The 54,187-nt window shown below is 45.3% G+C and carries 53 protein-coding genes and 1 riboswitch; of the genes, 36 read left to right on the top strand and 17 right to left on the bottom strand.

Going from position 1 to position 54,187, the window contains the following annotated elements; genetic code table 11:
- Positions 1-751: 751 nt before the first annotated feature.
- From R8N46_RS21895 to hemC, 4 genes are read right to left on the bottom strand one after another with little or no spacing between them, the layout of a single operon-like run.
- Complete coding sequence (locus R8N46_RS21895) at positions 752-1,933, bottom strand: heme biosynthesis protein HemY (RefSeq protein ID WP_005383375.1); 1,182 nt, start codon at positions 1,931-1,933, stop codon at positions 752-754.
- Entirely contained in the window at positions 1,933-3,144 is a 1,212-nt protein-coding gene (locus R8N46_RS21890; protein WP_054577266.1) for a uroporphyrinogen-III C-methyltransferase, read from the bottom strand. The genes R8N46_RS21895 and R8N46_RS21890 overlap by 1 nt, the downstream gene beginning before the upstream one ends.
- Positions 3,145-3,161: 17 nt before the next feature.
- Positions 3,162-3,890, bottom strand: coding sequence for a uroporphyrinogen-III synthase (locus R8N46_RS21885; RefSeq protein ID WP_005383386.1), 729 nt, complete (start codon positions 3,888-3,890; stop codon positions 3,162-3,164).
- 2 nt (positions 3,891-3,892) lie between these two features.
- Entirely contained in the window at positions 3,893-4,831 is a 939-nt protein-coding gene (gene hemC / locus R8N46_RS21880; RefSeq protein WP_005383388.1) for a hydroxymethylbilane synthase, read from the bottom strand.
- 346 nt (positions 4,832-5,177) lie between these two features.
- Here hemC and R8N46_RS21875 point away from each other — a divergent pair, with 346 nt between their 5' ends.
- A complete protein-coding gene (locus tag R8N46_RS21875; protein WP_053350817.1) occupies positions 5,178-7,706 on the top strand; it encodes a class I adenylate cyclase in 2,529 nt (842 codons plus the stop codon).
- Between the two features lie 69 nt (positions 7,707-7,775).
- Here R8N46_RS21875 and cyaY read toward each other — a convergent pair whose 3' ends face one another.
- A complete protein-coding gene (gene cyaY, locus R8N46_RS21870; RefSeq protein ID WP_005383391.1) occupies positions 7,776-8,090 on the bottom strand; it encodes an iron donor protein CyaY in 315 nt (104 codons plus the stop codon).
- 74 nt (positions 8,091-8,164) lie between these two features.
- Between cyaY and lptM the strand changes: the two genes are divergently transcribed.
- The 7 genes from lptM (at position 8,165) to R8N46_RS21835 (ending at position 15,410) form a co-directional block, all read left to right on the top strand.
- Positions 8,165-8,281, top strand: coding sequence for an LPS translocon maturation chaperone LptM (gene lptM, locus R8N46_RS25765; RefSeq protein ID WP_005378746.1), 117 nt, complete (start codon positions 8,165-8,167; stop codon positions 8,279-8,281).
- A 61-nt stretch (positions 8,282-8,342) separates the two neighbouring features.
- The gene (lysA, locus tag R8N46_RS21860) at positions 8,343-9,596 is read left to right on the top strand and encodes a diaminopimelate decarboxylase (RefSeq protein ID WP_167415538.1); all 1,254 of its coding nucleotides are present in this window, start codon (positions 8,343-8,345) and stop codon (positions 9,594-9,596) included.
- 10 nt (positions 9,597-9,606) lie between these two features.
- On the top strand, positions 9,607-10,437 hold the full coding sequence (gene dapF / locus R8N46_RS21855) for a diaminopimelate epimerase (RefSeq protein WP_005378744.1): 831 nt from the start codon (positions 9,607-9,609) through the stop codon (positions 10,435-10,437).
- The gene (locus R8N46_RS21850) at positions 10,431-11,162 is read left to right on the top strand and encodes a DUF484 family protein (protein ID WP_017636089.1); all 732 of its coding nucleotides are present in this window, start codon (positions 10,431-10,433) and stop codon (positions 11,160-11,162) included. Before dapF ends, R8N46_RS21850 begins: the two co-directional genes overlap by 7 nt.
- Complete coding sequence (gene xerC / locus R8N46_RS21845; protein ID WP_005378742.1) at positions 11,128-12,060, top strand: tyrosine recombinase XerC; 933 nt, start codon at positions 11,128-11,130, stop codon at positions 12,058-12,060. Before R8N46_RS21850 ends, xerC begins: the two co-directional genes overlap by 35 nt.
- Positions 12,061-12,068: 8 nt before the next feature.
- Complete coding sequence (yigB, locus tag R8N46_RS21840) at positions 12,069-12,785, top strand: 5-amino-6-(5-phospho-D-ribitylamino)uracil phosphatase YigB (RefSeq protein WP_053350826.1); 717 nt, start codon at positions 12,069-12,071, stop codon at positions 12,783-12,785.
- Between the two features lie 138 nt (positions 12,786-12,923).
- Positions 12,924-15,410, top strand: a complete 2,487-nt coding sequence (locus R8N46_RS21835; RefSeq protein WP_115386363.1) for an EAL domain-containing protein — start codon at positions 12,924-12,926, stop codon at positions 15,408-15,410.
- An 83-nt stretch (positions 15,411-15,493) separates the two neighbouring features.
- Here R8N46_RS21835 and R8N46_RS21830 read toward each other — a convergent pair whose 3' ends face one another.
- Together R8N46_RS21830 and R8N46_RS21825 are read right to left on the bottom strand one after the other, a co-directional pair.
- A complete protein-coding gene (locus R8N46_RS21830; protein WP_033907272.1) occupies positions 15,494-16,090 on the bottom strand; it encodes a tRNA-uridine aminocarboxypropyltransferase in 597 nt (198 codons plus the stop codon).
- The gene (locus tag R8N46_RS21825; protein WP_054577269.1) at positions 16,090-17,640 is read right to left on the bottom strand and encodes a COG3650 family protein; all 1,551 of its coding nucleotides are present in this window, start codon (positions 17,638-17,640) and stop codon (positions 16,090-16,092) included. Before R8N46_RS21825 ends, R8N46_RS21830 begins: the two co-directional genes overlap by 1 nt.
- A 47-nt stretch (positions 17,641-17,687) precedes the next feature.
- Between R8N46_RS21825 and R8N46_RS21820 the strand changes: the two genes are divergently transcribed.
- Positions 17,688-18,158 carry an EVE domain-containing protein gene (locus R8N46_RS21820; protein WP_005378735.1) on the top strand — a complete coding sequence of 157 codons (471 nt, stop codon included), beginning with the start codon at positions 17,688-17,690 and terminating at the stop codon, positions 18,156-18,158.
- Between the two features lie 50 nt (positions 18,159-18,208).
- Here the strand turns inward: R8N46_RS21820 and R8N46_RS21815 are convergent, their stop codons facing one another.
- The gene (locus R8N46_RS21815) at positions 18,209-19,033 is read right to left on the bottom strand and encodes a Cof-type HAD-IIB family hydrolase (protein WP_005378734.1); all 825 of its coding nucleotides are present in this window, start codon (positions 19,031-19,033) and stop codon (positions 18,209-18,211) included.
- 244 nt (positions 19,034-19,277) lie between these two features.
- Positions 19,278-20,288 carry an alpha/beta fold hydrolase gene (locus R8N46_RS21810; RefSeq protein ID WP_005378733.1) on the bottom strand — a complete coding sequence of 337 codons (1,011 nt, stop codon included), beginning with the start codon at positions 20,286-20,288 and terminating at the stop codon, positions 19,278-19,280.
- 65 nt (positions 20,289-20,353) lie between these two features.
- On the opposite strand from R8N46_RS21810, the gene rhtB reads away from it, so the two are divergent.
- The 7 genes from rhtB (at position 20,354) to R8N46_RS21775 (ending at position 27,029) form a co-directional block, all read left to right on the top strand.
- The gene (gene rhtB, locus R8N46_RS21805; RefSeq protein WP_054729573.1) at positions 20,354-20,971 is read left to right on the top strand and encodes a homoserine/homoserine lactone efflux protein; all 618 of its coding nucleotides are present in this window, start codon (positions 20,354-20,356) and stop codon (positions 20,969-20,971) included.
- Between the two features lie 24 nt (positions 20,972-20,995).
- Entirely contained in the window at positions 20,996-22,219 is a 1,224-nt protein-coding gene (locus R8N46_RS21800) for an EAL and HDOD domain-containing protein (RefSeq protein WP_053304474.1), read from the top strand.
- A gap of 154 nt (positions 22,220-22,373) precedes the next feature.
- Positions 22,374-22,709, top strand: a complete 336-nt coding sequence (locus R8N46_RS21795; RefSeq protein WP_005378730.1) for a metalloregulator ArsR/SmtB family transcription factor — start codon at positions 22,374-22,376, stop codon at positions 22,707-22,709.
- Between the two features lie 42 nt (positions 22,710-22,751).
- On the top strand, positions 22,752-23,753 hold the full coding sequence (locus R8N46_RS21790) for an ArsJ-associated glyceraldehyde-3-phosphate dehydrogenase (protein ID WP_005383630.1): 1,002 nt from the start codon (positions 22,752-22,754) through the stop codon (positions 23,751-23,753).
- A gap of 12 nt (positions 23,754-23,765) precedes the next feature.
- Complete coding sequence (locus tag R8N46_RS21785; protein ID WP_005383629.1) at positions 23,766-24,260, top strand: cyclin-dependent kinase inhibitor 3 family protein; 495 nt, start codon at positions 23,766-23,768, stop codon at positions 24,258-24,260.
- 254 nt (positions 24,261-24,514) lie between these two features.
- A complete protein-coding gene (gene arsJ / locus R8N46_RS21780) occupies positions 24,515-25,732 on the top strand; it encodes an organoarsenical effux MFS transporter ArsJ (protein WP_054575539.1) in 1,218 nt (405 codons plus the stop codon).
- A gap of 283 nt (positions 25,733-26,015) precedes the next feature.
- A complete protein-coding gene (locus R8N46_RS21775; RefSeq protein WP_176311204.1) occupies positions 26,016-27,029 on the top strand; it encodes an acyltransferase in 1,014 nt (337 codons plus the stop codon).
- Here the strand turns inward: R8N46_RS21775 and R8N46_RS21770 are convergent.
- Positions 27,026-27,355: a DUF2500 domain-containing protein gene (locus tag R8N46_RS21770; RefSeq protein WP_005378719.1), complete on the bottom strand. Its 330-nt coding sequence runs from the start codon at positions 27,353-27,355 to the stop codon at positions 27,026-27,028. The two genes, R8N46_RS21775 and R8N46_RS21770, sit on opposite strands and share 4 nt — an antisense overlap.
- 328 nt (positions 27,356-27,683) lie before the next feature.
- On the opposite strand from R8N46_RS21770, the gene R8N46_RS21765 reads away from it, so the two are divergent.
- The 4 genes from R8N46_RS21765 to R8N46_RS21750 all read left to right on the top strand — a co-directional run bounded on the left by R8N46_RS21765 (position 27,684) and on the right by R8N46_RS21750 (position 30,736).
- The gene (locus R8N46_RS21765; protein ID WP_005378717.1) at positions 27,684-28,052 is read left to right on the top strand and encodes a hypothetical protein; all 369 of its coding nucleotides are present in this window, start codon (positions 27,684-27,686) and stop codon (positions 28,050-28,052) included.
- 1,081 nt (positions 28,053-29,133) lie between these two features.
- The gene (locus R8N46_RS21760) at positions 29,134-29,754 is read left to right on the top strand and encodes a lysoplasmalogenase (protein WP_005389670.1); all 621 of its coding nucleotides are present in this window, start codon (positions 29,134-29,136) and stop codon (positions 29,752-29,754) included.
- Positions 29,755-29,823: 69 nt separating this feature from the next.
- Entirely contained in the window at positions 29,824-30,045 is a 222-nt protein-coding gene (locus R8N46_RS21755) for a YecH family metal-binding protein (protein ID WP_005378711.1), read from the top strand.
- A gap of 106 nt (positions 30,046-30,151) precedes the next feature.
- Positions 30,152-30,736, top strand: coding sequence for a YhgN family NAAT transporter (locus tag R8N46_RS21750; protein WP_005389671.1), 585 nt, complete (start codon positions 30,152-30,154; stop codon positions 30,734-30,736).
- Positions 30,737-30,793: 57 nt separating this feature from the next.
- Here the strand turns inward: R8N46_RS21750 and R8N46_RS21745 are convergent, their stop codons facing one another.
- Complete coding sequence (locus tag R8N46_RS21745) at positions 30,794-31,060, bottom strand: DUF1145 domain-containing protein (protein ID WP_005378704.1); 267 nt, start codon at positions 31,058-31,060, stop codon at positions 30,794-30,796.
- A gap of 25 nt (positions 31,061-31,085) precedes the next feature.
- Positions 31,086-31,685 carry a 16S rRNA (guanine(966)-N(2))-methyltransferase RsmD gene (gene rsmD / locus R8N46_RS21740; protein ID WP_005378702.1) on the bottom strand — a complete coding sequence of 200 codons (600 nt, stop codon included), beginning with the start codon at positions 31,683-31,685 and terminating at the stop codon, positions 31,086-31,088.
- A gap of 230 nt (positions 31,686-31,915) precedes the next feature.
- Here rsmD and ftsY point away from each other — a divergent pair, with 230 nt between their 5' ends.
- The 6 genes from ftsY to glpG all read left to right on the top strand — a co-directional run bounded on the left by ftsY (position 31,916) and on the right by glpG (position 37,481).
- Positions 31,916-33,136 carry a signal recognition particle-docking protein FtsY gene (gene ftsY / locus R8N46_RS21735; protein ID WP_064368850.1) on the top strand — a complete coding sequence of 407 codons (1,221 nt, stop codon included), beginning with the start codon at positions 31,916-31,918 and terminating at the stop codon, positions 33,134-33,136.
- A 22-nt stretch (positions 33,137-33,158) separates the two neighbouring features.
- Entirely contained in the window at positions 33,159-33,833 is a 675-nt protein-coding gene (gene ftsE, locus R8N46_RS21730; protein ID WP_005393800.1) for a cell division ATP-binding protein FtsE, read from the top strand.
- Complete coding sequence (ftsX, locus tag R8N46_RS21725) at positions 33,823-34,791, top strand: permease-like cell division protein FtsX (protein ID WP_005378695.1); 969 nt, start codon at positions 33,823-33,825, stop codon at positions 34,789-34,791. Before ftsE ends, ftsX begins: the two co-directional genes overlap by 11 nt.
- Before the next feature lie 176 nt (positions 34,792-34,967).
- Positions 34,968-35,825 (top strand): RNA polymerase sigma factor RpoH, encoded by an 858-nt coding sequence (gene rpoH, locus R8N46_RS21720; RefSeq protein WP_005378693.1) that lies wholly within the window; start codon positions 34,968-34,970, stop codon positions 35,823-35,825.
- A gap of 493 nt (positions 35,826-36,318) precedes the next feature.
- A complete protein-coding gene (glpE, locus tag R8N46_RS21715; RefSeq protein WP_005378691.1) occupies positions 36,319-36,639 on the top strand; it encodes a thiosulfate sulfurtransferase GlpE in 321 nt (106 codons plus the stop codon).
- Entirely contained in the window at positions 36,639-37,481 is an 843-nt protein-coding gene (glpG, locus tag R8N46_RS21710) for a rhomboid family intramembrane serine protease GlpG (RefSeq protein ID WP_025768168.1), read from the top strand. Before glpE ends, glpG begins: the two co-directional genes overlap by 1 nt.
- Before the next feature lie 62 nt (positions 37,482-37,543).
- On the opposite strand, the gene R8N46_RS21705 is transcribed toward glpG, so the two are convergent.
- Positions 37,544-37,954: a flagellar basal body-associated protein FliL gene (locus R8N46_RS21705; RefSeq protein ID WP_115386361.1), complete on the bottom strand. Its 411-nt coding sequence runs from the start codon at positions 37,952-37,954 to the stop codon at positions 37,544-37,546.
- Positions 37,955-38,115: 161 nt separating this feature from the next.
- Here R8N46_RS21705 and R8N46_RS21700 point away from each other — a divergent pair, with 161 nt between their 5' ends.
- Together R8N46_RS21700 and ubiA are read left to right on the top strand one after the other, a co-directional pair.
- Positions 38,116-38,655, top strand: a complete 540-nt coding sequence (locus R8N46_RS21700) for a chorismate lyase (RefSeq protein ID WP_005378686.1) — start codon at positions 38,116-38,118, stop codon at positions 38,653-38,655.
- Positions 38,656-39,510 (top strand): 4-hydroxybenzoate octaprenyltransferase, encoded by an 855-nt coding sequence (gene ubiA, locus R8N46_RS21695; protein WP_005378684.1) that lies wholly within the window; start codon positions 38,656-38,658, stop codon positions 39,508-39,510.
- Positions 39,511-39,574: 64 nt separating this feature from the next.
- On the opposite strand, the gene plsB is transcribed toward ubiA, so the two are convergent.
- The gene (gene plsB / locus R8N46_RS21690) at positions 39,575-42,001 is read right to left on the bottom strand and encodes a glycerol-3-phosphate 1-O-acyltransferase PlsB (RefSeq protein WP_053307422.1); all 2,427 of its coding nucleotides are present in this window, start codon (positions 41,999-42,001) and stop codon (positions 39,575-39,577) included.
- 368 nt (positions 42,002-42,369) lie between these two features.
- Between plsB and lexA the strand changes: the two genes are divergently transcribed.
- The 3 genes from lexA (at position 42,370) to dinF (ending at position 45,384) form a co-directional block, all read left to right on the top strand.
- Positions 42,370-42,990 (top strand): transcriptional repressor LexA, encoded by a 621-nt coding sequence (gene lexA, locus R8N46_RS21685; protein ID WP_005378682.1) that lies wholly within the window; start codon positions 42,370-42,372, stop codon positions 42,988-42,990.
- Positions 42,991-43,184: 194 nt separating this feature from the next.
- Entirely contained in the window at positions 43,185-43,979 is a 795-nt protein-coding gene (locus R8N46_RS21680) for a class I SAM-dependent methyltransferase (RefSeq protein WP_005378679.1), read from the top strand.
- A 55-nt stretch (positions 43,980-44,034) separates the two neighbouring features.
- Positions 44,035-45,384 (top strand): MATE family efflux transporter DinF, encoded by a 1,350-nt coding sequence (gene dinF, locus R8N46_RS21675; RefSeq protein WP_213972551.1) that lies wholly within the window; start codon positions 44,035-44,037, stop codon positions 45,382-45,384.
- 57 nt (positions 45,385-45,441) lie between these two features.
- Here the strand turns inward: dinF and sthA are convergent, their stop codons facing one another.
- Entirely contained in the window at positions 45,442-46,872 is a 1,431-nt protein-coding gene (gene sthA / locus R8N46_RS21670) for a Si-specific NAD(P)(+) transhydrogenase (protein ID WP_005389689.1), read from the bottom strand.
- A 263-nt stretch (positions 46,873-47,135) separates the two neighbouring features.
- Between sthA and fabR the strand changes: the two genes are divergently transcribed.
- Positions 47,136-47,777, top strand: coding sequence for an HTH-type transcriptional repressor FabR (gene fabR / locus R8N46_RS21665; RefSeq protein ID WP_005378632.1), 642 nt, complete (start codon positions 47,136-47,138; stop codon positions 47,775-47,777).
- On the top strand, positions 47,777-48,142 hold the full coding sequence (locus R8N46_RS21660; protein ID WP_005378634.1) for a YijD family membrane protein: 366 nt from the start codon (positions 47,777-47,779) through the stop codon (positions 48,140-48,142). The genes fabR and R8N46_RS21660 overlap by 1 nt, the downstream gene beginning before the upstream one ends.
- 65 nt (positions 48,143-48,207) lie before the next feature.
- Here R8N46_RS21660 and trmA read toward each other — a convergent pair whose 3' ends face one another.
- The gene (gene trmA / locus R8N46_RS21655) at positions 48,208-49,317 is read right to left on the bottom strand and encodes a tRNA (uridine(54)-C5)-methyltransferase TrmA (protein WP_033907263.1); all 1,110 of its coding nucleotides are present in this window, start codon (positions 49,315-49,317) and stop codon (positions 48,208-48,210) included.
- A gap of 184 nt (positions 49,318-49,501) precedes the next feature.
- Positions 49,502-49,702, top strand: a riboswitch (cobalamin riboswitch).
- Positions 49,703-49,757: 55 nt separating this feature from the next.
- Here trmA and btuB point away from each other — a divergent pair.
- The 3 genes from btuB to murI are packed head-to-tail and all read left to right on the top strand — an operon-like array spanning position 49,758 to position 53,180.
- Entirely contained in the window at positions 49,758-51,593 is a 1,836-nt protein-coding gene (gene btuB / locus R8N46_RS21650) for a TonB-dependent vitamin B12 receptor (protein WP_115386359.1), read from the top strand.
- Between the two features lie 59 nt (positions 51,594-51,652).
- On the top strand, positions 51,653-52,345 hold the full coding sequence (locus R8N46_RS21645; RefSeq protein ID WP_005378675.1) for an ATPase: 693 nt from the start codon (positions 51,653-51,655) through the stop codon (positions 52,343-52,345).
- Between the two features lie 31 nt (positions 52,346-52,376).
- Positions 52,377-53,180, top strand: coding sequence for a glutamate racemase (gene murI / locus R8N46_RS21640; RefSeq protein ID WP_115386358.1), 804 nt, complete (start codon positions 52,377-52,379; stop codon positions 53,178-53,180).
- Here murI and R8N46_RS21635 read toward each other — a convergent pair.
- Positions 53,143-53,598 carry an RNA-binding protein gene (locus tag R8N46_RS21635; RefSeq protein WP_017636066.1) on the bottom strand — a complete coding sequence of 152 codons (456 nt, stop codon included), beginning with the start codon at positions 53,596-53,598 and terminating at the stop codon, positions 53,143-53,145. The two genes, murI and R8N46_RS21635, sit on opposite strands and share 38 nt — an antisense overlap.
- Positions 53,599-54,187: the final 589 nt, after the last annotated feature.

The raw sequence follows: 54,187 nt of genomic DNA, 5'->3' as shown, positions 1-54,187 counted from the left end.
GGTTGAAAGCACCGGTCTTGAAAACCGGCATACGTTAATAGCGTATCTAGGGTTCAAATCCCTATCTCTCCGCCACTATTAAGAAGCCTCGCTAGAAATAGCGAGGCTTTTTTCATTTCCGCACATCTTTATTACTCTATCTATGCTTGCCAAAAATCAATTCCATATGCGATCTACTTTTCGACAAAGTAATATTGGGATCGGTATTGGTTGTGACGTTTTGATTTTTGCTAAGAAGTGCAGTTGCCTCTAAAGCTGTTCATCCTCATCACTGCATGCTGTCCCGATAAGGTTGTTGGAGATGCTTTGTTAAGGTGTTGAACCATCTATTGCCTTATCGTTCTCTTAAAGCACTACCATTGCTTCTCTAGCCCCTTTTACCGGATAGACCGAACAAATAAGCATACTAAAATAGCCACTGTTTCACTGATGTATCTTTTTGTTTTGCTCAGTCTAGCGATGCGTGTGCTCTATTGCCTAAATCTAGCTACGTCTTAAAACCATACATCAACAGGCTAAAGTTACGTATTCCTGCATCTTTTAAAATTGTTTTTGGATTCTGCTGGAATGACAGGATCAGAGTAGTCAAAAGAGAAGAGTGAAAGTGAAACGATAGTGAGTTGCTAGGAAGTTGGAAATTACTTGGGAACCAATGAATTTGATAAACATATTGATGTAAGGACTGAAGGGTTAATAGCAGGCAATAAAAAAGCCGACAGGTAAGCTGTCGGCTTGGTTAGGTCATCTTAAGTTAGTCATTCTGTACGAGCGTGAGAGCTTTACGAGAGACTTCGTGAGCAGCTTTGGTTAGATTTTGCTTCTCTAGTGTGTCTGCTAGGAATGCATAGTCAGAGACGTCAGAGCGAAGCTTTAAGGCGATCTCAAAGTGATCCTGGGCTTCTTGCCACTTCTCTTGACGGAAATAGAAGTGCGCTAATGCGCTATGGGCAGCGGCGTTATCCGGTTCTTTCTTCACTACTCCCTCTAAGAAGACCACGACAGGGTGGGTATCTGGCAGATTTAGATCTGGCAGTAGTTGATAAAGCTCTGGGGCTGGTTGTTTTTTTAATGCTTCTTTTAGCACGGTAAAGGCTTCTGCATCAGCTTTTCGTGTGATGAGTTCTCGAGCAAAACAGGCAACGAGGTGTGTGTCTTGTTTCACTTTACGTGAGAGGCTATTCCAATGGGAGATTAGCCCTTCGCTACCCTGTTGCTGCGCTACTTCATGGAGTAAGCCGCACTGCGCCTTTTGAATCAGCTCTGCATGTTCTTCGTCCGAGATGAGTTTTGCTTTGGTTAGTTGTGGCAAGAGGTCAATAAGAGGTTGCCACAACTTTAGCTGCATGTACGTTGTTTTCAGCAAGTTCAATACAATAGAGTTACTCGCATACTGACTTTTTAACGATTGCAAGGTATCGAAAGCGGACTCGAACTCGTTGTCGCGGATAAATTGTTTCGCTCGAGTCAGCTCTACTGCGAGATGGGCGTTCTCTTGTTGGCTCGCTAGCTCTAGATAGTGATCTCGTTTTGCTTTATCACCTTGACCTTGTGCGGCTTCAGAGGCAACTAAGTAGCAAAGCAGCGGCATATCGTGATGATTTGCCCAGCGAGTTACTTTTTTCTCAGCACCTTTCCAGTCACCTTCTAGAAGTTTAATAATGCCTTCATTGGTGTATCGGCGGGAATGGCGCATTTTGCGAACACTGAAGTAGTTCCATGTTGTAGAACTAGCATAAACTAACTTCTTAATCAGGTACTCAAGCAGAAAAAGACCTGCGAGTGCTGCGATAACGAAAACCACTAATGTCGTTACGCTCATCTCGATCGTTTTCTCGGCAATGGAGATGAGTACATAGCCTTGCTGACCAGAAAACTGGGTGCCAACAAATAGTCCTGCGCCTAGTACAACAAATAGGAAAATAAGACGAAACATTACTTATCCTCCATGCCTGTCATCGTTGTGACTTCACGACGTAGGCGTTCACGGATGACATCTGATAGTTGAGACTGACTTTGCAGTTTTGTTGGGTATTCCACTTGAATATTTTGCTGACTTAGCAGGTTAACCGTTTTGTTGAACTCTTTAACGGAATTATCGTCTTGGTTGAAGAAAGCTAATGCCCATTTGTCGGCTGTTTTTAGAGATGTGGTGTAAATTTCACCTTGTTCTTGGTACACCGCTTTTATTGCCGTTTCCAATTTGGCTTTGATGTTTTCTTTCAGGTAAAAGTGTTGCTCAGGAGAAAGCAGTGGAATGACGTTACCATCGCGCGTGCGGAAGGTAATGAAGTTTTCTGAAAAGTCCTTCAAAGAGGTCATTAAGTTATCTTGCCAGTTTGCGATATCTTCAGACACTTCAGTGTTTTCTACGGCTTCAGCTTCAGGTAGCAGTGCATTGGCGAGAGGGAGCTTGTCTACTTGCTGTTGCAGGGCAGTTAAGCGTAGTACCAATCCATCACGGTCAATTAGCGGGATAGTGCGAAGTTTGGTGATATCGTTTGCCATTGCTTTACGTAGTTTGACGAGACTAGGGTCATTCAGCGCTGCAATGCGTTGGTCTGCACTTTCCATCAGTTGAGTCGCGCTTTCTACATCGTGCTCTAAGAACAATTTACGACCGGCTAATTTGACGAGGTAATCGGCTTCCGCCAATAGCCAGTCGTTTGGTCGACGACCTTTCACATCGGCAACGGCGAGCTGTAAGCTTTCAATGCTCTTCTGTTGCTGTCCAAGTACCACTTCCGCTTTGTGTGTCACGGTCGTTGCTTTCTCGATGGTTTCTTCTTGTACCCGGCTGAGCTCTTGCTTCATGGAAGCTTGAGAGCTTTCTAGCTGACTTTTTAGTTGGGCGATCTGCGCTTGGTAATCGGCTTGCTGTTGATGCAGCTTGTACGCGAGGCCACCGCCAAAAATAATCGATAAGATGATAGCGACCGTGCCTAGTTTGACACCGCGTTTGCCTTGTTTTTCTTCAAACTCGATTTTGGTTGGTTCTGCTGTTTTTGGGGGCTCGGCCGCTTGTGGTTGCTCTTTTTTAAGGTCCGCATCCTGCTGCGATGTGGTTTTTTCGACTAGCGGTGCCGATGAGGTTTCTTCGGAAAGGTTTTTATCGTTATTTTTTTGGTCGTTATTTTTACTTGTCATGCCTATATCCTGTGTAGCTAGGGCTGGAGAGCCGCCAGTAATTCTTGGTTAGATGCGCTTCCCGTGCATCTCACGCGAGTGAACCCCCTTTGAATTGCGATGTCAGCGATACGCTGACTGGGGATATACAACTCTTGTTGATTAAGCCAAGTCAATTGCTCCGACGTCAATTGGCTGCACAAATAATCCAGTTGTTCACCACTGGTGACAATAATCTGGTTAATTTGTAGGTTTTTCCATAGTGAGATACAGCTTACTGGATCGAATGGGATGAATTCTCTCTTGTAAGTCTCACTATAGTGAACTTTTGCGCCACGCCTCACCAATGCATCTTTGATCAGCTCTCTTCCGCCGTTACCACGAAGGATAAGAACTTGTTGTTGTGCCACATTGTTGAGCTCTGGCAGTCGCAATAAGTGTTCACTATCACTGACTTGGGGATAGTGTACTTTCTGTTGGGTACATTTGCTTAAATAGTGTGCTGTTTTTTGACCAACGGCAAGGTAAATAGCTTGTTTCGGCCATGACATCCCGTTGCTGGCTAAGATTTGCTGTGCACATTGCACTGCATGTCGACTAACAGCGATAACAATTTGAGCTTGATGTAGATGTTTAGAGAGGTGCGTGTCCGTGAGATCGGCGACAATGTCGATCAGAGGATGGTGATATGCGGAAATGCCGTGCCTTTCGAGCAGAGAGCAAAGCGCGTTGCCTTGCTCTCCCGGCCGAGTGACCAACACTGCCATGGTTATTCGTGATCTGCGTACAGCTTAGTTAGGATTTCACGAGCGCCGTTATCTAGCAGCTCATTGGCTAGCTGCACTCCTAATGCTTCGCCGTCTTTACGATGGCCACGAATTTCACCACGCACAATTTCGCTGCCATCTGGTTCGCCAACTAATGCGCGTAGCCAAATGTTGTCGCCGTCTAGCAGGGCATAGCTGCCGATAGGTACCTGACAGCCGCCTTCTAGCGTAAGGTTCATTGCGCGCTCACACAAAACGCGGTCTACGGTGTCTTGGTGGTTAAGTGGCTCAAGCAGCTTAAGCAGTCTTTCATCGTCAAGGCGGCACTCAATACCGACAGCACCTTGCCCTACCGCTGGTAGTGATTGCTCTGGTTCGATAAAGCTACGAATGCGCTCTTCAAGCTTCAATCGTTTGAGGCCAGCCGCAGCAAGAATGATTGCATCATACTCACCCGCATCTAACTTACCAAGGCGAGTGCCCACATTACCGCGAAGCTCTTTGATGATGATGTCCGGACGATATTCTTTCAGTTGGCATTGACGGCGCAAACTGCAAGTACCAACCACGGCACCTTGAGGGAGCTCATCAATGTGGCTATAGGTATTAGAGACGAAGGCATCACGAGGATCTTCACGCTCACAAATGGTCACGAGGCCAAGGCCTTCTGGGAAATCGACGGGTACGTCTTTCATTGAGTGAACGGCGAGGTCTGCACGTCCTTCTAGCATCGCGATTTCAAGCTCTTTTACGAACAAGCCTTTGCCGCCAACTTTTGCTAGTGGTGTATCTAAAATCACGTCACCTTTGGTCACCATGGTTACTAACTCGACTTCCAAGCCAGGGTGAGCGGCTTGAAGGGCGTCTTTAACAAAGTAAGCTTGCCATAAAGCAAGAGGGCTTTTTCGAGTTGCAATGCGAATCGGTGTGGATTGTGTCATGATCTTCTCAATGCTGTTTGGATTTGGGTTTATCCTACCATTCTCATCAAGAAATGCTTACTGTTAGTTCGTTATCTCTGAAGGCTATGAATGGAATTACATGACGTTATGAAAATAGTGTGACTGGATTCTCAATTAGACTAAGGACTATTATTAGTAATAGGTAATAAGAGCGACACTACCGCGCGATTAATTTTGTGACTAAAGTATGGTTTTGTATCCAGAGTGATACGCGGGCGTGAAGCTTTACCCGCACCAATAAAAGTGTTAAATTGATCACGTTTTTAAGCCGTTTTGGTTTAAAACGTCAGCAGATTTTCGTGATTGTTCAACCAAGGAATTCCCCTTGCAGGCTTACACCCAAAAAATCATCCAGCGACTAGATAATTTGAATCAGCAGCGAGTTGATCGCGCGCTGGCGCTTATGGATTCGCAAAGCCAGCAAGTCTTCCACTTGATTCCTGCCTTGTTGAACTACAACCATCCTGTAATTCCTGGCTATTATGATGCCGATGTCCCGTTTGGTGTGCATGGGCTTGAACTAAATAGCATTCAGCAACAATTCATAGATGATATTCAACTTGCCATTGGTCAGCCGCTCAAGACGGTAGAAAAGCCCGCTATATTGGGTTTGTACACCATGGGCAGTACCTCCTCGATTGGTCAAAGTACTTCCAGTGATTTGGATATTTGGGTGTGTATTTCTCCAGAGATGGATTGTGACGAACGCGAGTTATTGACCAATAAATGCCTACTCATCACGGATTGGGCACAAAGCAAAGGCGTGGAAGCGAACTTTTTCTTAATGGATAAAGAGCGCTTTAGAAGCAATCATTCTGAGGAGATGACAGGTGATAACTGTGGTTCATCTCAGCACTTACTTTTGCTAGATGAATTCTATCGTAGTGCGGTGCGTATTGCCGGACAGCGTTTGTTATGGCAAATCGTGCCGCCAGAAATGGAAGAGTGTTACGACGAGTACGTTTCTCAACTTTGCAGTGATGGTTACATCGACTGTAGTGAATGGATCGACTTTGGTAAATTGAACTGCATTCCTGCTGAAGAATACTTCGGCTCGAACTTGTGGCAGTTATACAAAAGCATCGACTCTCCCTACAAATCGGTATTAAAAGCCATCTTGCTAGAAGCTTACTCGTGGGAATACCCGCATACTCAATTGTTAAGCATCGACACTAAACGTCGTTTCTTTGCCCATGAGCCTGATCTCTATGGCATGGATGCGTACTACTTAATGTTGGAAAAAGTAACCCGTTACTTAGAGCGAATTCAAGACGATACACGTTTGGATTTAGTGCGTCGCTGTTTCTATCTCAAAACCCATGAAAAACTATCTCGTGAGCCGAATGTTGGCTCAGTAGCTTGGCGTCGTGAAGCGCTGAGCGATATGATTGCAAAATGGAATTGGGATGCCAGTGTCGTTGCAGAGCTCGATGACCGCCGTAATTGGAAGGTTGAACAAGTGAAGGTGGTACATCATGCATTGCTGGATGCGTTGATGCAAAGCTACCGTAACTTGATTCAATTTGCGCGTCGTAACGACATCACTTCTGCTATCAGTCCGCAAGACATCAGTATTTTGGCCCGTAAACTTTACGCGGCTTTTGAAGTATTGCCGGGCAAAGTAACGTTACTAAACCCACAGATTTCACCTGATCTGCACGAGCCTGACTTGAGCTTTATCGAAGTGAAAAAAGGGGGAGTGAACAAGTCTGGTTGGTACCTCTATAAACAACCACTTATTGCGCACCGCATTTTGGGGCAACCATATCTAGAGCATCATGAATACTTGAGTAAGTTGGTTGCTTGGGCATTCTTCAATGGCTTGATTACTGAATCGACTCGTTTACATGCCGTGGTACGTGAAGCGCAGCTAGATATTGATAAGTTTTACCAAATGGTGAGCGACTTACGAAATACTTTTGCGTTGCGTAAGCGTCGTCCATCTATGCAGGCGCTAGCGAGTCCTTGTGAAATAAGCCAGCTTGCGATGTTCATCAACTTTGAAAATGATCCGACGTCTGAACTTTCTGGTCGTTCGTTGAAAGTGGATGTTAAGAACACCGATATTTTTAGCTTTGGTCCAGAACATAAAAATTTAGTCGGCAGTGTTGACCTTGTTTACCGTAACTCTTGGCATGAAGTGCGTACGCTGCATTTCAAAGGGGAAACGGCGATGCTGGATGCACTGAAAACCATTTTGGGCAAAATGCACCAAGATGCGTTGCCACCAGAATCAGTGGATGTGTTCTGCTATGCGAAGAACATGCGTGGTGTGATGCGCAATATGGTTTACCAGCTTTTAGCTGAATGTATCGACTTACGCTTGAAACCAGTAGAGCAAGAGAAACGTCGCCGCTTTAAAGCGATGCGTCTTGGTAACCAGACTTATGGGTTGTTCTTTGAACGTCGTGGTGTGTCGGTGCAGAAGCTAGAAAATTCCATCGATTTCTACCGCAGCATTTCTACTAACAAACTCAAAGGCTCGCCGCTGTTAATGCTCGATCGTGAGCAAGAATATCAAATGCCGGAAGCGGTGGATGGGTTTGCCAGTGAAGGTCTGGTGCAGTTCTTCTTTGAAGATAACGAAGATGGCTTCAATATTTATGTGTTGGATGAGTCAAATCAAGTAGAAGTGTATCACCAATTTAGTGGCTCCAAAGATGAAATGATTTCGTCTGTAAACAGTTTCTACACGTCGGTAAAAGACGATAGTCGCGTCGCGTCGAAGTTTATTAATTTTAACCTGCCTCAGTACTATCAAATTATTCACCCTGAAGAGGGGAATGCGTATATCATTCCTTACCGTAATGACGGTTGTTCACCGAGTCGCCCGACCAAAACTGTGAACGCGTAATTAAACCCGTATCAATAAACAAAAAGAGCACTTCGGTGCTCTTTTTGTTTTGGTGACGATTGACCAGAATTATGCCCAATCAATGGCTTCGCCTGCGTGCTTTTCACATTCTTGCTTCACCATTTCAAATAGCTCCATACCCGTTTTTGAGCAGGTCCATTTACCTTCAATAAGTTTGAAGTGGAAGCCACCAGATTTGGACGCTAGCCAGATCTCATGCATCGGCTCTTGGCGATTAATGATGATTTGGCTGCGGTCTTCAAATTCCAATGTCATTACGTTGCCAGTGACTTCGTAATCAATGTCTGCGCCTGAATCATCGATGGATTCTTCGATGATTTGCATCTGCGCATCCACCAGTTGATGAAATTCAGTATCGTTCATCCGTCTATCCTATTGCTTTTCCTGAGTGTGGTGCGATTATAGGGGGCATTGATTCAATAATCACGATATGCGAAATGAAAAAATTAGTTACTGTGTTGTTTGTGATGGTTGCCGCGACCTTAGCGGGGTGTGGTCAGTCTGGCTCACTATACATTCCAGATGACACTCAACAGAATGAGCAATCACAATAAATAACCGCACCTTAGGGTGAAATTAGGGTTCAGCAGTCGAATAAAATAAGGGAAGCGAATTTTGGATTACTTCAACTATCAGGATGATGGCCAGCTTTGGGCCGAAGACGTCCCACTTCAAGCTCTTGCAGAGCAATATGGCACTCCTCTTTACGTATATTCTCGAGCCACGCTAGAGCGCCATTGGAAAGCGTTTGATAGTGCTGTGGGTCAGCATCCTCACCTGGTTTGCTACGCGGTGAAAGCCAACTCAAACTTAGGCGTATTGAACACGCTAGCGCGTTTGGGATCGGGTTTTGACATCGTGTCGGGTGGTGAACTTGAGCGTGTGATTGCCGCAGGCGGTGATCCGAAAAAAGTCGTTTTCTCTGGTGTTGGTAAAACATCGGCAGAGATGAAGCGCGCTCTTGAGCTAGGTATCAAATGTTTCAACGTTGAATCTGAGCCAGAGCTAGAACGTTTGAACAAGGTTGCGGGTGAGCTTGGTGTGATTGCGCCAATTTCTCTTCGTATCAATCCAGATGTCGACGCGAAAACACACCCTTACATTTCGACTGGTCTTCGCGACAATAAATTCGGCATTGCGTTTGATCGTGCGCCAGATGTTTATAAATTCGCGCAAAGCCTGCCGAACTTGAATGTGCAAGGTATCGACTGCCACATTGGTTCTCAGCTGACCAATATAGACCCATTTATCGACGCGACAGACCGTTTATTGGCCCTGATTGATGATTTAAAAACACAAGGCATTAACATTCGTCACCTTGATGTCGGCGGCGGTTTGGGTGTGGTCTATCGTGATGAATTACCACCTCAGCCTTCTGATTACGCCAAAGCGTTACTAGGCCGTCTTGAAAATCACCAAGACTTGGAGCTGATCTTTGAGCCAGGCCGTGCAATTGCTGCGAACGCAGGTATCTTGCTAACGCGTGTTGAGTTTTTAAAACATACTGAGCATAAAAACTTTGCGATTATCGACGCTGCAATGAACGACTTGATGCGTCCTGCGCTATACCAAGCATGGCAAGATATTGTGCCAGTTTCACCGCGAAAGGGTGAAGCTCAGACTTACGACTTGGTTGGTCCTATTTGTGAAACCGGCGACTTCTTGGGTAAAGATCGCGCACTCGTTTTGCAAGAAGGTGATCTACTCGCGGTTCGTTCAGCAGGTGCCTATGGTTTTGTGATGTCTTCGAACTACAATACTCGTACCCGAGCGGCAGAAGTGATGGTGGACGGTAAACAAAGCCACTTAGTTCGCCAGCGTGAGGAGCTGACCAGTTTGTGGCAGCTGGAACAGATTCTACCGGAGTAACACACAACAAATGCATTTCCACTTTTCCAAAATGCACGGTTTGGGCAACGACTTCATGGTCGTCGACTGTATTACCCAGAACGTGTTTTTCTCGCAAGACCTGATCCGCCGCTTGGCGGATCGTCATACTGGCGTTGGTTTTGACCAATTGCTTGTGGTAGAGGCCCCTTACGACCCTGAAACTGATTTCCATTATCGGATTTTTAATGCCGATGGTAGTGAAGTTGAACAGTGTGGTAACGGTGCACGCTGTTTTGCCCGCTTTGTTCGCTTGAAGGGGCTGACCAATAAATACAGCATCAGCGTGAGCACCAAGAAAGGAAAGATGATTCTCAACATCGAAGATGATGGGGAAGTGACGGTCAACATGGGCGTGCCAGAGTTTGAACCGAACAAAATTCCTTTCAAAGCGAAGCAAAAAGAGAAAACTTACATCATGCGAGCAGGCGACAATACCTTGTTTTGTGGTGCTGTGAGCATGGGTAACCCGCACGTAGTGACCGTGGTCGACGATGTGGATACGGCAGAAGTGGAAACTCTCGGTCCGCTGCTCGAGTCGCATGAGCGTTTCCCAGAGCGCGTCAACGCTGGCTTTATGCAGGTGATGAGTCGTGACCATATTCGTCTTCGAGTTTACGAGCGAGGCGCAGGAGAGACACAAGCTTGTGGTAGTGGTGCATGCGCGGCAGTCGCGGTTGGGATTCTGCAGGGCTTGTTGGATGAAAACGTTAAGGTTTCTCTACCTGGTGGTGAATTGCGAATTGCATGGCAAGGTCCTGGCAAGCCGTTGTTTATGACCGGACCTACAACGCATGTATTTGATGGTCAATTGTCTTGCTAGTTGAAGAAAAAGGAAACGGTTTGTCTCAAGTAGAAGCAGATGCCTTAACGGCTGAAGTAGTGGCCGAGTACCTCAAAGATCATCCAGACTTTTTTGTGCAACGTCCGGAGCTTGTGGATCGTTTATCTTTCCCACACTCAGACTTAGGCGCGGTATCTTTGGTACACATCCAAATGAATCGCCAACGTCAGCGCATTGAAGAGTTAGAGGAAGAGATCACTACACTAATGTCGCTTGCGGCGAACAATGATCGCACCTTTTACGAATTTATGGATTTGCAGGGGCAGATTCTAAAGTGTGGTGACTTTAAACAAGTCATTCATTCTATCGAAGATAAAGCCAAAGCATTGGGCTTACGTGCGTTTGTTCGATTGTTTAGTCAATGCGACGCATCGATTCAATTGAGTAAGGAAAGTTATCAACGCTTTGCGACCACTCACTTAAATGGCAAAGATGCGTACTTAGGACGTCTTCGCAAAGTGGATCGTGAAGCTTTGTTTGGCAACATGGAAGTGCCGGAAATGGGTTCCTATGTGGTACTGCCGCTCGTGAAACAGCAAACACTGGGCGTGCTTGCTTTTTCTAGTGAAGATGGCGGCCATTTTCAGCCAGATATGGATACCTTGTTTTTGCGTCACCTATCATTAGTAGTGGCACATCTCGCTCAAACACTGGTATGGCAAAGTTACGATGACGACAACTCCCAACACTCCTCTGCCAAATAGTCTGCAAAAGCCTCTTGAGCGCTTCTATGAATTCTTACGAAGCGAAAAGGGGCTTAGCCTACATACTCAGCGCAATTACAAACAGCAGCTAGAAACAATGGCGCAGCACCTAGCTGAAATGGGGCTCAAAGATTGGTCTCAAGTGGATGCTGGTTGGGTGCGCCAATTAGCAGGTAAGGGTATGCGAGAAGGCATGAAAGCCAGCAGTTTGGCAACGCGACTCTCATCGCTGCGTAGCTTTTTCGATTTCCTTATTCTGCGTGGCGAGATGTCGGCTAACCCAGCCAAAGGGGTTTCAGCACCTCGCAAAAAACGCCCGTTGCCCAAAAACCTCGATGTTGACGAAGTGAGCCAATTACTTGAAGTCAACGAGGACGACCCGTTGGCTGTGCGCGATCGCGCCATGATGGAGCTGATGTATGGCGCCGGCTTACGTTTGGCTGAACTGGTGGGTGTGGATGTACGTGACGTACAACTGCGTAGTGGTGAGCTTCGTGTTATTGGTAAAGGCGATAAAGAACGTAAAGTGCCGTTCTCTGGGATGGCAACCGAGTGGGTTGGGAAGTGGCTACGCGTTCGTGGTGATTTAGCCGCTCCAGGTGAGCCCGCCTTGTTTGTATCTAAGCTCGGAACGCGTATTTCGCATCGTAGCGTGCAAAAGCGCATGGCTGAATGGGGGCAGAAACAGTCTGTCGCAAGCCATATTAGTCCGCATAAATTGCGTCACTCATTTGCGACACATATGCTCGAATCAAGCAATAACTTACGTGCGGTGCAGGAGCTTTTAGGGCACGAGAACATTTCGACGACCCAAATCTACACGCACTTGGATTTCCAACATTTGGCGCAAGCCTACGACCAAGCCCACCCACGCGCACGCAAAAAGAACGGGGAGTGAGCCGAAGTATGAAATTTTATCGCCGTATCGAGCCTATTAAGGCAATGACCTTTGACCTAGATGATACCCTCTATGACAACTATCCTGTGATCGTTCGCATGGAGCGTGAGTTGCTATCTTGGCTCAAGCACCATCATCCAGCGGTTGCTCATATGAACAAAGCGGATTGGTTTGCTCTCAAACAGCGAGTTGTGCAGCAACAACCCGAGCTGAAGAGCGATGTCACTTTATGGCGTTTAGTGCAACTTCAGCAAGCCTTCTCCCAAGTAGGCTACGACGAAGACGCAGCACATGCCGCCGCGAAAGCCGCAGTAGACGTTGCGTTGGACTGGCGTAACCGTTTTGAAGTGCCGCAGCAAAGCCTCGATGTACTGGAGGAACTCGCGCAGCACATCCCGTTGGTGGCAATCACCAACGGTAATGTGGATTTAGACCGCATCGGTCTTACGCCTTATTTCCAACAGGTACTTAAAGCAGGACCAGATGGATTGGCGAAACCCGCAACCGATATGTTTACTAAAGCGAAGCGATTCTTGGATATTCCTGCGGAGAATATTCTGCATGTCGGTGATCATCTAACCACGGATGTGCATGGTGCAAAGTTGGCTGGTTTTGCAGCCTGTTGGTTTAATGATATGAATAAAAATGTCATTAACCATTCAAAAACACGTACTTTACCTGATATTGAAATCAATAGTTTGCAGCCGTTACTCACACTTTTTTAATTGCTTTCGCATTAATCCATTCTAATCTCATTTTGTGTCTAGAAAAGCAGCTCAAAGCCACGTAAATTATTCTCTATTAAATAAAAATAGTAACGCCACACGTCGTGGTGAAGATAGTGTTACGGCAGTGGTAGGTCCATGCGAGCTTTTTCAAAACTGGTTCACGATGTCAGTCAACTGAATGACTTTTTAGTCACTTTTCCGACTTCCTCAGATAAACAATATTTAGTACAAATATTGTCGACGCAATCGCGCGAATTTACGACCACACTTGCAGACGCCGTTTTGTCGTCGCTGCCGAATGCTCATGTTATGGGGCATAGTACGCGTAATGTAATTCTGGAAGGGGAGATATTTACCTCTGGTTGCCTAGTGAGTGTGATTGAATTTGAGCAAACCACGCTGACTTCTGCGGTACAAACATACTCTTACTCCCCTGACATTGATGGCGGGGAGCTCAAGCGCTCTCTTCTAATGCAGCATAATTCACAGGTGATCCTCAGCTTTGCTGTGCAAATTGAACGACGTGACTATCCCTTGTTTCAAACCTTCGCCAGTGAAGAAGTAGTGATTTCTGGAGGGTTGGCGCAGAGTATTGACGATGGCTGCTGGGTGCTATATCAAAACCGAGTTTACGATAACGCTGTGGTTGCCGTAGCTTTGCACAGTGATACTTTGAAGCTATGGACTAATGCGTATTCGGAATGGAACCCGATTGGCATGCCACACAAAGTCACTCATGCAAAAGGAACGCGCTTGTATTGTTTAGGTGAGAAGAAAGCGCTGGAAGTATACAAGCGTTACTTGGCGGATGGCCATGACGTGACGCTGAGTCAACTGCTCAGCTTTCCTTTGTATCGAGAAAGCTTAGGGCGAAAGGAAGTTTGTACGGTAACGGAGCTACACGCTGATGGCAGTATGAGCTTCGACAGGCCCTGGTGTCTTGGTGACGAAGTGCAATTTTGCTATAACCATCCCTCGTTAACGCTCGAGCAAGTGCGGCATGGTGTGGTTGAGTTAGCCATGCACCAACCTGAAGTCGTGATGATTTTTAACTGCGCGTCACGGTTAGACTTTATTGACAGCAGCGACGAAGTCCAAGCCTTTAAAGATATTGCGACGACGTTTGGTAGTTACTGTATGGGGGAACTGCATGGTGGTATTGGTCAGCCCGAAATTCTTCATCACAGCCTGACGTATTTAGCGATGCGAGAGGGAGACGAAGTGCAAACATTGAACTTGCCTAAGTCGCCCGTTAGCTCCTCTATTTCACCGTTGTTTAGCTTGATTCGAAATGCGATCGGCGATCTCAACCATATGAACGCGCATATGGGATATCAACTCGATCGCCAAACGCGCAAGTTACAAGAAAGCTATCGACGCGACAGTCGCACGGGGTTACAAAACCGGGTCGCATTGCAAGAGCGGCTGAGTAACATCGATTTGGATGAGCATTTGTTGACTCTAAAGCTACTTAACTTTAGTCATATTAACGAAAAATACGGCTACCGAGTGGGAGATCAATTACTCAAAGATCTCTCAATGCACTTTACGAATCGACTACGAAAGCGTTTCGGCATGCCAACGGCTTTGCAGCTTTATAGTATTGGGGTTGGTGAATGGGCGTTCATATTTAAAGCTGATCAAAGCAGCGAGACCATCAAACAGCACTTTACGCGTTTTGCTGACGCGGTAGAACAAACTAATTTTGAGCCAATTGGCCTACGTGAAATAGATTATCTTTCTATCTCGCTATGCGGCGGCTTAGTGAGTCGCCGAGATTTTCCATCCGCTTCAGTGGATGAGCTCTTACTCAAAGGCATCGAAGCGAGACGCTCCGGTGTACGCAGTAATACTCATATCTGTAATGCGAAAGATATTGAAGTCAGTGAGGATGTGCGTAAAGAGCAACTTGGATGGCTAAGTTGCGTCAGTAGAGCCATTCTCAAACAGAACATCATCACTTATAGCCAACCCATTGTGCATGCTGGTAGCCACAAATTGGCAAGCCAAGAATGTTTGGTTCGTATTCTGGAAGCCGATGGAACGGTGATTGCGCCAAGGCGTTTTCTGCCAATTATCTCTGATACGCATCTTTACACTCGACTAAGTCGGCACATGATTCATTCTACGTTGCATTATATGCGAGATAAGCAAGGTGACTTTTCTATAAACTTATCGCCGCAAGATTTGCTCAGTGATAAAACTTTAATGCTTTTAGAGCATGAAATTAGCCAGCTAAATGACCCAAGGCGAATTGGTTTAGAAGTGCTGGAATCTGAGCAGATCAAAGACTACGGCCGAATGATAGAAGTGTGCAGTCATTTTAGAAGCTTAGGGGCGCGTATCATTGTTGATGACTTTGGGTCCGGTTATTCGAATATCGATGAAATCCTAAAGTTGGAGCCAGAAGTCATAAAGCTCGATGGCAGCTTGATTCGTGATATTGATAAAGACTTAAAACAGCGCAAGATCGCTTCCCAGTTGGTGCGTTTGTGCCAGGTGTTTAACGCGGAGACGGTGGCGGAGTTCGTCCACAATCAGGAGGTGTGTACCATTGCACAAGACATGGGGGTGGATTATTTGCAGGGTTACTATCTTGGCGAGCCGACTCGACTGTTTTAATGATGTTTCACGTGAAACTTCTTGTCGTAAAAAACGCAGCGTAGGCTGCGTTTTTTGTTTGGTTCTTCTACTGAGCTTAATGGTTAACGCTTAAGAGCGTGTCCACTCTTTTCAGCTTGGAACAGAGCGAGGTAATGGGCAAAAAAGCGCTGCATTTGTTGTTGGTTGTTTTGTTCTCCAAGTTGCCCGAGCAAATGTGCAGCGACTTCAAACGTACACAAATTACCTTGTTGTTGGTTGCGTCGCAGCTGATATTGTGAGTCCGCCGACGCAGACAATCCCATAGTAGGGATACCTTCTAACCAACGGCTCTTATTGATCATCTTGCGCGCCTCTTGCCAGGTGGCATCTAAAATAATAAACAGCGGAGTTTTGGTTTGTTGCTGGCTTTGGAGTACCACATGTTCGAGTGTGATACTTTCTTCACAGGGGAAGAGCAACACCGGATACCGCGACGGATCAGCTAATAGAGTGAGCAATTCTGCTGGTGGCTGTTTGCGATCCCAGATTACTCGCTCAATGTTGAGTTGGCACTGCTCTAGTAGCTGGCCGGTATTAGTATCACGCTTCAGTTCATTCGGATGCATTAACAGCAGGATGTTGTGCTCACTGTTAAGTTTCGGCATTAGCGAGCACATACAATTGAATTGAAAACCGCAGGTTGGACACGGTTGTGACATTACAGACGAACTCCTTCGCGCACCGGGCTTATCCCATCAGAGAACAGACGCACACCACTGACTTGGTTCGGCGTTGCCGTTGGCGCCATGCTTGGGTTGAGTGGGTAGCTAACCCCAGTGTATTGCATCACGTGTTGAGCCGCTTTAGCTCCGCCACCGCTGACATTAAAAATCAGATCTCGCCAACCATGAGAGGTTTGTTGGCCGAGCATAATCGGGCTTTGCACTAGTGTAATGCGGCTATTAAAGCGCCATTCCTTTTCGTGATGTTCAAATATTAGCAATGTACAGCCACCGGAACCACACCAATCCAACTGTACCAATAGCTCTTCGTTACCATCGCTGTTGAGGTCGTAAGTTAGCCAACGGTATTGGTTATTGTTGGGGTTGGTTTGATGGATAAAGAAGTAGTTACGCACCGCGGCATCTACTTTTGAATCAAACTCTGCACTAGAAGGGACGTCAGCACTACCGATGGGGTTGTTGGTGCGTTTTTCGGCTGGTTGCATGATGCCTTCATCACGAACGGTGGCAGGATAAAGGACTAAACCACCATCGGCGATTGGGTAGACCAAGTTACCGACTTTTTCTTTGGTCGCTTTGAGCTGATTGCCTTCTCGAGTAAACAGTCGCTCTGACATTAGCCTTTGCTGTTGATGATGCGTCATGACAACTTGAACCTGAGACGGACTTAACTGTTGCCAGTAACCACGCTCGATTAATGGTGCTTGTCCATTGGCGTAACGGTATTTTGTTGTGGCGCTGTGGTCTGGGTTTAAGGTCATTTGTACTTCAAAGCCTTGTGATTGGGTTGAGGTCGCGACATAGGTATTAGCCCAGCCAAGCGTTGCATCGACGTTTGCAGCCATACCACAACCTTGATACGTCTCGCCATCATGTTTTAGTGTTGCTTTCCAGCCATACAAAGAATCGCTCATTGTGTCTGAGCAGAGGTTTTCTGTTAAGCGAAGCTCACCACCTTGCAGTTGATAAGTGCGCTGGCGAGGTTGAAGCTGACTGCTGTTAATCGCTAATTTTGTGGTTTGTTTGCCGATTTGCTGGAATGTTAGTCCATTAGCCTCAAAGCTTGCCGACCAAGAAGGCTCATTACCAAACACGCGAGTTGGTTTGTTTGGTTGCTGACAACGGTTTGGGTTTTCCGTTGTGAGGAAGTTCACTTGTTCCACGACAAAGTTAGCATCGAAATCAGCAGAAAACCCATCGATGCCCGGTGGGTTGAGGTGGCCGATAACCTCGCCATACATAGTCTGGTAAGGCTCGTTATTTAACTGAATTGCTCGTTGCATTTGCTGTGGTGATAGTTGCAACCAATATTGCTTGTCGCTGCCACAAGGCATGATGTATTGGCTCTCGTGACCGACGATCACTTTTCCGCGCAGCATAAAAGTTTGAGGTTGAATGGTTTCAGGCTTATCTAAGGTTGCTGGTGGAGAGGTTGGGTCAGCAGCACCAGATTGTGGCGGCTGTGAACTACATGCTTGCAGAACCAGCAGGGTGGCAAGCGCCACTGGGTTTTTCAAAGCCTTCATGTTATATCTTCCTCATTATTGTTACTCAATCGGCATCGGATGGCATTATGGCATATTGGTTATTTAAAACTGAACCAGATACCTTTTCTATTGACACGCTTCGAACCCAAAAGGTTTCATGTTGGGAGGGAGTTCGTAATTATCAGGCGCGCAATATGATGCGTGACCAAGTGAAGGTGGGCGATTTAGTCCTGATTTACCACTCTTCCTGTAAACATGTTGGCGTGGCAGGTATTGCTAAAGTTGTGAGAGAAGCCTATCCCGATCATTTCCAATTCGATCCCGAAAGCGATTATTACGATCCAAAGTCAGACCCAGACAACCCGCGTTGGATTATGGTGGATGTCGAGTTTGTACGTAAAACGGCGCGAGTGATTCCGTTGTCGGTGATGAAAGCGATGCCAGAACTTGAGAACATGCCGTTGGTGAAACGTGGAAATCGCTTGTCGATTATGCCCGTGACAGAAGAAGAATGGGACGCGATTCTTGGCAAAGAGAAGCTGCCAAGTCAGCGATAAAAGAAAAGGGCTGCGAATGTGCAGCCCTTCATTATTTGGAGTATCGAAGCTTACAGCAAGTGTTCTTGTAGGTAGTGTGCAACCGCATCTTCCGCATTGCTGCCAATCACTTCATTATTTGGTAGAGCTTTCATCACTTTTTCGTGTGATGTACCCATAACTAGCCCTTTACCTGCCATCGACAGCATTTCTACGTCATTCATGCCATCACCAAATGCTACGCAGTTTTCTAACGTGAGGTCGAGTTTTTTCGCTACCGCTTCAAGAGCATGACCTTTAGACACGCCAGCGCTCATTACTTCCAAACACCAAGGCGTTGAAAATGCGATGTTCAGCTTATCACCAAACTGCTCACGTAGTTTGTTTTCAAATACGACCAAACGTTCGTGGTCTTCTCCTGGATGAGTAAAGAAAACTTTCGCAATACCGTCAGTTGGGGCTTGGTCTTCATCAAATAAGACGTAAGTGAATTCATCGTGGAAGTCACGTAACGTTTCATCATCCTTGTTCATCAACCAGCTATCATTTTGATACATGTGAATAAGTATTTCTTGATCATGTTTGATCGTGTCGATCACGCCTTGTACCAGTTCCGCAGGGACATTCTCGCTGTACATTAGCTGATCTTCCTGGTCATGCACTCGGGCACCATTCGACGTGATCATATAAGCTGGAATGCCAACTTGGCGACGGATGCTCGCAACGTCTACGTGGTGACGGCCGGTTGCAAAGACAAAGGTATAACCCTTTTCATGCAGCGCTTTTAGCGTCTCTTTTGAGTAAGCACTGAGCTGATGGTTTGGTGCGAGTAACGTGCCATCCAGATCAGAGGCAACGATTTTGGTGATCTCTTTGCAAGGTAGCGATGTGCTCATGAAGTCCTCGTAAACGGTTTGGATAGTGTGGAACAGGTGAATTGCAAACGGAGTACAGCAGACTGACTAGATCGTACTGCTCCGAATGCGGGGGAACTTGGGCCCGTAGCACTATGCGGTTAAACACTGTGTCAAAGTAGCCAAGTTCAAGCAGTGTACGCCAAAATGAGGATGAAAAAGAGGGTAAATCGATGTGTAGACATTTCCTCTTTAATCTTAGTCGTGAAATGGTCGCCTAGAGTTCTTATTGTGCTTGTTCGTTTGATGGCGATTTAGGGTCATTCATAAAGCGGAAAATCGCATCGAGCGCTTGATTACGATACTTGTCGGTCTCGAATAAGATTTCATGCTGTGCGCCTTCGATGGAAAGCAGCTCCGCGTGCGGGTTGGTTTTCCGCAATTTATCAATAAAACGCTTTTGCGCGAGGTTGCTAACAATCCGATCGTTTCCGGCTTGGATTAGGATTACTGGTATTTTGACTTGGCGAGTTAATAAAAAGCACTGCTTAGCGGCCATGAGCCCTTGCCAAACCCAGCGAGTGCTTGGCCCACCGACTTGCAGTTCCGGTTTTTCCGTATATAGGTTTCGGAACCATTGGTAGCGGCCGTAACTTTGGCTAAGTGGGTTATCTTCAAAGGGCTTAGGGAAGTAGGCCTGATGTCCTGGTGCATAGCGTGGCAAAGTCGATACCGCTGACATAATTTGTGTGACCGGAATCGCTATTGGTGAGAGGTACCATGGCAGGTTAATGCCAAACATGGGCGCACTTAGAATCAAACCAGTAAAAGGGTGTTCTGGGTGAGTTTGCAGGTAACGTGTGGCGATCGCGCCGCCCATAGAGTGCGCGATGATGAAGCATTGTTGATATTCGCTAAGGTCGTGTTTTTTTACGACGATGTCCATATCATCAATATAATCAGTAAAGTCATAGACGTGACCCATATCTGAGTCAGATAATAAACGATCTGATAAACCTTGTCCGCGGTGGTCAAAGGAATAGACATCGAAACCTTGGCGGTAGAGATCGTAAAACAGCTCTTGGTATTTCCAGGAAGACTCAATGCGTCCATTTACAATGAGCACGGCTTTTTTATGCTCTGGGTTGGTTAGCTTGCACCAGTAAATGTTCTTTTTCTCAGTCCCTTTAACAAAGCCCTCTTGGCGAGTTTGCCAAAGTGCTGCGATCGGACCACCAATTGCTTGCTCAAATAATGTCTCTTGAGTATAAGTCAAAGGTGAATGGTTAGTCGCCATTAGTTGATTACCTGAAGATACGTTGTTTACGCGATGTATCATCGAAGAATTAGTGAGGAAATGCAATGGATACCCATGTCTGGTTAGCTTATGTAGTAACAGCAATCGTTTTTAGTTTGGCTCCGGGCTCTGGCACGGTGAACTCAATCAGTAATGGTTTGAGTTACGGTACCCGTAAATCACTGGGTGCCATTATTGGCTTACAAATTGGTTTAGTTATCCACATCGCGCTGGTGGGGGCGGGTATTGGTGCGCTTGTCGCGCAGTCAGCAACCGCCTTTTCTGTCATTAAATGGGTTGGTGCCGCTTATCTGGTTTGGCTGGGGGTTCAGAAATGGCGCGACACATCAAGCTTAGTCGCAGCTGAAAACCACAACGAGATGTCAGGCACGGCGCTGTTGTACAAGGCAGTGTTAATTAACCTCACCAACCCTAAATCGATTGTTTTTCTGGTGGCGTTGTTCCCGCAGTTTATTGACCCGGCAAAAGACCAAATCACGCAACTGTTGGTGCTTGGCGTCACTACGGTCGTGATTGATGCGTGTGTAATGTTGGGTTACACGAGCTTGGCAGCACAAATGGGACGCTTTATTCGCTCCGATAAAATCATGGGAAAAATAAACAAAGTATTCGGTTCAATGTTCATGGGTTGTGGTGCATTATTAGCAGCTGCAAAGTCATAAGCCATTTATAGGTCCTTCTTTAGCATGAATACAACGTATGTCGCTCGCCAGCCGATCTTTAACCGAAAAAGACAGACGCTGGGTTATGAATTGTTGTTTCGAGACGGGGAGAGTAACGCATACCCTTCACATATTGATTCAAATCGAGCGACATACCGACTGATCGTCGAAAACTTTCTATCGCTGGGTACTAACCCAGTGATTGCCTCTTCAAGATGCTTTATTAACTTTCCTCATCAAAGCTTGGTGCGACGTTTGCCGCGCAGTTTGCCGAAAAACAAAATTGTCATCGAAGTGTTGGAAACGTGCCAACCTACGGATGAGCTTCTTGATGCGATTCGTGAGTTTTATCGAGAAGGTTACTTGATCGCTTTGGATGACTTCACCCTAACACCAGAATGGCGTCGTTTTTTGCCATATGTGCATATTGTGAAGCTCGACATTATGGCGATGGGGCTCGAAAAGGCCTGTGAACTGGTCAAAACACACCTTGCCAAACGCGTCAAATACCACTTTTTAGCAGAACGTGTTGAAACCGCAGAAGAGTTTGAGCAAGCGAAAGCGGCTGGCTTTAAATTTTTCCAAGGTTATTTTTTTAGCAAGCCACTCGTCTCGCAGACTAAATACGTCAGTCCTGAGCAAGTGTTGGCATTGCAACTGTTTCGTGAAGTTTGTGCTCCTGAGCCTGACTTTACTCGTATCGAGTCCATCATTACGCAAGATGTCGCGTTGTCATATAAATTATTGCGTTTTGTAAATACGCAAGCGCCGAATTTGGCTGTCGAAATCAGCTCTTTTCGTCAGGCATTGATTTATCTTGGCCAGGATAACCTTAAGCAGTTTGTCTCTTTGGTTGTGGCATCGTATATCTCCAGTAACAAGCCTCGAGAGCTGTATCACCTTTCATTGCAACGAGCTCAATTTTGCCAATTGATGTCGCGCTATCAGCCATTCTCTCATCTCAACGAACAAGGTTTCATGGTTGGTTTGCTGTCGATTCTAGATGCGTTGCTGGATCTTTCGGTGGAATCTTTAGTTAGGCAGTTACCGCTTAGTCATTCAGTACAACAAGCGCTATTACATCGCAAAGGGGTTTATGGCGCACTTATTTCCCTTGAAGAGTGCTACGAGCGTGCCGATTGGTCAGGGGTTGAAAAAATCACGATGCAATTGGGGTTGCCTTTAGAGGAAGTGAAGCTCTCCTTAGGTGAAGCGGTTCGCTGGAGTCAAAGCATCGCGACTGCATAATTTCTTGTCTTATCTTTTATCTCTTTGAATCTCTCTCTTTACAATCAAGCTGTTCGTTAGATGTGAAACTTTTATGACGATGGACGGTTTCCTCTTGACGATATATCTTAATTAAATAAATATATACGCATATCCATATATAGGTATGTTCATTATGCTTCCACATCAGTTTTTTAAGCTGTTATCCGATGAAACACGCGTACGTTGTTTAATGCTCGTGGCCCGTGAAGGTGAAACTTGCGTTGGCGATTTGGCGTTTGCTCTACAAGAGAGCCAGCCGAAAGTTTCTCGTCATCTTGCTCAGTTACGATCCAGTGGCATCTTGGTGGATAAACGCCAAGGGCAATGGGTGTATTACGAGTTATCACAGCAATTACCAGGTTGGATGCGAAAGTTAATTGAAGACTTAGTGGCATCAAACTGTTTGAAGCAGGAATACCAAGACGACATCACACGCTTACACGATAAAAGTCGTGAGGCTTGCTGTTAACAGCGAATAGAGATTCAAGGTAGAAGATTAGAGGGTAAAACTATGACAATTAAAGTAGGAATTAATGGCTTTGGCCGAATTGGTCGCTTAGCGCTGCGAGCGGCATTTGATTGGCCAGAATTGGAGTTTGTGTTAATCAACGATGTCGCAGGTGACGCCGCTACGCTTGGTCACTTATTAGAATTCGATTCAGTGCAAGGTCGTTGGCATCATGGAGTTCAGGTCGAAGGCAGTGAGCTCGTCATCAACGGCAAGCGTGTCGCCACGACTCAACAACGCGATATCGATGCGGTGAACTGGTCTGATTGTGATGTTGTGATTGAAGCGACAGGCGTACATCGCAAAACATCATTCCTAAACAAATACCTAGAGCAAGGCGTGAAACGTGTCGTGGTAAGCGCACCTGTGAAAGAAGAAGGTATCGCGAACATTGTGGTGGGCGTGAACGACCATATTTTCGACCCTGAAAAACATCGTATCGTGACAGCAGCTTCGTGTACGACTAACTGTATCGCACCTGTGGTTAAAGTCATTCATGAGAAATTGGGTATCGAACAATCTTCTTTTACGACCATTCACGACCTGACGAATACGCAAACTATTTTGGATGCGCCACACAAAGATCTACGCCGTGCAAGAGCATGCGGCATGAGCCTTATCCCGACTACGACGGGTAGCGCGAAGGCGATTGTCGAAATTTTCCCAGAATTAAAAGACAAAATTAATGGTCATGCGGTTCGCGTACCTCTAGCAAACGCATCGTTAACAGACATCATTTTTGATGTGAAGCGTGATACCACCGCAGAAGAAGTGAATGCACTGTTAAAAGAAGCATCTGAAGGTGATTTGAAAGGCATCCTTGGCTTCGAAGAGCGTCCTTTAGTTTCTATCGATTATAAAGGCGACCAACGTTCAACCATCGTTGATGCGCAATCAACCATGGTTGTGGGTTCTCGTATGGTTAAGATTTACGCTTGGTACGATAACGAAATGGGTTATGCAACGCGCACAGCAGAGCTGGTTCGTAACGTTGGTTTGGCTTAAAAGGGGGTCACAATGTCTCATCCTACATGGCAATTAGATTTGGACTCCGGTGCTTTAATCTTAACACCGTGCCCAGGAACGAAAGGTGTCGATTTGCATGCGTCGTTAGAACAGTTGAAAGAGCAGGGTGTTCAAGCGGTCGTTACTGCATTAGATGATAGTGAATTAGCTGCGAAGAATGTCTCTGCATTGGGTGAAGCCACTCAGCAACTGGGTATGAAATGGTTCCAGATCGAGATTGAAGACGACTGCGCACCAAATGAAGAATTTGCGACGAAGTGGCAACAAGCCAGTCCGGAACTGCACGCGATTCTTGCTCAAGGTGGCAAAGTTGCGATGCATTGCATGGGTGGTTCGGGGCGCACAGGTTTGTTCGCTGCTCACCTACTCCTAGAAAAGGAATGGCAGTTAGAAGATATCGTGCGAGAAGTGCAGGCATTGCGCCCTGGTGCATTTACAAAACCTGTGCAAGTTGAGTACATCGAACGCGTGGCTCAAGACGCTTGATCAGCTTAAATAGCTTTTGGTTCATTATGATCCAAAAGCTAAATTCGAGCTTCTTCAGGATACGACTGTTTACAAGAAAAGCCATTAATATTAACTAATGCATTGTTTTTAAGGTGTATTTTGCTTTTTATTGATGTTGGGGCATTTTTTGAAAATCACAGCAACATTGTATTGGTCAATGTTGCTGTACAGGTTAGGAAGTATTTAGAACATGATGATCTAAATGCTTCTATCGCTGTACATATGAGGTCAATATGATTTCTCAATTAAGCAAAAGTATTCGTCAGTACATGTTAGTGACGTTTAACTATTGGAACTTTACGGTGACCGATGGCGCACTGCGTATGCTGGTGGTGCTCTATTTTCATGACTTAGGTTATTCCACGTTAGCTATTGCCTCACTGTTTCTTTTCTATGAATTTTTTGGTGTGGTGACAAACCTGGTTGGTGGTTGGTTGGGCGCAAGGTTAGGCCTAAATAAAACCATGAACATTGGTTTAGCGATGCAAGTGTTTGCGTTGCTGATGCTCGCAGTACCAAATGCATGGCTGACCATCCCTTGGGTGATGGCAGCGCAAGCTCTGTCGGGGATTGCCAAAGATCTGAACAAAATGAGTGCTAAGAGCGCGATTAAAACGCTAGTACCAGACGAACAGCAAGGTGCGCTCTACAAATGGGTAGCGATTTTGACTGGCTCGAAGAATGCACTCAAAGGAGCGGGCTTTTTTGTTGGCGGCTTGCTGCTGTCTTGGGTGGGTTTTCAAAACTCGATGTTTATTATGGCGGGTGTACTTACATTAGTGTTTGTTTGCAGCATGATCTGGCTAGAAGCGGACATGGGTAAAGCAAAGAGTAAACCTAAGTTTCGCCAAATATTCTCCAAGTCTGAATCGATAAACATTTTATCCGCAGCTCGCATGTTCTTATTCGGTGCTCGTGATGTGTGGTTTGTCGTTGCTCTGCCTATTTATCTTGGTAGCGTGTTTGGCTGGGATCACTTGTGGGTTGGTAGCTTTCTCGCTGCGTGGGTCATTGCTTATGGGTTTGTGCAAGGCATTGCGCCGCGTATTACTGGCAAAGCGCAAGGTCGTGTGCCTGATGGTAGTGCAGCATTGGTGTGGGCAGGAGTCCTAGCGTTAATTACGGCTGGTATTGCTTATGGTGTGCAAATCGGTTGGCAGCCTGAATTGGTGATTGTGGTAGGTTTGATGATTTTTGGCGCTGTGTTTGCCATTAACTCTTCGCTGCACTCGTACTTGATAGTGAGCTACGCTAAAGGCGATGGCGTCTCGTTGGATGTCGGTTTTTATTACATGGCCAATGCGATGGGACGTTTGATTGGCACGGTATTATCGGGTTGGATCTACCAAGAGGCTGGTCTTGCGGCGTGCTTATGGGTTTCTTTTGCTTTCTTGGCACTGACGACGCTGATTTCAATTAAGTTGCCAAAAGCTGATGTTGCTACTGCGTAACTATCCCCAGTATCGCTATCTGTAGATGGTATAAATGGCTCCAAATCGGAGCCATTTTTGTTTCTTATGCGCCGTTTGGTGTAATCAGATTGTGTCGGTTTGGCATGGAGAGTGAATACTGATGCTTGGTTTTTGGTTCTCGTTAAGTGATTAGAGTGGTGATGAAATCCCCGTTGTAGGTCATTGTTGAGTTAAAAATAAGCAAAAACAGATTGTTAACCATTTCACTGGTTGAGATTTACCCTATGCTATAAACGATAAGCGACTCAAAGTAGGGAAAGGTATGAGAGAAAGGGTTCTGTTTTTTGATTTATTGCGCTGCTTCGCAGCGGTAGCAGTGATCGCCATTCACGTCTTGGCACCGTATCGAAATGAGTTAGGAGTGATTCCATTTGACCAATGGCTGACAGCGGTAGGCGTGAATAGCGTAACCCGCTGGGCAGTGCCAGTTTTTATTTTGATCACCGGAGCGCTAATGCTCAGTGACACTCGACCATTTGACGGTAAGTATTATATCAAAAGGCGTTTGGGCAAAGTTTTAGTTCCATTTCTTATTTGGTCGATGTTTTATGCATACCTTTCAGGCTGGACTTCTCAAGGCTTTGATTTTGAAACCGTAAAAGAGGTATTAAGCAATAGCCCATTCCACGCAACGTATTACCATCTCGGCTTTTTCTATTACTTTATACCACTGTATTTTGTGATTCCGCTGTTTCAATGGATGGTACGCAACGTGGATGACAACGTCTTGTATACCTATCTCGCATTTTGGCTTTTCACCAGCACACTGTTCTTGTTCAAGATTGATGGCCCTTGGAGTAATCAGATGTGGCTTTATATGGGTTACCTTCCACTGGGGTATGTTTTATTTCAAAAGGTACCTTCGAATCGCTCTATGGTGACCTTATTTGTTGGGCTAGGACTCGTGGCGTTGGCAGTGACCTTTACGATGGTTGTGACAAATAGCTTAGAGGCGGAGAAGTATACGGTTGGGCGCTGGCTCTCTTATAAAACACTGAATGTGATTCTAGCGGCTTCGATGATTTTTATGATCGGGCGTTACTTCGGTGAAGGTTTATCACCAAAAGTACAAAAAGTGGTTAGTGTGATCAGTCAGCACAGCTTAGGGATTTACTTACTTCACCCTATTTTCTTATGGCCGATGAAAGAGTTCGGTTGGTACACAGGACATCCTGCGTGGGTGATTCCAGTCTGGATCGTTCTAAGTGGATCTGGAGCCTTGGCGATGAGCTATCTCTTTTCTCGTTCTGCCAAGACTCGTTGGTTACTGCCTTAACGTTTGATAGCGAAGTGAAGGAACTTGTTGCCGCGATAGGTCAGTGTTCCCTTATCTCCAGGGTTGAGTGCATGGTAGTAATGCACTCCAATTTGGAATTCACGCTTTGGACCGATAGAACCACGTTGAACGTAAATCCAATACTCTTGATCGTCTTGACCTGGTGGTGCGTTTGGTATGTCTATCGCTTGTTTATCTAAAACCGTTACCTGCGCGCTTTGCTCTGGAGCGTCTTCGCCCACATAGTGCTTACTATAAAAACGGAAAAACACCCACGCGCCCAAGGCAATAAGGGCGAATAGGGCGAAAATAAGTGAGATTGGCATATTAACCTCCAATGTTTTATCGGGTCCCATTCTACAGAACTCGCTGACGAAACGATGAGTTGAGGTAACTTATTCATAATCTAATGAAAGGGACATGAATTTTATTCGGCGCACTTCACGGTTTATCTCAATGGGGACGCGATGAAATTGTTGCTTCATCTGTAAGCTACGTCACTAAAGCTGAACTAAGCAGCTTTCACTTGTCTGGCTATATGAGCTCAAGGGCACAAATTGAAAGTAAAATTGCACTTAACGGCTCGAAAAAGCTCTAAATTTATAGAAGAATAAAAATAATGAACATAGGAAGGGTCTGGTAAGGAGGGTTACGATGTCAGATATTGAAAAAGTAGTCATGCGTACCCGAACGATCGAAAAACTTTTGCGTACTCAGTACCATGCAGAAGGGAAAGGGTTGCACCAACTTATTAATAGTTGTGAAGAACGTTTACCGCATGACGTGATAGCAAAGCTTCGATTCATCGCGACAGTGCGTAATAAAGTGGTGCACGAAGACGATTACAAGCTGGATGATCGTAAAGGCTTTATGGCGGCATGTGATGCTTGTGAAAAAGAGCTGACACCAAGAAGCTCTCGCTTTATTTGGCGTACAGCAATTTTGCTAATGACGTTGATTACGCTGGCCGCTCTTGGTTTCTACTATATGCACTGGGATATTTTGTCTAAGCACATTCAGTAGAGCAATACAGATAAATAAAAAAGGACGCATTTGCGTCCTTTTTTATTTTAAATCATTGGGTTAGTACATCATTGGCAGTGTCATTAAACCCACAACCACTGCAATCATAACCAGCCCTTGTTTTTGAGAAGATGAAATCATAACACTACCCCTTAATCTTTGATGAACTCGATGAATTTAATATAGCACTGTTTTTGGGGTTTGATCAACATATGCTCGTTAATCTTTTCAAAAACCACACTTAACTTGTCTGGTTTTACGTGATTCTGACTAATGAAACTATGTTTTTTGTCCTGTATTTAAAGTGTTCACATTGTTTTGTTTTTATCCTTTTTGGTTTTAAGTGTTTGATTTTATAATGTTAAATGGTTTGTGGTGTTGGCTTTGTAATTGTTTTTTGCTTCGAATGGTATGTTGGGTCTTTATTTTGTCTGTATTTCTCAAAAATTGAGAAAATTAAAAAATGTGCTATGAGGTTGCATCGTCAAATCGAAAGCATGGAGTGAGATTTTCTTACCTTATGAGAAAATATGGGCTTCAAAAGTGTTTAGTGATTTTATGGTTTATGAAGTCCGCACTTTTATCTGTTATTGAAATTATGATTTTATTTATCATTGACTTACTTTTCTTGTCTGATGTTTTTTTTACTGAATTAAGGTCAGTTTTCTTAGTTTTTACCCCTAATCATCAGTAGTTCCTCCTCTCTTAGAACGCTACTTAGACTATTTTCTATTTTGTGTCTGTTATTTATTCTTGTTGCCTGCATTACATACATCCTGGTGGTTTAATCGTCAGTTTGTGAAATGGCGGCTTACCTGGAGCACTTATCTGTTTTTCAGTTAAATAGTTTTAGAAAGCGCTGGTTATTGTGTCGTGTGATTTGATGGGTTCGGCTGATGAGCAAAGCTTGGCCCCAATGTTTAGTGGCATCATTCAGGCTCATCGGCTTTATTATTACGTAGGCTGAGGGTTACAAAATGTTTCGAATCGCTAGCGAGATCCAACTTTCGTAGATTGTGTCTTTACATCAAAACTGGTCTACCTAGACTAGCGGCGAGTTTAAGTAAAAGGTGTATACTGCATGTGGAGTTGGCTGGCGATAGGGCTATCAGGTGTGTATTCCGTGTTGGGAGCAAAGCAAGCTAACCCGACACAATCCCTCGTGTTTAAAATCTTTACTCTGCTACTTCTTCTTGTGTTGGTGTTAACTCAAGGTGCATCCGCAACATATACCTACTGGATTGCGGGTGGGCTTATTGTGTCTATGGTGGCAGATACGCTGCACTCGTTTAAAACTCGTAAGCTAATCTATTTTACGGCTTATCTGGTTGCCCAGGTATGCTACAGCAAGTCATTTTGGGTGCAGCTTAATGGTGAGATTGTCTGGTGGCTGTTGGCCCTGCTGCTTGCAGCGAGTATCGTGGCGTTCTTTTTGTTGCTACCTCAACTCGACTCTCTGGTATTCCCTGTTGTGATCATGGGGATGATGCTGGTTCAACTTGCTTGGGCAGCCGGTGAAGTTTGGTTACAAGTGCCGAGTTACGCCAATGCTATCGGTTTTAGCGGAACCTTAGTTCTGATCTATTCGGCGCTGGCATACGCGATACACGGTTATCGAAAACCGATGAAACACGCCTATTTGTGGGTGAGTGGCAGTTACTTTTTTGCTCATGCCCTCATTGTTGCCTCAATCATTTACTAATTTAAGTCAAAGCAGCTCTTGAGGATTTCAGTAAACTGAACGCATTGTTCTTAATAACTGGAGTCAATAATGAGTGAAATCCATGCTCACGAGCTGCTAAACCTACTTAGAGAAACACCAATGGATCGCGAAGCCCTCACACAGCACTTTGGTGCTAGCGTTCGCTTTCACACCTGTAAACTGAATGATCTAGACTTAGATGCATTACTAGCATTTTTGCTCAAGCGCGACAAAATTCGTGAGCTTGAAGGTAAGTTTGTGGTCAATATGGCGCGAGTTTGCAATCACTAAACGGCGGCTAAGATCGAGGGTGAATATGGTGTTTTCGCCCTCAGTCATATACTCATGTTGTCAGTTTGCTATACACTGGCCGCCATTTTTTAGGTGAGGCCAGAATATGGACATTCTTTCTGCAGCGACCATGCTGTTTCTAATCATGGACCCTCTCGGTAACTTGCCGATTGTGTTGTCTATTCTCAAACATATCGATCCCAAGCGTCGTCGTAAGGTATTGATTCGTGAACTACTGTTTGCCTTACTGATTTTGATGTTGTTTCTGTTTGCAGGACAAAGCATCTTAAGTTTTTTGCATGTCCAGCCAGAAACGCTCAGCATTTCAGGTGGCATTATTCTCTTCATTATTGCGATTAAGATGATTTTCCCGAGTGCTGGCAGCATCACTGGACTGGCAGCAGGCGAGGAGCCCTTTATTGTTCCGATGGCCATTCCTATGATCGCGGGCCCTTCAGTGATTGCAGCCTTGCTTTTACTGTCTTCGCAACATCCAGAGAAAATGTTGGAAATGTCAGCATCAGTCGTAATTGCGTGGGGCGCAACATTTTTTATACTGATGTTTTATGGCTTCTTTAATCGCTTGTTGGGTGAACGTGGCTTGAAGGCGGTAGAACGCTTAATGGGCTTGTTACTGGTGATGATCTCCACTCAAATGTTCTTGGATGGTGTAAAAAGTTACATTGGGTGACGAACGAAACGCAGAAAAAAAGCCGCTCACAAGAGCGGCTTTTTCGTATCTGAGCGATTACATCATGTGTTTACGACGAATATCGAGTAGGGCAAAAATACCAAAAATCAGGATTGAATATTTTTCCCAACTGCTCATTTTTATTTTGTCGCCAAATGCACCAATGAAGATGGCCATTTGTAAACCGTGCATGATGAACAAAAAAGCGGTCATGATGTATAGCGCAATCGCGGCATTGCCGGGAAAGGGCATAAAAATATTTAGGATTAATACTAACCAAACAAAGGCGATAGCCGCTTTGGCCAGCATAATTAGTGCTTTCATTTAAGTGTCCTTTTAAATCGAGGCGTTATGCGGAGGTACGTTCGTACAGACGATAGCTCACTTGGCCTGCTGTTTTTTCTCGATGTAATTGCCAGTTTTCTGGTAAGTCGGCAATATTGAGTTCTTTTTCTGTTTCAATATAAATCATCGCATCTTCCGCGAGCCAGCCATTTTGTTCTAGCAGAGCCACGGTCTCATCCAATAGGCCTTTGCGAAACGGTGGGTCAATAAACACCACATGGTGAGCAGAACCCGGTTGCTTCAAAAAACTCAGTGCGTCGGTATTTACCACTTGGATGTTGTTCGCGTTAAGAGAGGCAACATTCTTTTGTAATTGTTGGAAAGCTTGTGGGTTTAGCTCAACCATGGTCACTTGCTCTGCTTGGCGCGAAGCTGACTCAAATCCCAAGCCGCCAGAGCCAGCAAACAAGTCGAGACATTTTGCCTGTGGTACATCTTGAGCTAACCAGTTAAACAGCGTTTCTTTGACGCGATCTGTCGTGGGGCGTAAGCCTTCAGCATCGTGTACAGGAAGTTTTCTGCCTCTCCATAAGCCACTAATAATGCGAACAAAGCCCGTTGTTGGCTTTTTTTGTGATGAGTTTTGCTGGCGACGTCTTACCATAGATTTTTTGACCGCTAATAAAGTGATACTATATCTAATCGCCCAAGCAATGAGCTTGGAGCTTGGATACAGCCCAGAATATTCAAGATGACAGAGTGTAACACTAATAAGATTAGAATTACCTAATCGGAAAGTTTTCAGAACTTTGTCATTAGCCTTTTTTAGACAGATAATAATCTTGTCAAAAAAGAGTCATTAATAGATAAAAGAACAATCTAGGATAGCCCCAGATGACGGAAAAAAAGAAGCGCGGATTACTTTCGTGGCTAGGTTTTGGTGACGAAGAACAAAGCCCAAAACCAAAAACTGAAGAAACAGTAAAAGAAGAAGCAGTGGAAGCGCCTTCTGAAGAGCAGCAAACCGAAGCGGTTGCTGAGCAAGCGGAAGCAACGCCAGAACTTGAAGAAGAAGCGAAACAATCAGAGGCTGCCCCAGCAGAAGCAGAAGCAGAAGCAGAAGCAGAAGCAGAAGCAGAAGAGCCAGAAGTCGTATCGGCCGCGCCTCGTGTTCAAGAACAAGAAAAGCCAACAGAAAGCTTTTTTGCTCGTCTTAAACGCAGCCTAAGCCGAACAAAAGCAAATATTGGTGCTGGCTTCTTCGGTCTGTTCAGCGGTAAGAAAATCGATGAGGACTTATTTGAAGAGCTAGAAGAGCAACTTCTTATTGCTGATGTGGGCATGAATACCACAACAAAAATTATCAACAACCTGACAGAAAAAGCCACACGTGGCGATCTGAAAGACGGCGAAGCCCTTTATGGTTTGTTGAAAGAAGAAATGGCTGAGATTCTTTCTAAAGTCGAACAGCCACTAGAAATCGATAGCAACAAAACGCCTTACGTCATCTTGATGGTGGGTGTAAATGGCGTGGGTAAAACCACGACCATCGGTAAGCTAGCGAAGCAGTTCCAAACTCAAGGCAAAAAAGTGATGCTTGCAGCGGGCGATACTTTCCGTGCCGCAGCGGTTGAGCAGTTACAAGTGTGGGGTGAACGTAATAATGTTCCTGTGATTGCTCAACATACTGGCGCAGACAGTGCCTCTGTTATCTATGATGCGATTGAAGCGGCAAAAGCACGTGGTGTGGATGTGGTGATTGCTGATACAGCAGGTCGTCTACAGAACAAAGCGAACCTAATGGAAGAGCTGCGTAAGATTGTACGTGTGATGAAGAAAATTGATGACTCTGCACCACATGAGATCATGCTAACGCTTGATGCAGGTACAGGACAAAATGCCATTAGCCAAGCGAAACTTTTCAGTGATGTTGCCCCTCTAACCGGGATTACTTTGACTAAGCTGGATGGTACAGCCAAGGGCGGCGTAATTTTCGCTATCGCTGATCAGTTCGGTATTCCAATTCGTTACATTGGTGTGGGTGAAGGTATCGAAGACTTGCGTCCATTTGAAACTCAAGAGTTTATTGACGCACTGTTTAGTCGTGAAGAATAAAAAGAGTTAGAGGAAATCAACGGTGATCAAATTTCAGCAAGTAAGCAAAGCTTACCGAGGTGGTCGACAAGCACTGCAAAAAGTCGATTTTCACCTGAGGCGCGGTGAAATGGCGTTTTTAGGCGGACATTCCGGGGCTGGTAAAAGTACCTTGCTGAAATTGATCTGCGCGATAGAGCGACCAACCGATGGCAAAATCCATTTTAATGGTCACGACATCACGCGTATTCCAAGCAAAGACATCCCTTTTTTGCGCCGCAATATTGGGATTGTTTTTCAAGATCATCGCCTATTGATGGATCGCAGTGTGTACGACAATGTCGCTCTGCCAATGCGTATCGAATCGATTTCTGAAAACGAAATCAAACGCCGTGTTTCTGCGGCGTTAGATAAAACGGGCTTACTCGATAAAGCTCGTTGTCTACCTAGTCAACTTTCTGGTGGTGAGCAACAGCGCGTCGGTATTGCCCGTGCTGTGGTTAATCGACCAACGTTGCTGGTGGCTGATGAGCCTACGGGTAACCTTGACCCAGAATTATCCAACCGTGTGTTGCGTCTATTCGAAGAATTTAACCGTGCGGGCGTGACTATCCTACTTGCCACGCACGATGTGGGGTTAGTAAACACTCGCCCACAGTATCGTCATTTTGAATTGAACCAAGGCTTCCTAAGTGAGGTAGAAGACTATGGCAGGTAACAAGCACTCCCAAAAGAAGGGGAAAGGCCGTAGTGCCAAGCGTGCGAATACCGATGGTTTTTTCTCTGTCCACGCAAAACAAGCTAAATCCTCTTTTAGCGCCTTATGGCAACGACCACTAGGCAACATTCTGACCCTAGCGGTCATCTCGATGGCACTTGCCATGCCAGCTTGTTTGTATCTATTGGGGAAAAACGTTGCGGGGGCAGCGGAAGATGTCGCTTCTCCTTCACAAGTTAGTGCTTACTTAGTTGAAGGCATGCCGGATGCGCGAGTGATGGTTCTCAAAGATCAAATTGAAACTTGGCCTTTGGTAAAAGAGGTAGAATATATTTCACCGCAACAAGGTCTATCTGATTTAAGCCAATATGCAGGGTTCGACCAAGCTATCAGTCTTTTAAGTGGCTATGCGCTACCTGGTGTGTTGGTGATTACGCCAGATTCGGAGCTAAAAAGTGATATTCAGTCATTAGCCAAAGACGTTCGAGAGCAACAAGATGTGACCGACGTGAGACTTGACGAAGACTGGCTGGCGCGTCTTGATGCCATCAAAACTCTCGCGAGTATTATTGTCATTACCCTGACAGTACTGATGCTCGGTGCGGTATTTTTAATCGTTGGCAATACATTGCGATTTAATGTGCTGGCGAATAAAGAAGAGATTCAAACCATGAAACTGATCGGTGCGACGGACAGTTTTATTCTGCGCCCTTACTTGTACACAGGCATGTGGTTTGGCGTGTTAGGTGCCACTATTGCGTGGTTGGTAACGGCTTTAGTGACCATTGTCATGAATAGTGCGGTGGAAGACCTTGCTGCGTTGTACGATAGCCAGTTCCGCCTGATTGGTCTAAGTTGGGATGAATCTTTGTTATTAATCATCATTGGGAGTCTTTTGGGATGTATTGCGGCGCGTTTTTCTGCGCAACGACATTTAAAAGAAATTGAACCAGTTTAAGTGATGGCGGTCTTATTACTTGGATTTCATTAGCACTAGCTAATTTTGAACCCTTGCTTAGACCAAATGTTTATGGATAATTGCTTCCCCTTCTTGAAACTTGTTCATTTTGAGTTCAAGATATCGAAGCTAAATTGCAATGTAATGCTCCAGATCAGAGATTGATGAGGAATTGAATGACAAAAGAAGCGTATCCGATGGCTCTAGTCACGCAAGATAGCCTTGATAGCTATATTCGCTCAGTAAACAGCTACCCAATGCTGACTGCAGACGAAGAGCGTGAGCTGGCAGAACGATTACACTATAAAGGTGAGATTGAGGCTGCAAAAGGTCTAATTCTCTCGCACCTACGATTCGTTGTTCACGTTGCTCGTGGTTACTCTGGCTACGGTTTGCCAATGGCGGATCTTGTGCAAGAGGGTAACATCGGTCTAATGAAAGCCGTTAAGCGTTTTAACCCAGAAGTAGGGGTTCGCTTGGTTTCTTTCGCTGTCCACTGGATCAAAGCAGAGATCCACGAATACGTGCTACGTAACTGGCGTATCGTGAAAATTGCGACCACTAAAGCGCAACGTAAATTGTTCTTCAACCTGCGTAAGTCGAAAAAGCGCTTAGGTTGGTTTAACAACGGTGAAGTGGAAACCGTTGCGCGCGAGTTAGGTGTTGAGCCTTCTGAAGTTCGCGAGATGGAATCACGCTTAGCGGCGGTGGATTCAACCTTTGATATGCCAACAGATGAAGACGATAGCTCAAACGCTTACACAGCGCCGATGCTATACCTAGAAGACAAATCGTCTGATGTGGCCGACAACATTGAAGCCGCCAACTGGGAAATGCATACCAACAATCGCTTGGGTCATGCATTAGCGAGTTTGGATGAGCGTAGTCAGCGCATCGTGCGTTCTCGTTGGTTAGATGATGAGAAAGCAACATTGCAAGACTTAGCTGATGAGTTCGGTGTTTCTGCCGAGCGTATTCGCCAGCTAGAAAAAAATGCAATGAAGAAACTAAAATTGGCCGTGGGTGAATTTTAATTTCCACTGCTAATTGAAAGTAAGATTTTCATAGAAGGCCGAGATCATGTGATCTCGGCTTTTTTATTGTCGATCGAAAATCGATAGCGTTTGCGATCCGGATTTTATGTGCTACCTGTGTATAACTCTGTGAAGTAATTATTTATCAACTGTTCGAAACCCGGACAAAATAAGGGATTCAAGCACTTTTCCATCTGGGGATAGTTATAGATATACACACAGTTAGATCAGGATCATCACTACATATTGTGGATCAAAAGATCCAAATACACTTTATCAACGCAATTCACAGCTTTATCCACAAATGGTTGGAATGTGTACACTTTTGAAAACCCTGATTATCCATGTGTCTAAGTTTGCCGTTGGATAGGTTACAATAGCGGCAGTATACCCAAGCAGCTTCAAATATGGATTTTATGCTGTACCACGGGTGCTGATTAGTACATTAGGTTCGAGGTTGCTTGGGTATATTAATAAGACAATGAGAAAGTAAATGGATCAGTTTAAGCATATCGATGTACAAGGTGCGCAAGCGCTGCTCGAGCAGGGTGATGCGAAGCTTGTAGATATCCGTGACCCTCAATCGTTTGCCGTTGCGCATGCGGAGTCCGCGTATCACTTAACTAACGATACGATCGTTGCGTTTATGGATGAAGTGGAGTTCGAACAACCTATTTTAGTGATGTGTTACCACGGCATTAGTAGCCAAGGTGCGGCGCAATATTTGGTTAACCAAGGCTTTGAACAGGTGTACAGTGTAGATGGTGGCTTTGAAGCCTGGCATCGAGCAGAACTACCGATAGTGAGAAGTTAATGAAGAGATTGGTAACGTTAAATAATCCACGTATGGCGCAAGCCTTTATTGATTATATGGCCTCTCGCCAAATTGACATCGAAATGATGCCAGAAGGGGATGGGCAATTTGCGCTGTGGCTGACTGATAGCCAGCATGAAATAGAAGCGGAAGCCGAACTTAAGCTGTTCCTTGCTAACCCGTCTGATTCAAAATACAGCGCCGCCTCGTGGGACGTTGCCGATACTCGTAAGAGCACATTTCATTATTCCAGCCCGAGTATCATGAGCATGGTCAAAGCGAAAGCTGGCCCCATGACTTTGCTGATCATGACAGTCTGTATCATCATCTACTTGTTACAAATGTTTGGCTTTGGCAATGGCGTGTTTAAGTTGTTGCACTTCCCGGCTTTTGAGGGGCAACAATGGCAAGTGTGGCGATGGCTAAGTCATGCGTTACTGCACTTTTCAGTAACTCACATCGTGTTTAACTTACTATGGTGGTGGCAGTTGGGTGGCGACATCGAACGTCGTCTCGGTTCCGGTAAGCTATTGCAACTCTTTGTGGTGTCGGCAGCGTTTTCAGGGGCAGGCCAGTTCTATGTTGAAGGGGCTAACTTCGGCGGCTTGTCTGGCGTGGTCTATGCACTGCTTGGTTATTTGTGGATATTGGGTTACCGCTTGCCACATTTAGGCCTTACGCTACCCAAGCCAATCATCGTCTTTATGTTGGTATGGTTAGTTCTTGGTTTTGTGCAGCCATTTATGGCGATTGCAAACACCGCTCACTTAGTTGGGCTACTGTCGGGGATGGCGATTGCGCTGTTTGATTCAGGCAAGATGAAATACCAACAGCAAGCCTAAAGCAGATGAAATGAAAAGACCGCTCAAGAGCGGTCTTTTTTATGTTCAAAACGGATTTGGGTTTATTGATAAAGGTATTTTGTAAACAACAAATCGGCAATGATGGTTTTACCTGTTTCAGGCAAAAGCGTTTCGTTGAGGGTCGTCACTAAGGTTTTGCGCAGATCTTCTCGGCCAGACAGGGACTTAATCGTATCTTCTGTTTGCTTACCCAATAATTCAATCACTGCATCGCGAATCAAAGGTTGGTGATGCTCAACAACTGATAAATCTTGTTGACTCATTACCATGATGTCGATGCGCACTTGCACATAACCTAACTTTTTGCCTTTGGTGTAAAAGTTAGTAGTGAGGTCAGGCTCTAGGGTAAAGTATGCCAACTTAGGTCCAGATTCTTCCGTTTCAGCCCAACTTGGTGCGGCGAATAGTATGGTTAACGCAAAAATAATTTGGGCTATATAACGTTTGTACATATTTCTAACTTTTCTTTCTCTGGATCGCGATATTCGAATCGCTTCAGTCTTGATACAATGGGCCGTCTATAACAAATAACGGAACTTACGGTTACATACATTACTATGGACGGTAAGTTGTTGCTTTATTGTACGCATAAAGCCTCCAATTGAATACTAGTATGAATCAGCCAACATCACTCTATCTTGCTTCTTTATTGGAAGTAGAGTGGCAAAACCCCGAAGAATTCGAATTTCCAAATGAATTTGCCAAGCACTGGCTTGAAGAGCAAGGGTCTTTGTCACGTCGTTTAAAACAGCACTGCCAAGCGTTAACGGTAGAATTGCTACAAAATCAGATCGTCACTGCAGCGACATTAAAACAGGACGAAAGCCAGTTATTGTCCGAACAAGATTGCTTACTGAGAGAGGTAATTTTGTGCGGTGACAATAATAACTGGGTTATTGGGCGGACATTGATTCCTCGCTCAACCTTAGTTGATCAGCAGTATGATTTGGCTCAACAAGGGGATATCCCATTAGGACTAACTGTGTTCAGCGCAGATAACGTTGAGCGGGACTCTTTGCAAATGGGATGGGTAGCCGTACCAGAAGGACGTTTGTTAGCGCGACGCTCAAGGTTGTGGATGAATCACAAACCGATGCTAGTCGCCGAGTTATTCTTATCTAATTCACCAGTTTACGCTAAGGAGACAGTGTAAATGTCCGCAGAAAAAGCCAAAGCATATTGGCAACTGATGCGCATGGATCGCCCGATTGGTTCACTGTTACTGATGTGGCCAACGATTTGGGCGCTAATTATCTCAGCCCAAGGGATGCCAAGTTGGGATGTATTCATCGTGTTTGTATTGGGGGTATTCCTAATGCGTAGTGCGGGGTGCGTGATTAATGATTTTGCAGATCGCAAAGTCGACGGCCATGTAAAGCGTACTAAGCAACGTCCACTGCCATCAGGGAAAGTGACAGCAAAAGAAGCGATTGGATTATTTTTGGTTTTGGGTATCAGCTCGTTTTTGTTAGTGCTGACCATGAACCCGCTGACGATTCAGCTATCCTTCGCTGGCATTGTGTTGGCGTTCATCTATCCATTTATGAAGCGTTACACTCATATTCCACAGCTATTTTTAGGCTTGGCTTTTAGCTGGGCGATTCCAATGGCGTGGGCTGCACAAACTGGGGAATTACCATTGATTGTTTGGTTTTTGTTCCTCATTAACGCTTTGTGGACCATTGCGTACGACACTCAATATGCGATGGTAGACCGAGATGATGATCTAAAGATTGGCATTAAATCGACGGCAATTCTGTTTGGTCGTCATGACAAGCTTATTATTGGCGTGTTGCAACTGATTACACTCGCGATGTTGGTTTGGTTAGGGCAGTTCTACCAATTGGGACAAAGTTACTACTGGACCCTTTTGATTGCAGCGTCGTTGTTTGTTTATCAGCAGCACTTAATTCGTCACCGTGAGCGTGAGTTGTGCTTTAAGGCTTTCCTTAACAACAATTATGTTGGCATGGTGATAGCGATAGGGTTACTGGTCGCATTTTGGTAAGCGAAGAAATAGAAAAAGGCATCCGATTGGATGCCTTTTTTCTTATTGGAAGAAGGTAAAACGGTTACGACCGAAGTTGGTGAATACTCTCTTCGATCGTCAGTTTCACTTCTGGATAAAGCAGAGTGAACAGTAGTCGTGCAAATTGCTGCGTTTTCTTCGTGTCACAGTTACCATCGTTATCGAGGTATTTTTGCTGTTTGAGCGTATTGAACATGGCGGTAAACACACCTTTATCGAAGAATTCTGGCGCATTAATACCGTGCAAACGCCCTAGGCGCTGAGCAATATCTTGGCTCTTCTGCTCTAGGTCCGATTTACCCAGCTCAGGGTAAGCAACAAGCAAGTTCATCGCGATAGAGTAGCGTTGCAGCGTTTCAGTTATCGTACGACCTAGCAGAACCAAAGGCTGGTTGTTCGATTGATTGATTTCCAGCTTATCACCATCAAGACTAATCATTTTCTGATCGGCAAATTCATGCAGTGTTTTAACGACCAATTCATCCAACTCGTCTTCTTGGTAACTTAAGAACAGCTCTTTCTTCAAGAATGGGTAGATTTGCGCGACATTAGCTTGAATCTTGGCTACCGAAAGGTTGCGCTGACGAATGAGCATTTGGGCAATTAATGACGGCAGAGCGAACAAGTGAATGATGTTGTTGCGATAGTAAGTCATCAGGATCGATTGGCTACGGTCCAGCGAAATGATGTCACCCATGCTATCGGTTTCAATCACGAACTTATCAAGCGAAATTGCATGATCAACCAACTCCTCAGCACTTTCGGTAGGGATAGTGGAGGTGCTTGAGTACGGATTATTTTTGAGTAGCTTTAAGTAACACTCGATCTGATTGATCAGCGAGTCACGAGAAAGTGCACGTTGACGAGAAGCAAGCAGTGCGGTTGCACACAAGGTCAACGCGTTTGCTGCCGCCGCATCATTGATGTGCGTCATCATCTTATTAGCAAGGTCGTTGACCACAGGATTCATCCATTGTGGTTTGTTACCACCCATGCTGTCGATGTCTTTCGTCCACTCAGGAGCATGCTCGTTCAAGTATTGGTTGAGCTGAATTGGCTCACCGAAGTTCACATAGCCCAAACCAAAGTTACGCAGTTTACGCAGAGTACGCAGTACAAGCCCTGCGTTTTCTTTCTCTTTGCGTTTGCCACGCAGCTCTTTCGCGTAAGTGCCCACTTCCATTACGTGCTCGTAACCGATGTAGACCGGCACTAGTGTTACTGGGCGGTTTAGACCACGTAGCATTGCTTGGATGGTCATAGCCAGCATACCCGTTTTCGCTTGCAGTAAGCGACCTGTACGTGAACGACCACCCTCACTGAAGTACTCGACTGAATAGCCTTTGGCAAACAGCTCAGCTAGATACTCACGGAAAATGGTTGAGTACAGTTTGTTGCCTTTAAAACTACGACGAATAAAGAACGCCCCACCACGACGGAAAAGAGGACCGGCCGGGAAGAAGTTCAAGTTAATGCCTGCCGCAATGTGCGGAGGTACCATGCCTTCATGGTATAAAACATAAGACAAAAGCAGGTAGTCCATGTGACTACGGTGACAAGGAACGTACACAATTTCGTGGCCGTCTTGCGCTAAACGACGCACAGTCGAGGCGTTATTGATGTGCAAACCTTGGTATAGTTTTGTCCATAACCAACTCAGGATGCGGTCGCCGTTTTTCACCAGACTATAGGAGAAGTCGGCAGCGATTTCATCCATGATGTCGTGGGCTTCTTTACGTGCCTTATCAATCGAGATGTTTTTGCTCTTGGCTTCGTCAGCAATCGCCAGTTCAATAGCTGGAGATTTTAGTAAACGAGCAAACAACACTTGTCGTTGTGGCAGGTTTGGGCCTGAAGCAGCCAGTTTCTGGCGTGAGAAGTGGATACGCGCCACGCGAGCCAGTTTGTGCGCAATTGCGCTGTCGGTACCGTGAGAGTCTGCCATATAACGCAGAGATACCACGGGACTAAAGCGAACTAAGCAGTCGCGTCCCGCCGCCATTACTGCTTTGGCTTTTTGCGGACCATTCATCGGTTGAAGGTAAGGCTTTTGGTTCTCTTCTTTACCTGGCTTACGACCCCAAAGCACGGTTGCAGGGATCATTTGAACATCCAACTCACTATCCAGCTTGTGCAGTTCCAGTAAGTCAGTGAACAGAGAAACAGAATCGGTTGGGACATCATTATCGTTGTTCATCACAGTTGGACGCGCAGCGATAAAGACGAAACGGTTCAGCGTTTTGCCATTGATTTCCAGCGGGCTGAGCGGGTCGGGTAGACCAAGGCTCATGGCTTGTTTTTGCAGTGTCAGCAAATCCACGTTCGAGCGGAACGGCAGGGCATATACAATCGGTTTAGTTAGGTCGATGTTCAGATCTTCAATCGGGTTCGACGGGATTGTGGTGCCCTTTACCAGTACCGATAAAGGTAGTTTTAGTAATGAACGTGAAAATGATTGTCCAGAAGACATAAAGTTCACAGCCTCAATAGGTATTCAAACAGGCCTAACCTTATTTCAGTTTCCGCTTTGCATGTCTTCTCTATAAAAAGAGATGAGTACGGCAATAGAAATAAGCCTAGGCGATAAAATTTAAGCGCTGCAAGGATACCAGAAACTGGTCAAACCTTTTAATTTTATTGGCTGTAAATTAGTCGAACCCCTAAGTTATTGCTTTGACTTGATTAACTGAAAAGTCGGTGTTTTAAACGAATAAAGAATGAACTTAATCGGTAAGCTGAAAGCTCTCCACAAATAAATTAAAAAACAACCAATTGGGTTTTCATTTGAGCATTTACTGGATATACTCACAGTTAACTGTATAAAAAGACAGGTGAGACATGAAGCCGTTAACGCCACGCCAACAACAAGTCTTCGATTTGATTAAAAGTAAAATCGATGACACCGGAATGCCACCAACTCGTGCAGAGATTGCGCGTGAGCTTGGCTTCCGCTCTGCGAATGCCGCAGAGGAACACCTAAAAGCGCTTGCTCGTAAGCAAGCAATTGAAATTATTCCAGGCGCTTCTCGTGGGATTCGTATCCTGCTTGAAGACGCAGCCAATGATGAGCAGGGTTTGCCATTGATTGGTCAAGTTGCAGCGGGTGAGCCAATTCTGGCTCAAGAGCACGTAGAGGCGCACTACCAAGTCGATCCTGCGATGTTCAAACCGCAAGCGGATTTCTTACTTCGTGTAAATGGCGAGAGTATGAAAGACATCGGGATTATGGATGGCGATTTGCTCGCGGTGCATAAAACCCAAGACGTGAGAGACGGTCAAGTTGTCGTTGCGCGTGTTGATGATGATGTGACTGTGAAGCGTTTGGAGCGCAAAGGCTCAACCATATTACTGCATGCTGAGAATGAAGAGTTTGCCCCAATCCAAGTGGACTTAACGTCTCAGCACCTTACGATTGAAGGCTTAGCCGTTGGTATTATTCGTAATACCGATTGGATGTAAGTGTATTTAAGCAGCCCAGTTGACCTGGGCTGTTTTGTCTTTTCTCTTCTTTTCTCTTTTTCTACTTCCTCCAAAAGCTTGCTCATCATCTTGACCTTGTTTGTTTTGACCAATTTATAAGCTTGATAATGTAATTGATATTCATTATCATCTTTATTAATGTCTATGTTTTCTCTCTGGCGCAGGAAATGCCCATGTCTCAGTCTAAACATCAAGTTCCTAACCATCTATTGAAGCCACTGTTATTGCGTAGCCGTGAAAGCATGGTCGACAATGGCTTGGTGTACGATCCGATAGCTGCTAAAGCGTGTTTGAGCTGTAAGATGGCGCCGGATTGTTTGAGTGGTGATATTGCGCAGAAGCAATTGCTGCACGTGACGCTGACTCAGCTTTGTGACCAGCAGGTTAGTCACTTCTTACAGCAGTATCCCGATGCTTGGATAATCAATGTCGGAGCGGGGTTGGATACCCGCTTTTATCGTTTGGATAATGGACGCTGCCATTGGATAGAGCTGGATGTGACGGAAAATTTGGTATGGCGTCAGCGCTTGTTCCACAAAAATGAACGCTATGAACATCGCTGTGGCAGTGTGGATGAAATGTCGTGGCTAGAGACGTTAGCCATTCCAGAGCAAGCACCGGTGCTCATTTTATGTGAAATGGCACTGCTCGATTGCACAGAGCGTCAAGTCGCGAAATTTATTCAAACCTTGGGTCGACATTTTGTTTCTGCTGAGCTATGTATGGTGCTGGCAGGAGATTTAACGGAAACCAAGTGGGGACAAAAGCTTGGCTCTGATCGTTATGCTCATGGCTTTGAAGCGCCTGCAGCACAGATATTGCAATGGTTACCATGGGCACAGTGGGTGAAAGCTTTCTCGCCATTCGATAGATTCTGTTCTCGTTGGAAAGCTTGGCAGCGTTGGCTTAATAAGATTCCAATGTTGAAGCATCGCCTCACGCCAGTCCTCGTTCACATCAAGTGGTAATTGGCTAGTCGTTAAGCGCTCAGGTACACTCGTCGATCTTACTGATGAGGTGCCTGTGACAAATTCAATCTTCTCTCCTTTATCTAACCCAAAAGTTCATCGCCAAGTCTTAGCTTTAGCGATACCTATGGTGCTGTCGAATATTACTGTTCCATTGCTCGGTTTGGTCGATGCTGCGGTGATTGGTCATCTAGACCACGCTTGGTATTTGGGCGGTGTTGCGTTGGGCAGCACCATGATCAGCGTGACGTTTTGGCTGCTTGGTTTTTTGCGTATGTCGACTACTGGGTTGGCTGCGCAGTCCTATGGCGGTGAAGACCGAAAGCAACTTGCCTTGGTGTTTATGCAAGGCTCACTTATGGCGCTGCTGTTTGCGTTAGTCTTCCTTATTGCCCATAACCCGATTGCTGATTTGATCTTTGGCTGGAGTGACGCCAGCGCAGAGGTAAAACACTACGGCATGCAATATTTCTCTATCCGTGTGTGGAGTGCCCCCGCTGCGCTAATGAACTTTGTGTTGTTGGGGTGGCTGCTCGGAACGCAAAATTCCAAAGCACCAATGTGGATGGTGATCATCACTAACGTGACTAATATTGTCCTCGATTTGTTGTTTGTTATCGGTTTGGAGTGGAAAGTAGAAGGCGCTGCGCTGGCATCGGTGATTGCTGACTACTCAGGTATGGGTTTTGGTCTCATGTGTGTCTGGAAAACCTGGCGAGAGAGGCAATTACCATCACCTCAAAAGTTGCTAGCCAGCACTCAACACGGTTTAGGGCGCTTCGTGAAATTGAATCGAGATATTTTCTTGCGCTCTTTGTGTCTGCAAGCGGCTTTTAGCTTTATGACGTTCCAAGGTGCGAGCTTTGGTGATGAGGTTGTCGCTGCAAATGCGGTTCTGATGAGCTTCCTGATGATTATCTCGTATGGCATGGATGGCTTTGCTTACGCAATGGAGGCCATGGTCGGGAAGGCGATTGGTGCCAAAGATAGGCAACAATTGAGTGCATCGCTTGTCGGCACTTTCTTTTGGAGTTTGGTTATTTGCTTAGGACTGACCGCGCTCTTTGGTTTGGCGGGATCGCAGTTGATCGCCATGATCACTTCAATTGAGGTGGTACAACAGCAAGCAGCGGTGTATCTACCTTGGCTGGTGGTGATGCCACTTGCGTCGATGTGGTGCTTTCTATTGGATGGCATTTTTGTCGGTGCAACCAAAGGCAAAGACATGCGCAATAGTATGTTTGTCGCGACCAGCAGTTTCTTCGTTGTCTTTTACTTATTCGCCGAGTGGGAAAATCACGCGCTGTGGTTTGCAATGACGAGCTTTATGTTGATGCGGGGTATTGGTTTAGGGGTTATCTTTCTCTACCAATGGCACAAGGATACCTTCCTAGCACAATGTTGATATAAAAACAGCAGGTCCAAGCCTGCTGTTTTTCTGTCTGCTATCAAGAAGCATAGATTAGAACAAGCGGTTCAAACCATTCAACGCAGCGACACGATACGCTTCGGCCATTGTTGGATAGTTGAAGGTGGTATTGACGAAATACTCGATGGTATTCGCTGAGCCTTTTTGCTCCATAATGGCTTGACCGATGTGGATAATTTCCGCGGCACGTTCGCCAAAACAGTGAATCCCTAAAATTTCTTTGGTTTCACGATGGAACAATATCTTCAAGCTACCGATGTCTTTCCCTGCGATCTGTGCACGAGCTAGATGCTTGAACGAAGAGCGTCCTACTTCATACGGTACTTTCGCAGCTGTTAGCTCTTGCTCGGTTTTACCCACAGAGCTAATCTCTGGGATGGTGTAGATACCCGTTGGAATATCATCAATCAGGTAGTTTTCTGCCTGACCTTTCGTAATGGCTTGTGCGACAAATCGCCCTTGGTCATAAGCGGCGCTTGCAAGGCTAGGGTAACCGATGACATCGCCTACAGCGTAAATGTGTTCGATATCGGTTTGGTAGTTACGGTTTACTTTTAGTTGTCCGCGAGAGTCCGCTTCCAGACCCACTGCACCCAAATTCAACTTATCGGTGTTACCTGTTCGACCATTCGCATACAACAAGCAGTCTGCCTTCATCTTCTTGCCAGATTGTAGGTGAATAATCACGCCATCTTCTGTGCCTTCGATTTTTTCATAGGTCTCATCATTACGAATTACCACACCGCTGTTCCAGAAGTGGTAAGACAGCGCATCTGACACTTCGTTATCCAAAAACTCCAACAAGCGGTCGCGGGTATTGATAAGGTCGGTTTTCACTCCAAGGCCGCGGAAGATAGAGGCGTACTCACAACCGATAACGCCCGCACCGTAAATGATGATATGGCGAGGGTCGTGTTTCAGGCTCAAAATGGAATCACTGTCGTAGATGCGCTCATGCAAGAAATCTACGTCGTTAGGCTGATACGGGCGAGAACCCGTCGCGATGACAAACTTATCCGCAGAATAGATTTCTTCTGTACCGTCGCTTTGCATCACTGCAATTGAGTAGTTATCGATAAATCGCGCGGTTCCGAACAAAAGTGTGCATGAGTTACGGTCATAAAAGCCCTGACGAAGTCGAGTTTGCTTATCAATGACCGATTTAGCATGACCTAAAATGTCAGAAAATGTTGCATGAACGCTGGTGTTGTTTCGACAAAATAGCGGGTTGCTATTAAATTCGATGATGCGGCTAACGGCATGACGCAGTGCTTTTGATGGAATAGTACCCCAGTGAGTACAACCGCCGCCGACACTGCTTTCTTTCTCGACAATGGCAACATTCAGTCCCGCTTTGGTTAATCCCATTGCAGCCCCTTCTCCGCCAGGGCCACTACCGATTACGATCACGTCATAGTGATTAACATGCGCCATGATGCCTTCCTTGTTATATTTGCTTAACATTGCTTTAGCGCGATTTTAACTCATTTACTCTATTGGTACACGTCATGCCTGTTAGAGAGTGGAAGTGATCACGCAGAATCGACCAAAAGGATGATTTGGTATGTTGTATGTCTATAAATTGCATCGAGAACATTGCAATTAGATGCATGCCAATAGTAACGTTCTCGGCGCTCAGAGCGAGCGAAGCAACATATCTTTCTCCGTAGGAGCAAATTGCGTTATATTGAGGCTCTTGTACCCTACAGAAAAAGAGCAAGTTAAGAATGAAATCGATGGGAATCCGCGCACAGCAAAAAGAGAAGACACGTCGATCATTGATCGATGCGGCATTTAGTCAATTAAGTGCGGATCGCAGCTTTTCCAGCCTTAGCTTGCGAGAAGTCGCCCGAGAGGCAGGGATTGCACCGACTTCTTTTTACCGTCACTTCAAAGATATGGATGAGCTAGGCTTAACCATGGTTGATGAAGGCGGTTTGCTACTACGCCAACTGATGCGTCAGGCGCGTCAACGTATTGTGAAAGAAGGTAGCGTAATTCGTACCTCGGTCGAAACCTTTATGGAATTCATTGAAAGTAGTCCGAACGTTTTTCGTTTGTTGTTGCGTGAGCGCTCCGGCACTTCTGCTGAATTTCGTACCGCTGTTGCTCGAGAAATCCAGCATTTTGCGGCAGAATTAACCGAGTATTTAATGAGCACCGGCGTGACCAGAGAAGAGGCGTATACTCAAGCAGAAGCGTCTGTGACTTTGGTTTTCAGTTCGGGGGCTGAAGCTTTAGATTTAGATCGACGTGAGCGCGATGAACTCGCCGAGCGATTGATCATGCAATTGCGAATGATAGCCAAAGGGGCCTATTGGTATCGCAAAGAACGTGAACGTAACCGATTAAAAGGCGGGATAGAATAATGTCGAATGGAAATAAATCTGAAAAGAAAACGCTGATTTTGGCACTGGTTGCAGGTATGTGTGGTGATGCTTTGTTGTCATGGTTGACCATGAGTGAAGTGTCTTTTTCAATCTTCCCATTGATTGCACTCGTACTGGCTGTACAAGCTCTTTACCAAGAGTACCTAAATAATCCGGTATCAGAAGATATCCCATTAGTTGGCTTGGCGTGTTTCTTCGTAGGTGCGTTTGGTCACTCTGCGTTTATTAAAGCGCAATACCCAGAAGCAGGCTCAAACTTCTTCGCGATCATGGTTTCAATGATCTTACTCGCATGGATTGGTAAGAAGCTAGGTTTTGTCAGCAAGAAGACTTCTGCGGAATAAGCAAACGAATCAAATTAAAAAAAGCGAGCCATTGAGCTCGCTTTTTTTTGTCTGAAGCTGGTGGACTAAGCTTTACGTTCCAATAGCACGCCAGCTTCCATGTGGTGGGTATAAGGGAATTGGTCAAACAGAGCAAAACGCGTCACGTTGTGTGTTTCGCATAGAATGTCCAAGTTCTCTTTTAGAGTCTCAGGGTTACAAGAGATGTACATGATGCGCTCGTAACCTTGCACCATTTTACAAGTATCGACATCCATCCCAGCACGTGGTGGATCGACAAAAATCGTGTTGCAGTTGTAGCTCTTCAGATCCACACCTGCATCTTGTAGACGACGGAATTCACGCTTACCTTCGATCGCTTGAGTAAATTCCTCTGCCGATAGACGTAAGATTTGTACGTTATCAATCTTATTGGCGGCGATGTTGTACTGTGCAGATACCACAGATGGCTTCGCTAGCTCAGTTGCCAGTACGCGGTCGAAATTCTGTGCCAACGCCAGCGAGAAGTTACCGTTACCACAGTAAAGCTCTAGTAGGTCGCCAGTGCTTTCTTGGGTACAGTCGACCGCCCATTCCAGCATCTTCTCTGCGACTTTGCCGTTCGGCTGAGTGAAGCTGTTCTCTACTTGTTGGTAGATGTAGCTTTGACCATTTACATCGAGCTTCTCGATAACGTAGTCTCGGTCTAGGACAATCTTCATCTTACGAGCGCGACCAATGATGTTTAGGTTAAAGCCTTCATCATTTAAACGCTGTTTAAGGGCTTTCGCGTTTTCAATCCACTCTTCATCAAGTTGGCGATGGTAAAGGAGTGAAACCAGAATCTCACCGCTTAGCGTCGACAGGAAATCCACCTGGAACAGTTTACGACGTAGTGAGTCGTTGTCTTTCATCGCTTCAACCAATAGCGGCATCAGGTCGTTGATCAGACGGCTTGCTGCAGGGAATTGGTCAACACGGTACTTCTCACGAGTTTCTTGGTTGAACATAATGTAGTAAAGATCTTCGCCTTCATGCCAAACACGGAACTCAGCACGCATGCGGTAGTGCTGCTCTGGTGATTCAAACACTTCCAGTTCTGGCATGTTGTATGGCGCGAACATATCCGTGAGACGTTCGACTTTTTCAGCCAGTTGTTCTTGGTAGCGTTGTGGGTTTACATCAAGAGTAGCCATGATCTTACCTTTTATGGTGCATTCAATTTAAGAGCGCAGATTTTATTCAATCTCAATAGGATGTCCAGTTTTGTACTGGAATTGATTTAAAGATAGTGCGTACAGGCAGAGTAGAAAGCAAAATCAATCAAAACGTTACAACTTCTAAGGGCAATATTGGCTGGACAAATAATCAATAGCTGAATAATATTTGCCTCAAGTTGGTGCTATCTAGCAATCTAGATGGCTGAAATGGGAATCTGGTGTAAATCCAGAACTGACGCGCAGCGGTAAAAGAGAACGAACGCTCATCAGACACTGCATTAGTTTATGTGGGAAGTCGAGCAAGTAGGCGGTACACCCGTGCTCTTGAGTCCGAATACCTGCCAACAACTGAGCCACAGCACTGGACTGTCATGACGACAGGGCTCGGAAGGAATTACGCGATTTAGGACAATACAATGAGAAAATCCGCACTGGCGATCACTTTGGCATCGCTGCTTTCACCTGTCTCTTATCTACAGGCCCAGGAAACCTCCACTGACGAAACCATCGTTGTTACGGCAAACCGTTTTGAGCAAGCCGAAAGCCGTACGTTGGCAGATGTCGAAGTAGTTACTCGACAAGACATCGATCGCATTCAAGCGAAAACCCTACCAGATGTATTGCGTCGCCTTACGGGGATTCAAGTTTCACAAAATGGTGGTCGTGGTCAGTTAGCGTCTTTATTTGTTCGTGGAACCAGTTCCGACCAAGTTTTAGTACTGGTTGATGGCGTACGTTTTGCACGAGCAGCGAAGGGCGCTGTGGACTTTAACCAAATCCCACTTACTTACGTTCAACGTATTGAGTACGTACGTGGTGCGCGTGCGTCACTTTATGGCTCAGAAGCGATTGGTGGCGTGATCAATATCATCACCATTGCGCGTGCTGACGAAGAAGGAACGAAGTTAAGTGCGGGTTTAGGTAGTTTAGATTATCAAGAATTGAGTGTGGCATCTGGTATTAAAGTCACAGAGAGCGGCCAGCTAAATATCGCGCTTGGTAGTGAAAGTGATGATGGTTATAACGTTCGTCCTGTACCGGGAGTTAATGACGGTGATCGCCATGGCTTTGATACAAAGAATGGTCTGCTAGGTTACGTGCATAACTTCAATGACCAGTGGTCTGCATTTGGTAACCTACGTGCTTACGAAAATGTTTATCAATATGACAGCAGCTACGGCAGTCGCGGTTACTACGAAGCAGAAAAAGACGATCTTTCTGTCACTCTGGGCGGTAAGTATCAGTCTGATAATGTGATGTCAGAACTACAAGTAACGGCACAGAAACAGAAGTCTTGGAACTATGAGCAAGCAAAAGGCAAACACTCAGGTACTGAAGATGAACTTGAGCAGCAAAATGTCCAGTGGACCAACAGTTACTTGCTAAACAACAATACGACGTTGGCTGGTGGTATTGATTGGCGCAACGAGTCTTATAAAGACAAGAGTGCGAATAAAACGTTTGATCGTACCAATGGCGCTCTGTTTGGTATGGCAACCACCAGTATTGATAAAGCAATGCTCGAGGGCAGTGCTCGCCTTGATGATAACGAAGAATACGGTAGTGAGTTCACTTACAGTTTAGCGGCTGGTTACCAGTTTGTACCAGAGTTTGGGGTTAAAGCCTCTTTTGGTACTGCGTTTAAGGCTCCAAACCTATATCAACAGTATGACCCAACATACGGTGAGAAAGATCTGAAGCCGGAAGAGTCAGATGCTTGGGAGCTAGCATTCAGCGGTGATGTCCAAGGCGTTTTTTGGTCCGTCACGGGTTATGACTATAAAATCACGAATCTTATCGATTACCATCCAACCACATACAAATATTTGAATGTCGATGGTGAAACACATATCCAAGGTGTGGAGCTTGTTGCTGAGTTTGATACAGGGATTGTGCAGCACCAGTTGAGTGCAGATTATAAAGATGCTGAAGACGATAAAGGGCATCAGTTGCAGCGTCGCGCTAAAGAAGTGTATAAGTGGAATGCTTTAGTGAGCTTCGATAAAGTGGATTGGTCGGTTAGCTATCAGTACGTCGGTAAGCGTCCAGATGTGGATTACAGCACTTGGCCTTCACAAGATATTACGCTTTCTTCTTACTCGTTGATTGATACGGCAGTGACTTACTATCCGAATGAGTCGACCTCTATTAGCGCTCGTATCGATAATCTACTTGATGAAGAGTATGAGATGGCAAAAGGTTACCCCGCTGCAGAGCGAGCGTACTATCTCAACGTTGGCTACGAATTCTAATCGTGAATGAGCACAAACCGCCTTCGGGCGGTTTTTAATATTTTGTGGTGGAAAATCGAATGAAGAAACCCAAGCGAGTGGTGATCAGTTGGTCCAGTGGTAAAGATTCGACATTAACGCTTGAGCGCCTTAACGAGAATCCAAATTATCAAGTTGTCGGTTTGTACACGACTTACGTAGGGAAAGAAGTCCCTTTCCAAGCAACTCCGCTTGAAGTCGTACAAATGCAAGCAGACTTACTTGCGCTTCCGCTCATTACTATCGAGCTACCTGAAATCTTTCCAAGTAACGACATTTATCAATCGACCATCGTTAATGCATTACAAAGTAGTGGTCTGAACATAGAAGCTGTCGCATTTGGTGATATGTTTTGTAATGGCATTGCCGATTACCGACGCAGCTATATTGAACCTGTTGGCTGGGAATGCGTCTTTCCTCTATTAGGGGAGAGCAGCGAAAAACTAGCGATGGAAATCATAGAGCGTGGTATTCAAACTATGTTAATCACCATCGACGGAAGAGTTCTCCCTCCAGAATGGTGTGGTCGCTGGTATGACAAAGCCCTAATAGAGTCATTACCAAGTCAAATTGATCCCTGTGGGGAAAATGGTGAATTTCACACATTGGTCACGTCTTCGCCGTCTTTTCAAGGGCATATCGAGTTGACGAAGCGAGATGTAGAATCTGGAGATAGATTCAGCCATCAAAGATACCATGCTAAAGCATTGCCAAAACAAATCTACGCAGTATGATCGCAACGTTTCTGTTCTTTAGGTAAGGCTCGTGCGAGTAGCAAGTAAGAAAAAAGTCCTAGTTTTTGACTCCGGTGTTGGTGGCCTTTCTGTATTCCAAGAGATACATCGCCTATTGCCCCAGCTAGACTACTTATACTTATTCGATAATCAGGCTTACCCTTATGGTGAACTCGATCAGGCTGTACTCATTCCACGAGTTAACCAACTGGTCTCTTCATTAGTCGAAGAACACCAAGTCGACATTGTCGTCATTGCTTGCAACACGGCGAGCACCATAGTGCTTCCTTCCTTACGCGAAAATTTATCGATTCCCGTTGTTGGTGTTGTCCCTGCGATTAAACCCGCATCGCTTTTAGCATCAAAAGGGGTAGGGCTGATCGCCACTCCGGCGACAGTAACACGCCAATATACTCACGAGTTAATACGGGACTTTGCGCAAGGCAAACCAGTTGAGCTGGTGGGATCAACTCGCTTGGTAGATATGGCCGAAGAGAAGTTGCGAGGCAACAGCGTTTCTCTCGACGAACTGACAAATATCCTGCTTCCCCTTCGCGATAAAGTCGATGTTGCGGTGCTCGGTTGTACTCACTTCCCTTTAATCAAAGAGGAGATTCATCAAGCTTTGGGTGGGGACGTTACTTTAATTGATTCAGGCGCAGCGATTGCACGTCGAGTAAAAGCATTGCTATTAAGTGATGAAATTGAGGATACAGAAGAGGGAAGTAAGTCGATTTATGCCAGTGCAACTCCTTGGCAGGAAGATGCACTGAACATTTGTTTAAAGAAGCTAGGTTTTAATCCTGTTCAGGTTTACCACCATCCGGATGTTTAGGATCGTTCGCAATTCTCACTTTTAGCGTTCTCTCCATATATTCCTTTTCATTAAGTTTAGCGATAGCTGGCTTGGCATCTGCCGCAGCCATCACTACAAAACCAAACCCTCTTCTTTTTCCAGTACGCTTATCTTTCATTAAGCGTACCGCGTAGACCTGTCCATATTCAGCAAACAAATCGCGAACATGACTCTCATTGGCCTTATAAGGAAGGTTGCCGACATACAGCGTTTTAGTTGAAGGATCAGGGTCCGAAGATTGAAGAACAGGTGTTTTGCTAGAAAATGAAAAAAGAAAAGCAGTAGCGATAACACCAATGAGGAAGCTCAAGGCTGGTGGGATGATGAATTGAGAGAAGATGATTCCCCCAACGATGGCCAGCCCAACACATAAAATCAGATTTTTTTTAGACGTCATTTTAATTACTACACATAGTGATAAAGAGATCGATTGCCCATTAACAGAATAGACACATGAATCTTACGTATATGGTTGGTGTTTTTCCAACCAATTGCTGTGATATGTCTCAAATGTGACGAAGAAATATGCAAATATCGCACTTTTGGCTAATTTGTGACCGGTTGGTTTTTTATTTGCAAAAAACACTTGTACTAATTTCTCAACTCCCTATACTGCGCATCCACCGACACGGAGTGAGACGAAAGTCACACAGCGAGTCGGGAAGAGAGAAAAAAGAATTTGAAAAAATGCTTGACTCTCTCACGGTGTGAAGTAAGATACGCACCCCTAACGACGAGCAACTAAGCTGCTGAAAATGTTAGAAAAGCTCTTTAAAAATAAGAACCTATCAATCTGTGTGGGCACTCGTTGATGATAATCCAAATAGTTTCTTCGGAAACAATTTAGGTTTCAATGATACGAAGTGACCATTGAATCGAAAGATTCAGCACAGTCAATTCAAACATTACTTATGTAATGTTCAGTATTCATTGAGCCGAACAAAATCTTAAATTGAAGAGTTTGATCATGGCTCAGATTGAACGCT

Source organism: Vibrio sp. 1874, from assembly GCF_033344395.1.
Lineage (GTDB): Bacteria > Pseudomonadota > Gammaproteobacteria > Enterobacterales > Vibrionaceae > Vibrio > Vibrio alginolyticus.
Note: the sequence above shows the minus strand (reverse complement) of the source record. Positions and strands in the feature narration are given on the sequence as shown.

Excerpts from the sequence above, each read along its gene's own strand:
- dapF (WP_005378744.1), top strand. The coding sequence starts at position 9,607 with ATGCATTTCCACTTTTCCAAAATGCACGGTTTGGGCAACGACTTCATG.
- rpoH (WP_005378693.1), top strand. The coding sequence starts at position 34,968 with ATGACAAAAGAAGCGTATCCGATGGCTCTAGTCACGCAAGATAGCCTT.
- R8N46_RS21830 (WP_033907272.1), bottom strand. The coding sequence starts at position 16,090 with ATGTCACAACCGTGTCCAACCTGCGGTTTTCAATTCAATTGTATGTGC.
- R8N46_RS21760 (WP_005389670.1), top strand. The coding sequence starts at position 29,134 with ATGTGGAGTTGGCTGGCGATAGGGCTATCAGGTGTGTATTCCGTGTTG.
- R8N46_RS21890 (WP_054577266.1), bottom strand. The coding sequence starts at position 3,144 with ATGACAAGTAAAAATAACGACCAAAAAAATAACGATAAAAACCTTTCC.
- glpE (WP_005378691.1), top strand. The coding sequence starts at position 36,319 with ATGGATCAGTTTAAGCATATCGATGTACAAGGTGCGCAAGCGCTGCTC.
- R8N46_RS21825 (WP_054577269.1), bottom strand. The coding sequence starts at position 17,640 with ATGAAGGCTTTGAAAAACCCAGTGGCGCTTGCCACCCTGCTGGTTCTG.
- R8N46_RS21885 (WP_005383386.1), bottom strand. The coding sequence starts at position 3,890 with ATGGCAGTGTTGGTCACTCGGCCGGGAGAGCAAGGCAACGCGCTTTGC.
- R8N46_RS21820 (WP_005378735.1), top strand. The coding sequence starts at position 17,688 with ATGGCATATTGGTTATTTAAAACTGAACCAGATACCTTTTCTATTGAC.
- R8N46_RS21700 (WP_005378686.1), top strand. The coding sequence starts at position 38,116 with ATGAATCAGCCAACATCACTCTATCTTGCTTCTTTATTGGAAGTAGAG.
- R8N46_RS21645 (WP_005378675.1), top strand. The coding sequence starts at position 51,653 with ATGAAGAAACCCAAGCGAGTGGTGATCAGTTGGTCCAGTGGTAAAGAT.
- ftsX (WP_005378695.1), top strand. The coding sequence starts at position 33,823 with ATGGCAGGTAACAAGCACTCCCAAAAGAAGGGGAAAGGCCGTAGTGCC.
- cyaY (WP_005383391.1), bottom strand. The coding sequence starts at position 8,090 with ATGAACGATACTGAATTTCATCAACTGGTGGATGCGCAGATGCAAATC.
- R8N46_RS21705 (WP_115386361.1), bottom strand. The coding sequence starts at position 37,954 with ATGTACAAACGTTATATAGCCCAAATTATTTTTGCGTTAACCATACTA.
- glpG (WP_025768168.1), top strand. The coding sequence starts at position 36,639 with ATGAAGAGATTGGTAACGTTAAATAATCCACGTATGGCGCAAGCCTTT.
- sthA (WP_005389689.1), bottom strand. The coding sequence starts at position 46,872 with ATGTTAAGCAAATATAACAAGGAAGGCATCATGGCGCATGTTAATCAC.
- R8N46_RS21680 (WP_005378679.1), top strand. The coding sequence starts at position 43,185 with ATGTCTCAGTCTAAACATCAAGTTCCTAACCATCTATTGAAGCCACTG.
- arsJ (WP_054575539.1), top strand. The coding sequence starts at position 24,515 with ATGATTTCTCAATTAAGCAAAAGTATTCGTCAGTACATGTTAGTGACG.
- fabR (WP_005378632.1), top strand. The coding sequence starts at position 47,136 with ATGAAATCGATGGGAATCCGCGCACAGCAAAAAGAGAAGACACGTCGA.
- rhtB (WP_054729573.1), top strand. The coding sequence starts at position 20,354 with ATGGATACCCATGTCTGGTTAGCTTATGTAGTAACAGCAATCGTTTTT.
- btuB (WP_115386359.1), top strand. The coding sequence starts at position 49,758 with ATGAGAAAATCCGCACTGGCGATCACTTTGGCATCGCTGCTTTCACCT.
- R8N46_RS21765 (WP_005378717.1), top strand. The coding sequence starts at position 27,684 with ATGTCAGATATTGAAAAAGTAGTCATGCGTACCCGAACGATCGAAAAA.
- R8N46_RS21815 (WP_005378734.1), bottom strand. The coding sequence starts at position 19,033 with ATGAGCACATCGCTACCTTGCAAAGAGATCACCAAAATCGTTGCCTCT.
- ubiA (WP_005378684.1), top strand. The coding sequence starts at position 38,656 with ATGTCCGCAGAAAAAGCCAAAGCATATTGGCAACTGATGCGCATGGAT.
- hemC (WP_005383388.1), bottom strand. The coding sequence starts at position 4,831 with ATGACACAATCCACACCGATTCGCATTGCAACTCGAAAAAGCCCTCTT.
- R8N46_RS21835 (WP_115386363.1), top strand. The coding sequence starts at position 12,924 with ATGCGAGCTTTTTCAAAACTGGTTCACGATGTCAGTCAACTGAATGAC.
- R8N46_RS21895 (WP_005383375.1), bottom strand. The coding sequence starts at position 1,933 with ATGTTTCGTCTTATTTTCCTATTTGTTGTACTAGGCGCAGGACTATTT.
- R8N46_RS21795 (WP_005378730.1), top strand. The coding sequence starts at position 22,374 with ATGCTTCCACATCAGTTTTTTAAGCTGTTATCCGATGAAACACGCGTA.
- plsB (WP_053307422.1), bottom strand. The coding sequence starts at position 42,001 with ATGTCTTCTGGACAATCATTTTCACGTTCATTACTAAAACTACCTTTA.
- R8N46_RS21810 (WP_005378733.1), bottom strand. The coding sequence starts at position 20,288 with ATGGCGACTAACCATTCACCTTTGACTTATACTCAAGAGACATTATTT.
- lptM (WP_005378746.1), top strand. The coding sequence starts at position 8,165 with ATGAAAAAATTAGTTACTGTGTTGTTTGTGATGGTTGCCGCGACCTTA.
- lexA (WP_005378682.1), top strand. The coding sequence starts at position 42,370 with ATGAAGCCGTTAACGCCACGCCAACAACAAGTCTTCGATTTGATTAAA.
- R8N46_RS21750 (WP_005389671.1), top strand. The coding sequence starts at position 30,152 with ATGGACATTCTTTCTGCAGCGACCATGCTGTTTCTAATCATGGACCCT.
- R8N46_RS21775 (WP_176311204.1), top strand. The coding sequence starts at position 26,016 with ATGAGAGAAAGGGTTCTGTTTTTTGATTTATTGCGCTGCTTCGCAGCG.
- xerC (WP_005378742.1), top strand. The coding sequence starts at position 11,128 with ATGACGACAACTCCCAACACTCCTCTGCCAAATAGTCTGCAAAAGCCT.
- R8N46_RS21790 (WP_005383630.1), top strand. The coding sequence starts at position 22,752 with ATGACAATTAAAGTAGGAATTAATGGCTTTGGCCGAATTGGTCGCTTA.
- R8N46_RS21755 (WP_005378711.1), top strand. The coding sequence starts at position 29,824 with ATGAGTGAAATCCATGCTCACGAGCTGCTAAACCTACTTAGAGAAACA.
- R8N46_RS21800 (WP_053304474.1), top strand. The coding sequence starts at position 20,996 with ATGAATACAACGTATGTCGCTCGCCAGCCGATCTTTAACCGAAAAAGA.
- R8N46_RS21785 (WP_005383629.1), top strand. The coding sequence starts at position 23,766 with ATGTCTCATCCTACATGGCAATTAGATTTGGACTCCGGTGCTTTAATC.
- ftsY (WP_064368850.1), top strand. The coding sequence starts at position 31,916 with ATGACGGAAAAAAAGAAGCGCGGATTACTTTCGTGGCTAGGTTTTGGT.
- trmA (WP_033907263.1), bottom strand. The coding sequence starts at position 49,317 with ATGGCTACTCTTGATGTAAACCCACAACGCTACCAAGAACAACTGGCT.
- R8N46_RS21745 (WP_005378704.1), bottom strand. The coding sequence starts at position 31,060 with ATGAAAGCACTAATTATGCTGGCCAAAGCGGCTATCGCCTTTGTTTGG.
- rsmD (WP_005378702.1), bottom strand. The coding sequence starts at position 31,685 with ATGGTAAGACGTCGCCAGCAAAACTCATCACAAAAAAAGCCAACAACG.
- R8N46_RS21635 (WP_017636066.1), bottom strand. The coding sequence starts at position 53,598 with ATGACGTCTAAAAAAAATCTGATTTTATGTGTTGGGCTGGCCATCGTT.
- R8N46_RS21770 (WP_005378719.1), bottom strand. The coding sequence starts at position 27,355 with ATGCCAATCTCACTTATTTTCGCCCTATTCGCCCTTATTGCCTTGGGC.
- yigB (WP_053350826.1), top strand. The coding sequence starts at position 12,069 with ATGAAATTTTATCGCCGTATCGAGCCTATTAAGGCAATGACCTTTGAC.
- R8N46_RS21660 (WP_005378634.1), top strand. The coding sequence starts at position 47,777 with ATGTCGAATGGAAATAAATCTGAAAAGAAAACGCTGATTTTGGCACTG.